Origin of the sequence: Fibrobacter sp. UWH9 (genome assembly GCF_900129715.1) — a bacterium.
Classification (GTDB): domain Bacteria; phylum Fibrobacterota; class Fibrobacteria; order Fibrobacterales; family Fibrobacteraceae; genus Fibrobacter.
This window is the reverse complement of the sequence record NZ_FQWP01000013.1, coordinates 1-57,671: the sequence shown is the minus strand read 5'-3', so window position 1 is coordinate 57,671 and position 57,671 is coordinate 1. Positions and strand designations below refer to the sequence as shown.

General features: G+C 45.7%; 50 protein-coding genes and 1 pseudogene. 25 read left to right on the top strand and 26 right to left on the bottom strand.

What is annotated here, in order from left to right:
- Window positions 1-3: 3 nt before the first annotated feature.
- The 6 genes from pdxS to BUB94_RS11140 all read left to right on the top strand — a co-directional run bounded on the left by pdxS (window position 4) and on the right by BUB94_RS11140 (window position 5,615).
- Window positions 4-894, top strand: coding sequence for a pyridoxal 5'-phosphate synthase lyase subunit PdxS (gene pdxS / locus BUB94_RS11165; protein WP_073237052.1), 891 nt, complete (start codon window positions 4-6; stop codon window positions 892-894).
- Between the two features lie 44 nt (window positions 895-938).
- On the top strand, window positions 939-1,547 hold the full coding sequence (gene pdxT / locus BUB94_RS11160; RefSeq protein ID WP_073237148.1) for a pyridoxal 5'-phosphate synthase glutaminase subunit PdxT: 609 nt from the start codon (window positions 939-941) through the stop codon (window positions 1,545-1,547).
- Window positions 1,548-1,584: 37 nt separating this feature from the next.
- Window positions 1,585-2,940: a sodium:solute symporter family protein gene (locus BUB94_RS11155; RefSeq protein WP_073237049.1), complete on the top strand. Its 1,356-nt coding sequence runs from the start codon at window positions 1,585-1,587 to the stop codon at window positions 2,938-2,940.
- Between the two features lie 93 nt (window positions 2,941-3,033).
- A complete protein-coding gene (locus tag BUB94_RS11150) occupies window positions 3,034-3,978 on the top strand; it encodes a LysR family transcriptional regulator (RefSeq protein WP_073237046.1) in 945 nt (314 codons plus the stop codon).
- A gap of 25 nt (window positions 3,979-4,003) precedes the next feature.
- Window positions 4,004-4,759, top strand: a complete 756-nt coding sequence (locus tag BUB94_RS11145; protein WP_073237043.1) for a tRNA threonylcarbamoyladenosine dehydratase — start codon at window positions 4,004-4,006, stop codon at window positions 4,757-4,759.
- Window positions 4,752-5,615 (top strand): tRNA lysidine(34) synthetase, encoded by an 864-nt coding sequence (locus BUB94_RS11140; protein WP_073237041.1) that lies wholly within the window; start codon window positions 4,752-4,754, stop codon window positions 5,613-5,615. Before BUB94_RS11145 ends, BUB94_RS11140 begins: the two co-directional genes overlap by 8 nt.
- Window positions 5,616-5,631: 16 nt before the next feature.
- Here the strand turns inward: BUB94_RS11140 and bioD are convergent, their stop codons facing one another.
- Window positions 5,632-6,333, bottom strand: a complete 702-nt coding sequence (bioD, locus tag BUB94_RS11135) for a dethiobiotin synthase (RefSeq protein WP_073237038.1) — start codon at window positions 6,331-6,333, stop codon at window positions 5,632-5,634.
- 36 nt (window positions 6,334-6,369) lie between these two features.
- Entirely contained in the window at window positions 6,370-7,671 is a 1,302-nt protein-coding gene (locus BUB94_RS11130) for an aminotransferase class I/II-fold pyridoxal phosphate-dependent enzyme (protein WP_073237035.1), read from the bottom strand.
- Window positions 7,672-7,778: 107 nt separating this feature from the next.
- Here BUB94_RS11130 and BUB94_RS11125 point away from each other — a divergent pair, with 107 nt between their 5' ends.
- From BUB94_RS11125 to BUB94_RS11115, 3 genes are read left to right on the top strand one after another with little or no spacing between them, the layout of a single operon-like run.
- Window positions 7,779-8,369 (top strand): TetR/AcrR family transcriptional regulator, encoded by a 591-nt coding sequence (locus BUB94_RS11125; protein ID WP_073160127.1) that lies wholly within the window; start codon window positions 7,779-7,781, stop codon window positions 8,367-8,369.
- Window positions 8,370-8,416: 47 nt separating this feature from the next.
- Window positions 8,417-9,670, top strand: a complete 1,254-nt coding sequence (fabF, locus tag BUB94_RS11120) for a beta-ketoacyl-ACP synthase II (RefSeq protein WP_073237029.1) — start codon at window positions 8,417-8,419, stop codon at window positions 9,668-9,670.
- Between the two features lie 40 nt (window positions 9,671-9,710).
- Complete coding sequence (locus BUB94_RS11115) at window positions 9,711-11,069, top strand: Na+/H+ antiporter NhaC family protein (protein ID WP_073237145.1); 1,359 nt, start codon at window positions 9,711-9,713, stop codon at window positions 11,067-11,069.
- Window positions 11,070-11,257: 188 nt separating this feature from the next.
- On the opposite strand, the gene BUB94_RS11110 is transcribed toward BUB94_RS11115, so the two are convergent.
- Complete coding sequence (locus tag BUB94_RS11110; protein WP_073237026.1) at window positions 11,258-12,856, bottom strand: right-handed parallel beta-helix repeat-containing protein; 1,599 nt, start codon at window positions 12,854-12,856, stop codon at window positions 11,258-11,260.
- Window positions 12,857-13,252: 396 nt separating this feature from the next.
- The gene (locus tag BUB94_RS11100; RefSeq protein ID WP_083538247.1) at window positions 13,253-13,822 is read right to left on the bottom strand and encodes an FISUMP domain-containing protein; all 570 of its coding nucleotides are present in this window, start codon (window positions 13,820-13,822) and stop codon (window positions 13,253-13,255) included.
- Between the two features lie 366 nt (window positions 13,823-14,188).
- Between BUB94_RS11100 and BUB94_RS11095 the strand changes: the two genes are divergently transcribed.
- Window positions 14,189-15,025, top strand: coding sequence for a ZIP family metal transporter (locus BUB94_RS11095; protein WP_073160137.1), 837 nt, complete (start codon window positions 14,189-14,191; stop codon window positions 15,023-15,025).
- Window positions 15,026-15,040: 15 nt separating this feature from the next.
- On the top strand, window positions 15,041-15,655 hold the full coding sequence (locus BUB94_RS11090) for a class I SAM-dependent methyltransferase (protein ID WP_073237018.1): 615 nt from the start codon (window positions 15,041-15,043) through the stop codon (window positions 15,653-15,655).
- Window positions 15,656-15,719: 64 nt separating this feature from the next.
- Here the strand turns inward: BUB94_RS11090 and BUB94_RS11085 are convergent, their stop codons facing one another.
- The 17 genes from BUB94_RS11085 to urtA form a co-directional block, all read right to left on the bottom strand.
- Window positions 15,720-16,649 (bottom strand): alpha-E domain-containing protein, encoded by a 930-nt coding sequence (locus tag BUB94_RS11085; RefSeq protein ID WP_073160140.1) that lies wholly within the window; start codon window positions 16,647-16,649, stop codon window positions 15,720-15,722.
- 123 nt (window positions 16,650-16,772) lie between these two features.
- Entirely contained in the window at window positions 16,773-18,263 is a 1,491-nt protein-coding gene (locus tag BUB94_RS11080; RefSeq protein WP_073160142.1) for a circularly permuted type 2 ATP-grasp protein, read from the bottom strand.
- A gap of 57 nt (window positions 18,264-18,320) precedes the next feature.
- The gene (locus tag BUB94_RS11075; protein WP_073160144.1) at window positions 18,321-19,196 is read right to left on the bottom strand and encodes a transglutaminase family protein; all 876 of its coding nucleotides are present in this window, start codon (window positions 19,194-19,196) and stop codon (window positions 18,321-18,323) included.
- A 1-nt stretch (window position 19,197) separates the two neighbouring features.
- Window positions 19,198-21,609, bottom strand: coding sequence for a circularly permuted type 2 ATP-grasp protein (locus BUB94_RS11070; protein WP_254793722.1), 2,412 nt, complete (start codon window positions 21,607-21,609; stop codon window positions 19,198-19,200).
- A gap of 310 nt (window positions 21,610-21,919) precedes the next feature.
- On the bottom strand, window positions 21,920-22,633 hold the full coding sequence (locus BUB94_RS11065; RefSeq protein ID WP_073237014.1) for an urease accessory protein UreD: 714 nt from the start codon (window positions 22,631-22,633) through the stop codon (window positions 21,920-21,922).
- A gap of 20 nt (window positions 22,634-22,653) precedes the next feature.
- Complete coding sequence (locus tag BUB94_RS11060) at window positions 22,654-22,965, bottom strand: hypothetical protein (RefSeq protein ID WP_073237012.1); 312 nt, start codon at window positions 22,963-22,965, stop codon at window positions 22,654-22,656.
- 1 nt (window position 22,966) lies between these two features.
- A complete protein-coding gene (locus tag BUB94_RS11055; RefSeq protein ID WP_073237010.1) occupies window positions 22,967-23,332 on the bottom strand; it encodes a hypothetical protein in 366 nt (121 codons plus the stop codon).
- 38 nt (window positions 23,333-23,370) lie between these two features.
- Complete coding sequence (gene ureG, locus BUB94_RS11050; RefSeq protein ID WP_073237008.1) at window positions 23,371-23,979, bottom strand: urease accessory protein UreG; 609 nt, start codon at window positions 23,977-23,979, stop codon at window positions 23,371-23,373.
- Window positions 23,980-23,989: 10 nt separating this feature from the next.
- Entirely contained in the window at window positions 23,990-24,682 is a 693-nt protein-coding gene (locus BUB94_RS11045; protein WP_083538245.1) for an urease accessory protein UreF, read from the bottom strand.
- An 8-nt stretch (window positions 24,683-24,690) separates the two neighbouring features.
- Window positions 24,691-25,206 (bottom strand): urease accessory protein UreE, encoded by a 516-nt coding sequence (locus BUB94_RS11040; protein ID WP_073237003.1) that lies wholly within the window; start codon window positions 25,204-25,206, stop codon window positions 24,691-24,693.
- Between the two features lie 25 nt (window positions 25,207-25,231).
- Window positions 25,232-26,944: an urease subunit alpha gene (gene ureC, locus BUB94_RS11035; protein WP_073160178.1), complete on the bottom strand. Its 1,713-nt coding sequence runs from the start codon at window positions 26,942-26,944 to the stop codon at window positions 25,232-25,234.
- A 1-nt stretch (window position 26,945) separates the two neighbouring features.
- A complete protein-coding gene (gene ureA, locus BUB94_RS11030; RefSeq protein ID WP_073160180.1) occupies window positions 26,946-27,626 on the bottom strand; it encodes an urease subunit gamma in 681 nt (226 codons plus the stop codon).
- Between the two features lie 2 nt (window positions 27,627-27,628).
- Window positions 27,629-28,342, bottom strand: coding sequence for an urea ABC transporter ATP-binding subunit UrtE (urtE, locus tag BUB94_RS11025; protein ID WP_073237000.1), 714 nt, complete (start codon window positions 28,340-28,342; stop codon window positions 27,629-27,631).
- 2 nt (window positions 28,343-28,344) lie between these two features.
- On the bottom strand, window positions 28,345-29,175 hold the full coding sequence (gene urtD, locus BUB94_RS11020) for an urea ABC transporter ATP-binding protein UrtD (RefSeq protein ID WP_083538243.1): 831 nt from the start codon (window positions 29,173-29,175) through the stop codon (window positions 28,345-28,347).
- 9 nt (window positions 29,176-29,184) lie between these two features.
- Window positions 29,185-30,258, bottom strand: a complete 1,074-nt coding sequence (gene urtC, locus BUB94_RS11015; protein ID WP_073236998.1) for an urea ABC transporter permease subunit UrtC — start codon at window positions 30,256-30,258, stop codon at window positions 29,185-29,187.
- Window positions 30,259-30,289: 31 nt separating this feature from the next.
- Window positions 30,290-31,192: an urea ABC transporter permease subunit UrtB gene (gene urtB, locus BUB94_RS11010; RefSeq protein WP_073160186.1), complete on the bottom strand. Its 903-nt coding sequence runs from the start codon at window positions 31,190-31,192 to the stop codon at window positions 30,290-30,292.
- A 137-nt stretch (window positions 31,193-31,329) separates the two neighbouring features.
- Window positions 31,330-32,496 carry an urea ABC transporter substrate-binding protein gene (urtA, locus tag BUB94_RS11005; RefSeq protein ID WP_346348701.1) on the bottom strand — a complete coding sequence of 389 codons (1,167 nt, stop codon included), beginning with the start codon at window positions 32,494-32,496 and terminating at the stop codon, window positions 31,330-31,332.
- 503 nt (window positions 32,497-32,999) lie between these two features.
- Here urtA and BUB94_RS11000 point away from each other — a divergent pair.
- The gene (locus BUB94_RS11000; protein WP_073160189.1) at window positions 33,000-34,640 is read left to right on the top strand and encodes an acetolactate synthase large subunit; all 1,641 of its coding nucleotides are present in this window, start codon (window positions 33,000-33,002) and stop codon (window positions 34,638-34,640) included.
- Between the two features lie 18 nt (window positions 34,641-34,658).
- Entirely contained in the window at window positions 34,659-34,829 is a 171-nt protein-coding gene (locus BUB94_RS16865; RefSeq protein ID WP_158236723.1) for a hypothetical protein, read from the top strand.
- A 62-nt stretch (window positions 34,830-34,891) separates the two neighbouring features.
- On the opposite strand, the gene BUB94_RS10995 is transcribed toward BUB94_RS16865, so the two are convergent.
- The 4 genes from BUB94_RS10995 to BUB94_RS16860 all read right to left on the bottom strand — a co-directional run bounded on the left by BUB94_RS10995 (window position 34,892) and on the right by BUB94_RS16860 (window position 39,689).
- Window positions 34,892-37,234 (bottom strand): DUF4859 domain-containing protein, encoded by a 2,343-nt coding sequence (locus tag BUB94_RS10995; protein WP_073236995.1) that lies wholly within the window; start codon window positions 37,232-37,234, stop codon window positions 34,892-34,894.
- Window positions 37,235-37,323: 89 nt separating this feature from the next.
- Window positions 37,324-38,532, bottom strand: coding sequence for a LamG domain-containing protein (locus BUB94_RS10990; protein WP_073236992.1), 1,209 nt, complete (start codon window positions 38,530-38,532; stop codon window positions 37,324-37,326).
- Complete coding sequence (locus BUB94_RS10985; protein ID WP_073236989.1) at window positions 38,529-39,374, bottom strand: TIGR02147 family protein; 846 nt, start codon at window positions 39,372-39,374, stop codon at window positions 38,529-38,531. The genes BUB94_RS10990 and BUB94_RS10985 overlap by 4 nt, the downstream gene beginning before the upstream one ends.
- 159 nt (window positions 39,375-39,533) lie before the next feature.
- Window positions 39,534-39,689: a hypothetical protein gene (locus BUB94_RS16860; RefSeq protein WP_170932343.1), complete on the bottom strand. Its 156-nt coding sequence runs from the start codon at window positions 39,687-39,689 to the stop codon at window positions 39,534-39,536.
- Window positions 39,690-39,886: 197 nt separating this feature from the next.
- On the opposite strand from BUB94_RS16860, the gene BUB94_RS10980 reads away from it, so the two are divergent.
- The 6 genes from BUB94_RS10980 (at window position 39,887) to BUB94_RS10955 (ending at window position 51,926) form a co-directional block, all read left to right on the top strand.
- The gene (locus BUB94_RS10980) at window positions 39,887-40,669 is read left to right on the top strand and encodes a Fic family protein (protein WP_073236986.1); all 783 of its coding nucleotides are present in this window, start codon (window positions 39,887-39,889) and stop codon (window positions 40,667-40,669) included.
- 227 nt (window positions 40,670-40,896) lie between these two features.
- Window positions 40,897-41,925 carry a PDDEXK nuclease domain-containing protein gene (locus tag BUB94_RS10975; RefSeq protein WP_073160199.1) on the top strand — a complete coding sequence of 343 codons (1,029 nt, stop codon included), beginning with the start codon at window positions 40,897-40,899 and terminating at the stop codon, window positions 41,923-41,925.
- A gap of 455 nt (window positions 41,926-42,380) precedes the next feature.
- Window positions 42,381-45,149: an SNF2-related protein gene (locus tag BUB94_RS10970; protein WP_217653128.1), complete on the top strand. Its 2,769-nt coding sequence runs from the start codon at window positions 42,381-42,383 to the stop codon at window positions 45,147-45,149.
- A gap of 10 nt (window positions 45,150-45,159) precedes the next feature.
- Window positions 45,160-48,288 (top strand): DNA methyltransferase, encoded by a 3,129-nt coding sequence (locus BUB94_RS10965; RefSeq protein ID WP_073237139.1) that lies wholly within the window; start codon window positions 45,160-45,162, stop codon window positions 48,286-48,288.
- Window position 48,289: 1 nt separating this feature from the next.
- On the top strand, window positions 48,290-51,547 hold the full coding sequence (locus BUB94_RS10960) for a DEAD/DEAH box helicase family protein (RefSeq protein WP_073236980.1): 3,258 nt from the start codon (window positions 48,290-48,292) through the stop codon (window positions 51,545-51,547).
- 181 nt (window positions 51,548-51,728) lie between these two features.
- Window positions 51,729-51,926 (top strand): hypothetical protein, encoded by a 198-nt coding sequence (locus BUB94_RS10955; RefSeq protein ID WP_217653127.1) that lies wholly within the window; start codon window positions 51,729-51,731, stop codon window positions 51,924-51,926.
- 21 nt (window positions 51,927-51,947) lie between these two features.
- Here BUB94_RS10955 and BUB94_RS10950 read toward each other — a convergent pair whose 3' ends face one another.
- On the bottom strand, window positions 51,948-52,664 hold the full coding sequence (locus BUB94_RS10950) for a T9SS type A sorting domain-containing protein (protein WP_073236977.1): 717 nt from the start codon (window positions 52,662-52,664) through the stop codon (window positions 51,948-51,950).
- An 11-nt stretch (window positions 52,665-52,675) separates the two neighbouring features.
- Between BUB94_RS10950 and BUB94_RS10945 the strand changes: the two are divergent.
- From BUB94_RS10945 to BUB94_RS10920, 6 genes and pseudogenes are all read left to right on the top strand, one after another.
- A pseudogene (locus tag BUB94_RS10945) lies at window positions 52,676-53,077 on the top strand (N-6 DNA methylase); the annotation flags it as partial.
- A 123-nt stretch (window positions 53,078-53,200) separates the two neighbouring features.
- Window positions 53,201-54,112: an Abi family protein gene (locus BUB94_RS10940; protein ID WP_073236974.1), complete on the top strand. Its 912-nt coding sequence runs from the start codon at window positions 53,201-53,203 to the stop codon at window positions 54,110-54,112.
- Between the two features lie 210 nt (window positions 54,113-54,322).
- Complete coding sequence (locus BUB94_RS10935; protein ID WP_073236971.1) at window positions 54,323-54,577, top strand: hypothetical protein; 255 nt, start codon at window positions 54,323-54,325, stop codon at window positions 54,575-54,577.
- Between the two features lie 115 nt (window positions 54,578-54,692).
- Window positions 54,693-55,895 carry a restriction endonuclease subunit S gene (locus BUB94_RS10930; protein WP_083538240.1) on the top strand — a complete coding sequence of 401 codons (1,203 nt, stop codon included), beginning with the start codon at window positions 54,693-54,695 and terminating at the stop codon, window positions 55,893-55,895.
- A gap of 18 nt (window positions 55,896-55,913) precedes the next feature.
- Window positions 55,914-56,750, top strand: coding sequence for an FRG domain-containing protein (locus BUB94_RS10925; RefSeq protein WP_073236968.1), 837 nt, complete (start codon window positions 55,914-55,916; stop codon window positions 56,748-56,750).
- A 9-nt stretch (window positions 56,751-56,759) separates the two neighbouring features.
- Window positions 56,760-57,587, top strand: coding sequence for an AAA family ATPase (locus BUB94_RS10920; protein WP_073236965.1), 828 nt, complete (start codon window positions 56,760-56,762; stop codon window positions 57,585-57,587).
- The last annotated feature ends 84 nt before the right edge of the window (window positions 57,588-57,671 follow it).

Here is a 57,671-nt window from a genome sequence, read left to right as displayed (position 1 = left end):
AAAATGTCTGAACAGAATTACATTGCAGAACGTTACGAATTGAACAAGAATCTTGCTCAGATGCTGAAGGGTGGTGTGATTATGGACGTAACCACTCCGGAACAGGCAAAGATTGCAGAAGCTGCAGGTGCTTGCGCCGTGATGGCCCTGGAACGTATTCCGGCTGATATCCGTGCTGCCGGTGGCGTGAGCCGTATGAGTGACCCGAAGATGATCAAGGGTATCCAGGAAGCTGTTTCTATTCCGGTGATGGCTAAGTGCCGTATCGGTCATTTTGCCGAAGCTCAGATTCTTGAGGCTATTGAAATTGACTACATCGACGAAAGCGAAGTTCTTTCTCCGGCCGATGATATTTACCACATCAACAAGCGCGATTTCAAGGTTCCCTTCGTTTGCGGAGCCAAGGACTTGGGTGAAGCTCTCCGCCGTATCGAAGAAGGTGCTTCCATGATCCGTACCAAGGGTGAACCGGGTACGGGTGACGTTGTCCAGGCTGTTCGCCACATGCGCTTGATGCAGCAGGAAATCGCTCGCCTCACTTCTATGCGTGAAGACGAACTGTACAACCGCGCCAAGGAACTTCAGGTATCTTACGCTCTGGTAAAGTACGTTCACGATAACGGTAAACTGCCTGTTGTGAACTTCGCCGCTGGTGGCGTGGCAACTCCCGCAGACGCTGCGCTCATGATGCAGCTGGGTGCCGAAGGCGTGTTCGTAGGTTCTGGTATTTTCAAGTCTGGCAATCCGGTGAAGCGCGCTCAGGCCATCGTGAAGGCAGTGGCCAACTATAAGGATGCAAAGCTCATTGCTGAACTTTCCGAAGACCTGGGCGAAGCCATGGTGGGCATCAACGAACAGGAAATCGCACTCCTCATGGCTGAAAGAGGTAAATAATGAGCGATACCAAAACTGTACAGAACCCGGCAGCGGCTCGTCCCCTGCGTGTCGGTGTGCTGGCGGTACAAGGTGCGTTTATTGAACACGAACAGATTCTCACAAAGCTTGGCGTAGAGACCTTTGAAATCCGGCAGAAGTCGGACCTGGAAGCTCCCGCAGGATCAAACCGACCTTCGAATCGTCCTTTCGACGGTCTGATTCTCCCCGGTGGCGAAAGCACCGTGCAGGGCAAGCTGTTGCGGGATTTGGATATGTTCGAACCGCTGTTGAGGTTGATTCAGGATGGGCTTCCTGTTTTTGGAACCTGCGCCGGTCTCATTCTCTTGGCGGAACGTTTGAGCAATGACGGCAATGTGTATTTCGGTACCTTGCCTGTGACTGTTCGGCGTAATGCCTACGGCCGTCAGCTGGGAAGTTTCTTCGCGGAGCGAGCCTTCCGTGGAATTACGGATGAAGCTACGGTTCCCATGACATTCATTCGTGCGCCCTTGATCGAAAAAGTTGGGGATGGTGTGGAAATCCTTGCCGAGGTAAAAGGCGAAATCGTTGCTGCCCGCTACAAGAATCAGCTTGGAATTTCTTTCCATCCGGAGCTGAACGAGGACACTCGTATTCACCAGTACTTCGTGGATATGTGCCTTGGAGAATAACCTATATTTCGTCGTGGAATTGTAAGGGAATCTCGCTGTGAAGCTTCTTCTAATATATTTCTTCGTCCTTGGATTTATCTGCATTTGCGATTTGTTCAAGGTGAAGAATTTTGATGATTATGTGGTGGCTGGTCGACGTCAGACCGCCCCTTTTGTGTTTACGAGCTTGATGGCCACGGTCCTCGGGGCTAGCGCCACAATCGGTATTGCTGCCCGTGCGGAATCCATCGGCTTTGCGGCGTTCTGGTGGCTTGGTGTAGGTGCCGTCGGCTTCTGGTTTCAGGCTGCTTTTTTAAGCAAACCAATTCACGATCTTGATGTGCGTACCCTTCCGGAACTTGCGGAAAAAACAGTAGATAGGACTGGCCGAAAATTGGTAGGCCTGATTATTGCTGTTTCCTGGGTTGGAATTATTGCGGCTCAGTTTGCTGCGGTAGCTGGATTTATTGGACTGGTGTTAAGTCATGATGCAGGTGCTTTGTCGGTGGTTGTAACGGCGGCCATCGTTATTGTGTACACCTTGCTGGGCGGGCAACTTTCTGTTGTGCGTACTGATGCCTTGCAGTTTGGGATTTTGACGCTGGGTTTTGCTGCTTCCGCGATTTATTTGCTTGGTGGATTTGCGGATGTTTCTGCTGCGACCGCTTCTGGAATTTCAAATTTCGATTTTTCGTTATTGAATGAAAAGTTTGGTGCTGCTGATCTTGCCATGATGCTTTTTACTGTGGGCGGGGCCTACTTCTTGGGACCTGACGTAATTTCAAGAAACTTGGTGGCGAAAGATGCGGGGGCGGCCCGAAAGGCTGTGGTGGCGGGAAGTTTCGCCATTCTGATTTTTAGCGTGATTATTGTATTGCTGGGAATGTGGGCGGCACAGTATGCTCCTGATGTGGCGGGCTCAAAGACCAATGCCTTGTTCCGTTTGGCTTCTGGCGTTTTGCCTTTGCCCTTGGCTGCGCTTTTGTCGGTGGGGCTTCTTTCGGCGTTGTTGTCTTCTGCAGATACTTGCCTTATAAATTCTGCGGCTATTTTCGGAAGCGACATTTTGAATACCCGCCGCATCGCCGTGGTGAGAATTCTTGTGGTGGTCATTGGTTTGGTTGCCATGGTTTTGGCTTTAGGTGGAAAGGATATTATCGGCCTTTTGACCATGGCTTATTCTGTCTACACGCCGGGAATTGTGGCTCCCTTGGCGGTGGCTGTCATATCCCATAAGAAGTTTGAAATCCGTAAGCCTCTGTGGTACACTGGAGTTTGCCTTGGCGGTTTGTTTGGGCTGATCCCTGCCATACTTTCTTCGGCTGTGAATTTTGTGACGCCTGCATATTTGCCTCATATTGGAATTTTTGTGTCGCTTTTGTTCGCCTTGGCTGGTTTGAAACGTCGAAAATAAGTGTGTTTTTAAAATATTCCTATTGAAACTATAGGGAAATTAAATCTATTTAACTATATTTATTGTAGTTTGAATTTGTTATCTGGAGAAATCATGACCCTTCAACAACTTCGCTACGCCATTGGGATCGCAAAAGTTGGCTCCTTCAACAAGGCCGCTGAAGCCCTGTTTATTTCCCAGCCTTCTTTGACTGCGGCTATCCACGACCTGGAAGATGAAATTGGCATCATGATTTTTAATCGCTCCAGTCGCGGTGTGACCCTCACTCCCGAGGGTGAAGAATTCATTGCCCACGCCAACGAGCTTTACCACCATTACGAAACCATCCAGGAACGTTACAGCAAGGAAGAACAGAAGAAGAAAAAGTTTGCTGTTTCTACCCAGCATTATTCCTTTGCCGTGAAGTCTTTTGTGGAAATGGTGAAAAAGTTCAACATTGATGATTACGAATTTGCCCTTCGCGAAACCAAGACCAAGGATGTCATCGATGACGTTACCGGCCTGCGCAGCGAAATCGGTATTTTGTACCTTAGCGATTTTAATCGCAAGTACATCAACTATCTGTTGAAGGAATACGACCTGGAATTCCATAAGCTTATTGATTGCCATGCCTTTGCCTACATGTGGAAAAATCATCCGCTGGCAAATAAGAAGTCGGTGAACCTGGATGATCTTTCCCTATACCCCTGCCTTTCTTTTGAGCAGAGCGAAAGCGGTAACTATTATTTCGCTGAAGAAATTTTAAGTACAAATGAATATCATAAGACCATCAAGGCCAATGACCGTGCCACCATGCTGAACTTGATGGTGGGCCTGAATGGTTACACTCTCTGCTCCGGCATTATCAGCGAAGAAATCAACGGATCCGATTATGTAGCTGTTCCCTTTAAGGATGCCAAGGGCGAAGATGACCGTACCATGGAAATCGGCTACATTACCAAGAAGAACTTTATGCTCAGCACCATTTGCCGAATCTATATTCGCGAATTGGAAGAGTATCTGCAGACATATACTTCTGGGAAGGCTGTTCAGGAATAACGGACGTATTTTTTAAATTTACGTCATGCCTCTGAATACCGATATTTTCAATCGCACTATTCGCCTTGTGGGCGATGAAACCATGAATGTCATTGCGCAAAAGCGTGTGATTATTTTTGGTGTTGGCGGCGTGGGAAGTTGGTGCGCCGAAAGCTTGGTGCGTTCAGGTATTCATCACTTGACCATGGTGGACTCCGATAACGTGAGCGTTACCAATGTGAATCGCCAACTTATGGCAACCACGAAGACGGTTGGCCAGGTAAAGGTTGAAGTTTTAAAACAGCGTCTGCTTGAAATTAATCCGGATGCTCAAATTGAGACTCGTGCGGAACTGTATAGCGAAGAAACAGCAGCCTCTTTTCATCTTGAAGATTATGATGTCATTATCGATGCCATCGACAGTCTCGAAAACAAGATGCACTTGATGCTTGCGGCTTCTAAAACAAAGGCCAAGGTCTACGCTTCCATGGGGGCTGCCCTCAAGATGGATCCTACAAAAATCCATGTGGCGGAATTCTGGGATGTGAAGGGGTGCCCGTTGGCCCGCGCCCTTCGCGACAAGTTCAAGAAAAAACAATTGCGCCCGTCTAAAAAAATCAAGTGCGTGTACAGCGAGGAACTGCTGAAAAATTTAGGTGGCATTCCCGAAAATGATGGCGCTCCTGCAGAGTTTCACAAGGTGGCCTATAACGGGACCATGGCCCACGCCGTGGCTATTTTCGGTTTTACCATTGCCGGCTTGGTGATGCAGGATATTTGCGGGAGGCAGCGGAATGGCTAAGCGTGAACTTACGTATGTGCAGAAAGTGGAACGGAGCATTTCGACCACTTATCGTGAACGTCTGTGGACGCCCTTCATTAATGCCATTAAAACCTACAAGCTGATTGAGGAAGGGGACCGCATTGCAGTCTGCATTTCTGGCGGCAAGGATTCCATGCTGCTGGCGAAACTGATGCAGATGCTGCAGCGTCATAGCGATTGCAATTTTGAAATTCAGTTTTTGGTGATGGATCCCGGATACAATGCCGAAAACCGCGCCCAGATTGTGAAGAATGCCGCTCTTCTGGAAATCCCCATCCAGATTTTTGATACCAATATTTTTGATGTGACCTACAAGACTGAAAAGTCGCCTTGCTATTTGTGCGCCAAGATGCGCCGTGGTCATTTGTATCGCATGGCTATGGATGCGGGCTGCAACAAGATTGCCTTGGGCCATCATTTTTCGGATGTTATCGAAACTACGGTTTTGGGCATGTTTTATGGCTCGCAATTGCAGGGTATGATGCCGAAACTTCGTAGTCAGAATTTTGAGGGCATGGAACTCATTCGCCCCATGTACTGTATTCACGAGCAGGATATTATTGCCTGGCGTAACTATAACGAACTTGAATTTATCCAGTGTGCCTGCCGCCTTACTTTAAACACGGTGGTGAACGACGATGGTTCCAGCAACAGCAAGCGCAAGGAAATCAAGGAGCTGCTGAAGAATCTGAAGAAGATCAACCCCAATATCGAAAAGAGTATCTTCAACAGCATCCATGCGGTTTGCATTGAAACATTCCCGGGCTATAAAGCCAACGGAGAGCAGCATTCCTTCCTGGAATGGTTTGATGAAAATAGAAATATATTAGACTAGTACAGCTGACTTTTAATTAAAAGGGGGCGGTGCCTAGGTCGGTATCGCCTTCTTTTATTTTTGCAAGAATGGGAAATCCAGTCAGTTCCTGCATCATGAAGATGTTGTCGTCTTCCATTTGCATGTTGCCGCTGATACCGTAACGGTTTACGATGATGCCTCGGATTTGAAGACCGCGGGCTCTTGCGTATTCCACTGTCAGAACGCAGGAATTGATACTGCCTAGGGCTGCCGTGGTGACAATCAGCAGAGGAAGATTCAGTTCCTTCATGATGTCGGCCAGGAACAGCTTTTGAGGCTCGCTGGATTTGCCGCTAGTTGCGTCTGCGTTGGGGGTATCGTAACGGATGGGACAGATGATGCCACCGCTTCCCTCGGCGAAAATGAAATCATGTCGGTGGGAGGCTTTGTCAAAGTCGGCACGGACTTGCGGGAGTTCTACGGGATTACCTTCCATGCGGGTGGCGAGATGCGGGGAAACGGGTTCCTTGTAGACGTAGCTGACCAATTCTTCCTGAGTGTCGGGGAGGTTGGCGATTCGTTTTACGTAGTCGGCGTCGCCGGCGATCCATTTGCCGTCGCGTAGTTCAGCTCCGCTGAGTGCTGCCTTATAGTAGCCTGCATCAATTCCTGAGTCACGCCATTTTTTTACGAGAAGGGCGGTTACAAAAGTTTTGCCGACGTCGGTTCCTGTTGCTGTTACGAAATAACCATTCATAGTTAGTAAGAAGTAGACGGTAGAAAGTTGGTAGTTTTAGTGGGGGCGGGTTAGGACTGCAGCGATTGCCGTTGCTGCGTCTTGTAATTCTTCTTTCGTGTGAGTGGCCATGAGGCTGGCGCGCAAACGAGCCTGGCCCTTGGCTACGGTGGGGTAGCGGATGGCGGGGATCAAGATTCCCTTTTCCAGAAGTTCTGCGGAGGCGCGGAGGGCTGCGGCTTCGTCACCAATGATAATGGGGATGATTGCGGATTGCGGGGCGATTGCAGATTGGTTGCTGTCGGGAATCGTTCCGGCCTTCTGAAGAGCGTCCCAGAAAATTTTCACATTTTCTTGAAGTTGCAAAACGCGTTCCGGATGGTTTTCGATGAACTTCAGATTGTTTGCGGCGGCTTGTGCCATGGCTGGGGACATGGCAGTGGTGAAAATAAAACTGCGAGCCTTGTTGCGTAAAAAGTCTATGAGTTTCTGCTTGCCCACAACGAAACCGCCTTCGCATCCAATGGCTTTGCTCAAGGTGCCTACGGTAACATCGGCGTGCTCGCAGGGAATGCCCATGTCGTTAAAATGTTCTGCAAGGCCGCGGCCTGTTTTGCCGATAACACCTGTGGCATGGGCTTCGTCGATCATCAGGAGGCAATTGTTTTCTTTTGCGATTTTTTGCAATTTCGGAAGATTTGCTAAATCGCCATCCATGCTGAAAACAGCGTCGGTCACGATGAGGAGGCGGGTTGCTACTTTTTCGTAGGGCTGTGCTGCGCGGGCTTCGCTAATGACTCGTTGTAGGTCTGCCATGTCATTGTGCTTATAGACAATACATTTGGCTTTTGAAAGTCGGATGCCATCGATGATGCTGGCGTGATTCAGTTCGTCACTAAAGACGATACATTCGCTGATTATTTTTGACGGGATGCCGTTTTCGTCTTGACGTTCATAAACCTGTTTGCTGCATAGTGCCGAGATTACTCCGACATTTGCCATGTAGCCGGTGCCAAACGTAATGGCAGCTTCTTCGCCCTTAAAGTTGGCCAGGACGCTTTCCAGTTCTTCGTGGGGAGTCTTGTTTCCTGTGGTAAGGCGTGCGCCGCCGCTACCTGTGCCCCATTTCAAAACGGCGTCGGCTGCGGCCTTCTTAAGAGAAGGCTCGTTGCATAAATCCAGATAGGAATTGGAGGCGAGAAGAAGAGTGCTCTTTACTGTATCGGACGCGTTTTGCGCGCCTGCAGCAATTTGAACGTGACTGGCTTCGGGACTTTCTAAAAGTCGCATGGTTCGGTAGGTGTGAGCCTCTTGCATACCCTGCAAAACATCATCTGTAAAATCGTTAAGAATTGACATGTTTTACCTTAAGCCAACGTTTTTGTTTAATGAATTTAGAAAACTCTCGGCGTGGTATTTTGAAGTTTTGTTGACAAAGAACGGACGAAGAGATTATAATTATACAGATGCAAAAAATGAAAGAAAATTCACGGGTTCTAAAGACGAAGAAAGTCCTGAAAGGAGCGGTTGTCGACTTGCTTAAGGAAGGTGATGCTTCCTTGATCAACGTCTGCTCTATTTGTGAGAGGGCGAAAGTTAACCGCACGACTTTTTATAATCACTATCAGGATAAAGATTCTCTGCTTGAAGAAATGGTGCTTGACACGGTTGACGCCTCCTGTGATTTTATGAAGGCCTTTTTAGAAAAGAACAATCCTGGCCTCGCCATGACGCGCATGCTTCAATACTATCGCGACAATGACGGATTTTTCTTAACCTTGATGAAGACGGATTATGGCGGAACTTTTGTAAAGCTGATGATTGAAACTATCTGGAAGCAGAACTGTCACTGGTATAAGGAAAAAGGGGCTGCCTTGAATGATTACGTTTATTATCGCATTGTGTTCAAGGTGTCGGGAATTATTTACATGATTATTCACTGGCTTGAAGAAGGTGCGAAAATATCTCTCCCCACGATGTCCAGTTATATAATTAGTTTCATTGCCGGAAAACCAACAAAGCAATACCCAAGTGTTGATTTAAAGAAAAAAAGTTAAAATCAACAAGGTGTTGAAAATGGTAAATCTGTAGTATCTTTCTTTAAATGGAAAAAAGAAGAGTTGTTATTACAGGTATGGGTGCCGTTTCACCTCTCGGTCACAATGTAGGCGAATTGTGGAATGCCATTAAGAATTGTAAATGTGGTGTTGAAAGGATAACTCTTTTTGATCCGACTTCTAACCCGGTGCAGATTGCGGCCGAGGTGAAAAATTTTAATCCTGCTGACCATGGAATTTCTCCGAAGAAGGCTTCTCGCATGGGACGCTTTACTCAGTTCCTTCTGGCGGCTTCCCATGAGGCTGTGAGTGATGCGAATCTTAGCCGTGAAATTCTTGAAGATGAAAAGACGGGTGTCATTGCGGGAAGTGCGATTGGCGGCATGGATGTAATTGACCAGTCCTTCAATCTGTATGTGGAATCCGGAAAAAGAAAAATTTCTCCGTTTGATGTGGCGAGACTTATTCCCAATGAATGTGTCGCCAACGTTTCTATGGAGCTGGGGATTACAGGTTGCGCCTGGGTGGTTTCGTCTGCCTGTGCTTCGGGGACGGACGCGGTGGGAACCGCTCTCAAGGCCATCCGCTATGGCGATCTGGATGTCTGTCTTGCCGGTGGTGCAGAAAGCTGCGTTACGGATTATGCTATTAAGGGCTTTGCCAGTATGCGGGCCCTGACGACCCATTTTAACGATTGTCCGCAAAAGGCTTCCCGCCCCTTTGATAAGGCTCGCTCTGGATTTGTAATGGGGGAAGGTGGTGCAGTTCTGGTTCTAGAAGAACTTGAACATGCCAAGGCCCGCGGGGCAAAAATTTATGCGGAGTTGGCCGGCTATGGTGCAAGCGCCGATGCCTATCATATTACTTCACCAAGGCCCAATGGTGATATGTGCGCCAGGGCTGTACGCCATGCCTTGCGTGATGCGGGTGTTCTCGCCGAGGATGTCGATTACTACAATGCTCACGGAACTTCTACCGTGATGAATGACTCGACGGAATCTCAAATGCTGCTGAATGTTTTTGGTAATCATGCTAAAATGAAAATGAAAATTTCCAGCACCAAGGGGATGACGGGCCATTGCATTGGTGCCGCTGGCGCTTTGGAAGCGGTGATTTCGACCATGGCCATTCATGATTCCTTCTATCCTGCGAATATCAATTGCGATAACCAGGATGAGGCCTGCGATATCAACCTGGTGGATGGTAAGGGTTTTGCTGGGAATATCGATTGTGCGGTTTCTGCTTCGCTTGGCTTTGGCGGACACAACGGCGCCTTGGTTCTGAAAAAATTCAAGGGCTAGCGATTTTCTAAATTGATAGTCCTTTTTGAGGGCTGTTGATTTGGTTGAATTAATTATTCTTGCTGTTTTCTGCGTAGCGTTGTTTGCGTCCCTTTTGACGGGCGCTCCTTTGCTGTACGCGCTGGCCTTTGGGCTGGTACTTTTTGCGGGCTACGGTGTGCGTTGTTGCGGCCTTCGCGAAACTTTGAAAATGTGCTGGAATGGCGTGAAGACGGCCCGCGGCATTCTGCTGTTGTTTGTTCTGCTGGGACTCTTGACTTCTATGTGGCGTGCTGCGGGAACGATCCCTACGGTGGTCAGTTTTGCGGTGGAATTGATTCGTCCTGAAATTTTTGTGCTGCTGACTTTCGTGTTGAATTCCGCCATGTCCCTCTTGACGGGGACGGCTCTCGGAACTGCGGCCACCATGGGCGTGATTTGTGCGACTATCGGACGTTCCATGGGGATGGATGGCGTTTCGGATTCGGCGTGGATCGGCGGCGCTGTTTTGGCAGGCGTCTATTTCGGTAATAGAATTTCTCCCATTTCATCCATGGCGCTTTTGACTGCGGGAATTACGAAGACGGATATTTACCAGAACATCCGTGATATGGTAAGGACCACTTGGTTGCCGTTCTTGATGAGCTGTGTGGTTTATTTTGCGGCTGGGATGAATGTTGATGTTATAGCCGGTGTTGCGGGTGCTTCGGGTGTTGTAGGGGCTTCCGGGGTCCCGAATGTTGTTGAACTTTTTGCCAAGGATTTTTCGCTGTCATTGTGGAGCCTTATGCCGGCTGCGGTGATTGTCGTGCTTTCTGTAGCCCGTGTACGTACTAGTCTTGTGCTGCTGTGGAGTTCTGCTTCGGCTTTTGTTTTAGCGCTTGTAATTGAAAATCAGACTTTTATTGATTTACTTAAATCAATCATTTTTGGTTATAAAACAACTGTTCCCGAAATTGCCAAGATGGTAAATGGGGGAGGTCTTCTCTCCACGGTAAATGTTTTCTTGATTGTTGTAATCGCAGGTTGTTGTGGCGGCATATTTAAAGGTACGTCGTTGCTTCAACCTGTCAAATCAAGAATCGAAAAAATGTCCCAAAATACCAATCCCTTTGTGGCTACTTTGGCTTGTGCGTCTCTGGTGTCCTGCGTAGTCTGCAATCAGACCCTCACCATCATTTTGACAAACCAGATGACAGAAAATCTAGGTGCCAAAAATCAGGCGCTGAACCTTTATGATACGGCTGTTACGGTGATTGCGTTGGTGCCTTGGTCTGTAGCCACGGTCATCGTGTTGAATGCGGTACAGGCACCCAATAGCGCTGTTCTTTGCGCTTGCTTTTTATATCTGGTGCCGGTTTGTAGAGTGATGGTTGGGCTGTGTGGGAAAAAAGGCGGTGTAAACGGAGATTTTTTCTAATTTCCACTGCCTTTTTGTTGTTTTGTTTGTGTTTTTAGCCCTTGATGGGAACGGGAAATGTGTTTTAGGAGGCTTTGGACCTTTGAAAAAACTGTTTTTATCCGCTTGATTTAGTGTAACGTAATGAAAAGGCGGTGGAAAAGGCTTGTTTTTGCCTGTTTCCACCGCCTTTTTGACGCTACTCGATTTTATTTCGCGATTAGGTATTGTGAATTTCTCTTTAGAGTTTCTGCGATGGATCTTCCGTGCAGTTGCTCTGCTTGAAATTTACCCTGGTAGCGGCCTTGCAGGTCGAAGACCGTGACGTTCCCCCATATACGCGGAGACTTGGCGATGCTCTTTGCAATGGGCTTTATGCTGCTAGTGGAACTGAGACCGTATTCATAAGCACCCAAATCTGGAGCTTTACCTGTAAATTCCAATCCCGCATCTTCGCCCTTGTCAATAGCGCGGCTGCCTTTTTTCAACCTCAAGAAGCCCACGTAGGGAATGCTTCCGTCAGCATTTCTAGGTCCTAAAATTCCAGGAATCTTGGAAAGGTCTTCGCCTGTTACAGTCATGCTGGGGTCGTCGAGACTTTCGAAATCAGATTCGTCTAAATCCAGTTTTAAGTTCCAGGTATTATTTTCGCCTGCGGCACAATCTTCGTCATGCCCCTTGTCGCTGTCATCGATTTTTACCCAGCATACACCAACTTGGGAATTCAAATTTGGGAAAGCAATGTTGTTTTTCAGTACATGAGCGTTATCGCCCGTCAATACGGCAACATCGGCGAGACGGTGACCTTCTGCATCGAATGTGGTAGATGCCATGTTGAAAGCACGTTGTTCATTTTTGAATGACGTGTTGTTGATCCACTGAGTTCCTGCGCCTGTGTAGTTTGCGTAAAAACCGAAGGTTTCGTTTTTCCAGGCAACGCTATTTCGAATGATATGGTGTCCGCCGCCAAATGTGCTTTCGCCCATCTTGAATCCGGAACCGTTTCCGTTTTTCGGCATCTTTGTACCATAGTCACTGTAACCGCTTCCCATGGCGTAGCTGTTTTCTACAACAACAGGAAATTCCTGATTGATAAAGTCGTAGGCGTCGTCGCTGTTCCACCAGGAACGGCAACCGAAAAATTTTGTGGTGTCGCCGTCATACTGATAATGTACGCCAAAGCCGTCGGCATTTTCACCATCGCCCTGACGACCTGTTGGGTCGTAATTGTCATGGGCATCACAATTCAAGAATAGATGGCCACCGCCGTTGAGCCCTCTTCCGCCTTCGTTCACGAAGAATCCCGGACCCGCATTGTGATGGCTTTCCATCTGTTCCAAAATCACATGTTTGCATCGGGTAACGTAAACGCCCGAATTGGAATTATGCTTCATGGGAACGTTGCGAACTTCGATTCCCTTCAGGTGCAAGTAGCTGGCGTAAATCAAAATGCCTGCAGTGTATTCCAGATCCGTAGATGACGTGGTTTTGTCAAGAGCCTGGCCAATGGGAAGGTTGGTGCCGTCGAAAATAGGACGTTCTCCAGGGTAAGCGAAATAGTGAATGCGCTTGTCGTCGCTTTCACCGCTGGTGGTTAACAAAACTCCTGCAGACATTCTGGCGCGTTCGCAATAGGATGTGTCTCGCATTTCGTAGACGCCGCCGCGAATCCATACGGTATCGCCGGGAGTTACCACGGAGTTAGCCTGTTTCAGTGTGGCGAAAGGCTTTTCCTTCGTTCCCTTGCTTTTGTCATTACCGTCAACGGCTACATAATAGGTTGCACCAAATGCCTGGACTGCGGTCAAGGCTGACGCTAGTACGAATGCGAATCTTTTGTCCGTAAATACCTCCATTCTTTATTTGTATTATAAAAAAATAGGAGGGTGTTGTCGGAGGATTAAAGTCAAACTAGTTGGATTCGTCCTTGAGACAGCGGACGGATTCTCCAGACGTCTTTAAATGACCCCTATTCATGATTGGGACGTAGTAAGCAAACTCATCAACGTGGTAACCATAAAAGGCTTGGTAGTTGAAATGTGTTGTGCCAAAATCCATCGTAGTAATGAAGATTGCGTTGTGTGGGTCGTTTCTAAACAGACCGTTGTTTTTTGAACTATTGGAATTTGATAATGTTTTGAAGCGAATTCCTGCAGGCAGTTTTGTATCCGGGTGAATTTTATTTTCCCAAAGAGAGTCTGATTTCATCTGGACGTCATAGGGAACTTGTGGATTCCGCCGCCGCACCAACTGGAGTCAACTCTAAAATTCAGATTCTGGGCCATCCAGGTTTGTTCTCCGATGGTGACCATCTTATAAACTTGCCTATCGCGGGGATCGGTGAAATAGTCGTAAAGTTTGCCGTTTTCGCAAAGCTGAACTTCCTTGTCGTAGACGATGCCTGCGCACACGTCCTTGATTTCTCCCTCGTCGCAGATCTGAGTGTTGGCGTCATAGGATCTGCCGTTGCAAATAGCAGGATAAAGAACCTGAGAAGAATCACCGCAGGTAAGGGTGACTGAACCATCTCCGTTGTCTTTGGAAGTGCAGTCAATGATGGTGTCGTTGACAGTGACTGTGTCCTTGACTGTGACCGTGTCGCTCGAAGAAATGGTGTCGCGGATGTTTACTGTATCGCGGACATAGACCGTGTCGATTCTGGTGAATTCTTTTTGTTCAGAATCGGTGGCAGAATTGACGCTGGTGGAATCGTCGCAGGACGCAAAAAGTAGAGCAGCGGTAACTGCAGCTATATAGAATTCCAAACACCTCATGTAGGCAAAGATTGAAAAAAGAAAAGCTGTTAAAGGGGTGTCCTGATGCTGGCTGTGACTTCTGGAATTTGCTTTAGTTGGTACTATGGAATTGTATTTTGCTAATTTAGATATTATGAAAAAAAATTGGGGATATTTCGTCTGTGTTGGATGTTTTGTTCGGCTGAAAAGACCAAGGAAATTCAACAAAGACGCATGGACAATGACCGCGCCTCGAAAAGTGGTTATTTGGGTGTGGCCCTTGTTTCTCCTTTTGTTGTCAAAGAAAAGGAACTGATGGGGTGCTGAAATCTGGATGAACTACGCAAATTTTGTGGGCTTCAAATTTGAGGTCCGTTTTGGAACTTATATCTTGTAGGACTCTCTATGGACATTTCTCATTACCTGCCTGTGATTTATGGAATCGGGGTTCCCTTCTTGGGGACGGTTCTTGGTGCGGCCTGCGTGTTCTTTATGAAGGGAAATTTGCGCCCCAAGGTGCAGCGTGGCATGATGGCATTTGCTGCGGGCGTGATGGTGGCGGCTTCTGTGTGGAGCTTGTTGCTACCTTCCATTGAGTCGTCGGGTGATTATGGCAAACTTGCTTTTGTTCCGCCGGTGGCTGGATTTTGGGCGGGCATTCTTCTGCTTTTCTTGATTGACAAGATTACTCCCCATTTGCATTTGGGTAGCGATTCGCCGGAAGGCCCGCGGGTGAAAATGAAACGCACGACAATGCTTGCGTTGGCGGTGACGATCCATAACATTCCCGAAGGAATGGCTATTGGTGTGGTGTTTGCGGGTTGGCTTGCTGGTATCAGCGGGGCAGTTGGTGCTGGCGATGTGGCAAGTGCGGGTGCTGCGGGAGGAATTTCCTTGGCGTCGGCGGTGGCGGTTTCTGTGGGTATGGCCTTGCAGAACTTTCCGGAAGGCGCGATCATTTCGCTGCCTTTGCGTGCGGAGGGCGAGACTCGCCTGAAGTCATTTGGACTTGGCTTTATTTCTGCGGTGGCGGAAGCAGGTGCTGCGGTGATTACCATTCTTCTGGCTGGTTTTGTTTTGCCGGCGATGCCCTATTTGCTGAGCTTGGCTGCTGGCGCCATGATCTATGTGGTGGTGGAAGAACTTTTACCCGAGGCTAACGAAGGCGTTCACTTTGACGGTGTGACCTTGCTTTTTGCCTTAGGATTCTCCCTGATGATGGTTCTGGACACGGCGCTTTAAATTAAGTTTGAACCTATGTCCAAGTTTTCTGAATATATCGGTAGTCAGTTTGGGAATCCCCGCGGTGTCGTGGGGGCGATTTGTTGCGTCATCATGAATGTCATTAACAGGGCCATGTACAAGAATACGGTGGCTCTTGTGGATGTGAAATCCGACGACAAAATTCTGGACATCGGTTTCGGTAACGGTTGCTTGCTGCAGCGACTCTATGGAAAGTTCAAGTGCGACTTGTACGGCATTGATATTTCCGAAGACATGGTGAATGCCGCCATGGAGCGAAACAAGGTGGCTGCCGATGATGGAAAACTTCACTTGCAAATCGGTGATTGCTGCGACTTGCCTTTTGACGAAGGAATATTTGCGGCGGTTACATCTATCAATACCATCTATTTTTGGAATGATACGGCAAAGGGCCTTTCTGAAATTCGCCACGTGCTGAAACCGGGGGGCATTTTTTACAATGTGGTTTACACCAAGGAATGGCTGGACAAACTTTCCTACACAAAAAAAGGGTTCAAGAAATTTGAACCTGAAGATTTGATTTCGCTGGGGAGCAATGCTAACTTTGAAAAGGTGACCGTAAAGGAAATCGTCAAAGGCAAAAGTTTCGTGGTGATGTTCAAAAAATAAAAAACGGCAGGGACATGCGTTACCAAATCCCTGCCGCGGGCCTTCGCCCATTTTGCTGTGTGGATCAGCAGAAAAAATCCTTCCAGATCTGAGTGCCTAATTCGCTAAGTCTGATTTGAGTCCGTTCGATTTCTTCGTGAAGACCCTTCCGGATAATTTCCTCGATGGTGGTGAAGGCCACATCGGAGCGGAGCTTTCCTAAAAGGCGAATGGATTCTGCGTTGCTCTTTACGGGGAAGGCGATGTTCTTCAGACAGATTTCAGCCTGTTCCAGACAATAGCGCAGGGAACGTGGGAAGTCTTCTGTCAAAAGCAGGAATTCCGTTACGTTGTATGGCGTTACGTTGGAATTACGACGGTGGAACATTTCGTATGCACCGACGCTTTTTAGAACGGCATTCCACTGCACCGTATCCATGGCCATGCCCACCATGCTCACATCCGGAAGGAGGATGTAGTATTTTACATCCAGAATTCGGGAAGTCTGGTCGGCTCGTTCCAACATGGTTCCCAGGCGGGCGAAATTCCAGGCGACATCGTGGCTCATGGTGCCCTGAATGATACCTACCGTCAGCTGGCTGAATTCCTTCACGCTGCTGTAAAAGGCATGGGGGGAAGCCAATGCCTGCTGGGACATTTCAGGATCGTTCAGTTTCAGGTAGAACTGATTGATGGCAATCCATAGTTCCGAAGAAATTCTTTCGCGGACGCAGCGGGCATTTTCGCGGGCGGCAGCCACGCAGGAAATAATGCTGCTGGGATTTTCCTTGTCGAAGGTAAGGAACGTCAGGGCGTTTTCAATGGAAACGTGGGCGTACTTCTTGAAAAAATCGTCAGCGTTTCCTGCGGTCTGGATTACAGGTTCCCAGGGGCGTTCTTCGCCGGGCAAGTCCAGCTGAAGCTGGAGATTGACATCGATACTTCGGGCCACATTTTCGGCACGTTCAATATAGCGGGCAAGCCAATAAATGGAATTTGCAACTCTACTTAACATATTTTTAGTGATTAGTGGTTAGTGATTAGTGGTTGGTGGTTAGTGGTTAGTGGTTAGTGGTTTGGATTTGCAGGCAACGTTCTTCTCCTGCTTTCCTGTTTACTGACCACTGCTTACTAACCACTATTGCTGTTGTTGTTGTTCCATCCATTGTCTGGCTTGTCCCAACTCTGGGGCCTTTTCGTTTTCGGCGATGACCCAGGTGTCCTTGCAGCCGCCACCTTGTGAGCTGTTCACCACGATGGAACCTTTGCGGAGTGCCACGCGGGTAAGGCCACCGGGGAGAATGTAGGTGTCCTTGCCTTGCACGATGTAGGGGCGCAAATCCACATGGCGACCTTCAAAACCGCCGTCCACAATGCAGGGGACGCGACTGAGTGAAATCATGGGCTGTGCGATATAGTTACGGGGATTGGCCTTGATCTTTTCCTTGAAAGCTTCGCACTCTTCCTTAGTGGACTTAGGGCCTACAAGCATGCCGTAACCACCGGATTCGCTGGCGGCCTTCACCACCATGTTTTCGATATGGTCGATGACGTGCTGCATATGCTTGGGGTTTTCGCAGACGAAAGTAGGTACGTTGGGGATAATGGCTTCTTCTTCCAGGTAGTACTTGATAATCTGCGGTACATAAGTATATATAGCCTTGTCATCGGCAACACCGCAACCCGGCGCATTGGCCAGTGCCACGTTACCCGCCTTGTAGGCTTCCATCAAACCGGGAACACCCAGGCAGGAATCGGGGCGGAAAACTTGCGGGTCCAGGAATTCATCATCAACACGACGATAAATTACATGAACTTGTTTTAGGCCGCGAGTGGTTCGTGCATACACCTTTTTGTCTTGCACTACCAAGTCATCGCCGGTCACCAAGTCCACACCCATTTGCTGTGCCAGGAAGGAATGTTCGTAGTAGGCGGAATTGTAGATGCCGGGGGTCAGCACCACAACCTTCGGGGTTTCAACGCCTTCGGCCAGGTATTCCAGGGCATGGCGGAGACGCGTGCAGTATTCGTCTACCGGTCGGATGGAACAGTGAGTGAAAACCTGGGGGAAGGTGCGCTTCAGAATCTGGCGGTTCTGCAACACGTAGGACACGCCGCTGGGGCAGCGCATGTTATCTTCCAGAACATAGAAGGTGCCGTCGGTATCGCGAACCAGGTCGGTACCGGTAATGTGGGCCCAGATTCCCTTGGGCGGCACGAAGCCTTCCATCTGGGGGCGGTAAGCGGTGCATGTGTTGATGAGACTTTCGGGGACAACCTTGTCGCGCAAAATCTTGCGGTCGTTGTAGATGTCTGTCAAAAAGCAGTTCAACGCTTCGGTACGCTGCTTAAGACCTGCTTCCAGATGTTTCCAGTCGGCGGCACTGACGATACGGGGGATGACATCGAAGGGGATGATCTTGTCCTTACCATCCTTGTTGCCATACACGGCGAAAGTGATGCCGTTGTCGTAGAAGGCTGATTCTGCAACTTTCTGACGACGCTGCAGTTCTCCTTCGGGGAGTTCGTTGATGCGGCTGATCAACGGTTCTGCCGCCGGACGGGGAGTTCCATCGGGAAGGCAGAGCTCATCGTAAAAGCCCTCGGTATTGTAGTTTCCAAATTTCATGTTCTGTTTTCCTTGTGTGTTTTTTAGGTACGAGGCTTCTGGTTCCAGGTACGAGGTTTATTTCTCGTCTACGTTTACGGCTACTTTCAAGGTGTGATCGCCGCCGCCCGTAATGACGCCCTTTAGGGGGCTTACGTCACCGAAGTCTCTTCCCCAGGCGAGGATGATGTGTTCCTCGCCGCCCAGCACATTGTTGGTGGGGTCCAGTTCCACCCAACCGTGGCCGGGAATGTAGGTGCTTGCCCAGGCATGTGTGGCGTCGGCGCCTACAAGTTTTGGCTGACCCTCGGGCGGGTGGGTTCGCAGGTAACCGCTTACATAGCGGCACGGCAAATGCAGTGACCTTAGGCAACCAATCATCAAGTGGGCGAAATCCTGACAGACGCCTTTGCGCCCGCGAAGAATTTCTTGGGGTTGTGCGCCGATTCTTGTGGCACCGGGAGTGTACTTGCAATCCGTGTAGATGCGGGTCATCAGTTCCTTGGCGGCGTCAAAAATTGGGCGGCCCGGTTCAAAACTTTCCAGCGCGTAGTTCTTGACAGATTCGTCGAAGTTGGCGAAGGGCGAAGTGTAGGCGTACATGGCCGCGTCCAGAATTTCATCGTTGTTTGGACGTTCCAGAATTTTTGCCACTTCTTCCCAGGGCATAGTTTCTCCGGCTTTGGGCGGTTCCTCTTCACGGACTTCTACAACGCCTGTGGTGTTGAATCTGAAATGAGTGTGTTCTTCTTCAACGCTAAAGGCGAGAACGCGGTTTCCGAAAATGTCCAACCTTTCCTGGCGTGCCGTAGGATTGGGTTCCACTTCGATATTGTGGCTAATCCAATTCTGCCGGCTGACCATGCGGGGGAGCATATGGGCCAGGTGATTGCTGTAGAGAACGGGCAGATGGTAATCGTAAACTGTTTCGTGATCGATCTGATATACAGGCATCTTAAACCTCCGACACTTCTGTGGTTGTGGCGTGAATAACTCCTGCGCGAGGAGCGTGGTTCAAGTAGAGCCTGCTTATGATTTCTGCGATATGTTCTACATTCTTTATTTGTTCGTCAACTAGTCTTGTTAAGTTCTCCCTTTGATATCCGATAGTTCCTGCCAACGATTCGATGTTCGCCAGACGAAGATCCGTAAGGACTCGCATCAATTCAAGATCCAGAGGCGAGAAGGCGGCTTCTCCCTGGAGGTTTCCTGGCAGGTGTTCCGTTTCTTCACGCAGGCGTGCAATCTGATAGGCGACGCTTCGCGGATTTGATTCGTCAGACAACAGCAAGTCCAATACCGGCACCACTTGCAAACGGCCGCCGTAGCGACGGTGGTAAGTCATGAGACCGTCACCAATTTCAAGTACGGCCTGCAACAGGCGCAGGTTTGCAATTTCTTCGGCGGGGGCCGTAGACAGCAGACTTTTAATCAGCTGTAAGGTGCGAATGGCGCATTCTATCTGTCGACCGATTTCTAGGAATCGCCATTCGTGGCCGCGCGTCATGGAGTCCGCTGCGAGCCCGGCCACGGCAGCACTGTCTGATAAGACTGCCTTTAGGTAAGGCAACAGTGATGCTGCACCTGCCCCCGCCGGCATTTCTGCAACACCGAATCCGTTCAGGTAAAGCCATAGATCTTCAGAAATTCTGTCTCGCAACTGAACAGCCAGATCGCGAATTTCTGTCAGTACACATTGCATCCCGTTACGGTTATCCTTTCTCAGGATGAAGTAGCGCAATGCGTTTTCCGGATCCTGTGCCATTCTCGCCAGGGATTCATCGGAAAGGCCTGCTTTCAGAATCCAGGGAAGTTCCGGCATTTCTGTCCAGGATTCATCAGACAGTCGCACTGCAATTCCTCTTGCAATACGAGCCATCATGTTGGAAGCGGACAGGTCCCGGCCGAGGCGATACAAATTCTCAGCAGCGCGGCTGGGCAAATCACCGCCTGCTCGAGAAGGTGTAATGGCCTGGTCGGCCGGGGCCAGGAGAGAGAAGTGGGCAACAGGTCTTTCGGAAAGCACCCAGATGTCCTTTTCTCCAACATCGCGTTCAAGGATGTGGGCCTTTGAAATGCTTGCTGCGGCGCTGTTTGCCAAGTTCTTGTCGATGAACTGGAAGATCCCCAGTCCGCCGGGCATTACGGAAGTTTCCTTTGCTGTGTTTACGGCAAAGAACCTCATCAGCGAAACGGCCGGTTCAATGCTTGCGGAACTGCTGACATCGCCTGGACGGTGTGCTAGAACTGTTGCCAAGTCTACGGACTTTTCGGCGACCCATTGTTCCGGCGAATTTTCGATAGCCTGCAACAGCGCAAGCTGCGCCGTTGTGGTCATGGAAGCGTATGCCTTGGGCTCCGGCTCCTTGAAATTTCCAGCGTCCCTAAAGGCTTTCTTGAAAATCCACTTTTCGGGTTCTGCAAGAACACGATCTATATCGTTAGCGTTTCCAAGCCAGACAGTTTCCACATCCTTCAGGAGCAATTCTTCTCCGAGAAGTTCCTTGCAAATCTCCGGGAGGAAGGGCTTGAACATAGGCGTTTCTAAAACACCTGTTCCAAGGAAGTTTCCGATGGCCACGTTCCCTGCGCGTACGGTGCTGATCAGGCCTACTGCCCCTTCGCCACTATCAATGCGAAGTTCCAGCGGATCGCACATGCCATCTTCGACACGACGGAAAATGGTACCGATTTTTTTCAGCCCCATCAAGGTCTTCATGTAGACTTGCAAATTTCGTACGGCCAAGTCGTCGTTTTCGACCAGGGGGATTCCCAAGTAGCGGGCCAGCATGGCATCTTCGGCACGACGGGGATTGTCCGGCCCCGAGGCCAGAAGCACAACCTTTCCACTGTCGCCTCGAGGCCCTTGGGCGTTAATATCCTCGTGCATGGCGTCTAAACCATCCAGCAACTTCTTGAAGAAACCTGCCAGACGTTCCGTACGCATGCTGCGGAATAATTCCGGGAATGCGCGGCTGACGCCAATGCGGTTTTCCAGGGCGCGGCCTAAACCTTCGGGCACTTGCAAATGGTCTGCGATGGCGACGAAGGAGCCGTCTTCGAGGCGGGCCACATCTGTTGAGGATAGATTCACGAAGATGCCGCCGGCGGGTTTTACCTTCCAGGCCACTTGCATAAAGTCCGGATTGGCGAACAACAATGCGGCTGGCAACTTACCCTTTTTCCACAAAGTCTGATCGCCGTAAATGTCATGGGCCAAGGCGTTAAAAAGCCTGGCTCTCTGAGCAACGCCTGCTTCCAGGATGCTCCATTCCTCAGACGAAATCACCAAGGGGATGGGGTCGGTACCCTTGTGGCTGCCGCTGGAACTGGACGAAAGATCGTTCTCGTCCAGAACGTTATGCAAGCGCCTACAACGGTGCTCGAACTCCTCCTTCGACAATGCCGAAAGGGATTTGATAAATGAGTTTTCTGATTCCACACAGTTCATGCACTAACAAGTGCAAAAGCCGTGCCAAAGTCTGTGATGTTACGATGAAATTGAAAAAACGCCTAGCCTAAACGCCCCAAGCTTGCTGAACAAATTGCTTTTAAGACATTTTCCAACAAATTTTTCGTTTTTGACGAACTGGTAATTTTATCGTAAGAATTATGTAGATACAATTCTTGGTTGTTTTACAATTTTTGTTTGTAAAGGCTAGCGAGAAAGATCTGTTTTAACCTTGTATGTTCTGGAAAAAATCCCAGATAGTTTCGCCACGCATGGCTAACGCGCGGACGATTAACCCTTTTTCTGCAAAAGATGTTCCAACAACACAATCAATTTTTTTGCCCATTTCTCGAACTTTTTCTTTGAGTTGGATAAGCATTTCTTTTTCGGGACTGTACGCAAAAAACATCCCGTTATGGGTGTAATTGCCCCAAAAGCCGATTTTCGTGTAATCGAATTTTTTAGGATCAATCAGGGTGTGGTCGGCAAAGGCTAAGTGTTCGCCCACGTAAAAGCGACTCTTGCTCTGGAATTTTTCCATGGCGAAATATTCGCCCATGCCTGTACGGCCACAAGTGAAAATGTCGGTGTAATAAAATGTTGCGGAAGGATGAATCTGGACTCGAACATTGCTTTGATAATTGCTGCCTGCAAAAGGGATTGCCGGATAGGGCATGTAATTGACGCGGGCGTCGGCCCCGACGTTGATGTCGATATCCTTGGATGCAATTTTTCCGTCGGTATTGAAAACTTTCTCGTAACTCTGAGAAAGAAATGTGGCGTCGCTACCCTCGCCGAATTCAAGCTGCAACGAAAAATGGTCTCCGCCGAGAAGTCCGGCGGAGGCTGCCATCATCATGATGTCGGAATGTTTTCCGTTGTGGAACGGATGCATGACCTTGTAAGGGGACGTGTAGAATGCGTCCTCGATCTCGGTCATGCCATTTCGCAGACAAGTCTTTATGCGGAGTGTGCTCTGCATAGGTCTCTTGCGGACCAGAGGAGACGTGCTAACCAAATAACGAGTGCAAGTGCCACTACAGAAACACCCAGGAAGGCGTCGTTCAGCATATCAGCTGCTGCAGGGGTAAAGTATTCTGCACCAAGTTCTACGTATTCAGCGATAGCGTCTACCAGCCACATGAGGGAAGCGCCCCAGAACATGTAGCAGAGGGTGGAATACTTCATGGTGTCCTTGCCATGAGTCTTTATCTGGTTGAACCAGAGAAGGCTTGCAATGATAGCTGCGAAAACGGTAATGAGTAAAGTCATTTTAAGCCCCCTTGGAATGGTTGACTGTTGCGTGGCTGCTTAATGGTTTCCGAACCTTTAGGAATATCAAGGAGGCCGCCCACGCCAATGTGACCATGCAAGCCATCCCAACGCCCACAGTGGACATTTCATGAATCATGACTTGCGAGGATTCGGGATCCTGGGCTGCTGTCAAGAAGGGATAGAAAGGTTGGATTTCTCCATGCCATAGGTGCTCAAAAGCAAGCAGAGCGGAACCGCCCCACAGCAATTTTGATAAACGGCGGGGAGCCTGCAACGGGGCTTTATCGGGGAATTTTTTTTCAACCACCAAAGTGACGGCTGTGGTGATTAACGCCTCTGCGGCAGGAACAACAAAACATGCCATAAGTGACTCCTTTAAAAAATGGTAAATGTTTCGACGGGCTAAATACCTTCAAAAAGTACGGCTTTCTTGATCCACGCAATGACTTCATCTACGCCGTCCATACTCATGAGGTTTGTGAATAAGTACTTGCGACCTTCTCGCATCCGTTCGGAATCGCGGGCCATGACTTCAAGGCTTGCGCCTACAAGAGGAGCCAGGTCCGTTTTGTTGATGACCAGCAGGTCGGAACGCATAACGCCGGGGCCACCCTTACGGGGAATCTTTTCGCCTTGGGCAACGTCGATAACATAAATGCTTGCGTCGGCCAGGTCGGGGCTGAAGGTGGCCGACAGGTTGTCTCCGCCGCTTTCGATAAAAATAATCTGGACATCTGGAAACTTGCGGGCCATTTCGTCTACGGCTTCCAGGTTCATGGAACAGTCTTCACGAATGGCGGTATGGGGGCATCCTCCAGTTTCTACACCGACGATTCTTTCGGGAGGCAGGGCTGAATTCTTGATCAAAAATTCGGCATCTTCCTTGGTGTAAATATCGTTGGTTACTACGCAGATGCTGTATTCCTTACTCATCTTGCGAGTAAGTCTTTCTATCAATGCTGTTTTTCCGGATCCAACAGGACCGCCTACGCCAATTTTAACATAACTCATATTTTGCTCGTTAGCTCATGTAAAGTCGTGAATAAAGTTCTTCGTGTTTCATTCCTGCAATATCTATGCCAGTTCCGCCTACGCCCAAGTCATCCATGTCCAGCGTGCAGGCTCGCTGAACGGCTTGGATGATTTTCTTTTGGGAATTGCTTAAAATCTTTTGGCCGACCATCTGACTTAGAGGAATCATCTTGACGCCGTTTGTGACAATGGCGTTTAGCAAGCTGTAGGTGTAAATGCTTGCGGCTTCTTCCTTGTTTAAACCGATGTCGTTTGCGAAGAGACCGATTGCAATGGCGTGGTTTCCGATGCAAGAGCCATTTTTTAAAACTTCATCTCGATAAAAGTCCAGAGATGGAAAGCAGTTGTTTTTTGCACCTTCAAATTCACCATAGATTTTTAAAAATCTGCTACAAAGTTTTTTGGAGCCGGTGCGGACTTCTTCCGGTGCTTTTAAGGCCATAGAGAAACTGTCTAAATTTTGAATGTAGTCAAAATCGGCGGCATGATCATAACTGAGCATCATAACGCCTAGATCATTGTAGGGAAGCACGCTTAAAAAACTAGAAGCATATTCCTGGAGGGCGTCTCCATTTGTGATGGTCTTGTTAGCAATTAAAGTCTCAAGACCATTGGAGAGTGTGAATGCTCCAATGGGAAAGAGGCTGTCGCAAACTTGAATCATCCGAAGGGTGGCGAGCATTTTACGTACTAGTGTTGATGTTCATGGTGATGGCCATGTTCGTGATGTTCATGGTCATGGTCGTGACTATGGGAGTGACCGTTACTTGCACCGTGTGCCTTGCAGACGATGTAGTCAGAAAAAACATCTTCTACAATCTGAGGGAGAAATCCCAAACGGACTAGGTATTCGAAGGTGGGCTCGTCATAAGGAATGGTGACATCCTTTTCTGTAATTTGCAGGGAAAGATGCCTGTTACCCAATTCAAATCCAAGGCGTCCCATTTCTTCCATAGTCTTGACGGGAATGCGAACCAGTTTTGTCTTGTTGATCTTTACAGCGTAAATTTTATCGGGACTGACGGCGAGAACATCGCCATCAGAAAGGGATTCCTCAATCTGAATTCCTAATTCGGTTCCGTCATCGGCAACTTTAAAAATACGATGCTTGTCCAGTTCAAACCATTCGAATGGAATGTCTACCACGGTCTTGGAAGGAACTTCGTTTCCGTGATGGATGTTTCCGAGAATTTTATCGGCAATCATTTTTTGACTCCTTGCAGATTGCTTTTTAGAAAAGGAAGTACCTTCTGGCAAGAGAAAGTTCTGTGGCGGCTTCGCAGGTGATTCGTTCACCATCCACCTTTACAGTGTAGGTTTCAGGATCTACTTCCAGCTTTGCGATGCGGTCGTTGTGAACCATGTCCTTCTTGCCGATGTTTCGACAGTTGCTTACGGGGAGGACCATTCTTTCGAGGCCCAGTTCTTCCTTGATGCCATTTGCAAAAGCGTATTCCGAAACGAAGGTGATGCAGGTTTTTGCTAAAGCCTTGCCGTGGGCACCGAACATATCGGTATACACAACTGGCTCTGGGGTGGGAATGCTGGCATTGGCATCGCCCATTTTGGATGCGCAAATAAAACCATTCTTCAGGATCATTTCGGGCTTGGCTCCGAACATGTCGGGACGCCAAAGGACAAGGTCTGCGATTTTGCCAACCTCTACGGAACCAACGTACTTTGAAATGCCATGGGTAATGGCCGGGTTGATGGTATACTTGGCAATGTAACGCTTGATGCGATTGTTGTCGTTGCGTTCGCAGTCGGTGTCGAGAGTACCGCGTTGTTTTTTCATTTTGTCTGCGGTTTGCCAAGTACGGGTGATTACTTCACCCACGCGGCCCATGGCTTGGGAATCAGAACTCATCATGGAGAAAATTCCCATGTCGTGAAGGATGTCTTCGGCGGCGATGGTTTCCGGACGAATTCTTGAATCCGCAAAAGCCACATCTTCTTTATTGTTCTTGTCCAGATGGTGGCAAACCATCAACATGTCCAGATGCTCGTCAATGGTATTTCTCGTGAAGGGCATTGTTGGATTTGTTGAGGACGGCAAGACGTTTTCGAAGGCGGCTGCGCGAATGATGTCGGGAGCGTGTCCACCGCCAGCACCTTCCGTATGGTAGGTGTGGATGGTGCGTCCCTTAAAGGCTGAGATGGTATCTTCTACGAAGCCGCCTTCGTTTAATGTATCCGTGTGGATGGAAACCTGGACGTCGAATTCATCCGCGACGCCTAGGCAAGTGTCAATAGCCTTGGGAGTGGAACCCCAGTCTTCGTGAAGCTTCAGGCCTGCAGCTCCTGCACGCACCTGTTCTCTCAAGGTTTCTGCACAGGATCCGTTTCCCTTGCCGAGGAAGGCTAAGTTGACGGGTAAATCTTCTGCTGCTTCCAGCATCTTGTGAATGTTGAATGCGCCGGGCGTACAAGTGGTAGCGTTGGTTCCGTCAGCAGGGCCTGTGCCGCCACCAATCATGGTGGTGACGCCGCTATAAAGAGCTGTACGAACTTGTGTGGGAGAGATAAAGTGAATGTGGGTGTCGATACCGCCGGCAGTCAAGATCAGGCCTTCGCCAGCAATGGCTTCGGTGGAACTGCCGATGATCATGCCTGGGGTAACGCCATCCATCATGTGTGGGTTGCCTGCTTTACCGATGCCAGCAATTTTTCCGTCCTTAATGCCTATGTCGGCCTTGAAAATTCCAGTGGCGTCAATGACAAGCGCGCTTGTAATGACAGTGTCTAGGCATTCGTCATCCTTAAAGGGCGCTGCCTGGCCCATGCCATCTCGCAATGATTTTCCACCACCGAATTTGGCTTCGTCACCGTAAACACAATAATCCTTTTCTACTTCTACAATAAGGGAGGTATCTGCAAGACGGATGCGGTCGCCTACGGTGGGACCGTACATTTGAGCGTAATCTTTTCTGGAAATCTTGTACATGTTAAGCTCCCGTAAAACCAGAGGTTGATGCTCTGCCAAATGCAGCCGTTTTTACGAATTCATCATCCATAGGGCCTTCTACTAGACCGTTCAATCCATGACCTTCGCGGCTACCACCGATTTCAACCAGGTTTACGGTCTTTGTTTCGCCGGGTTCAAAACGTACTGCGGTTCCCGCGGGTACATCAAGACGCATGCCGTAGGCAGCCATACGATTGAAATCCAGTTTTTTGTTGACTTCAAAGAAATGGAAATGAGAACCTACTTGAACTGGGCGGTCTGCCGTATTGGTAACATCTAGAGTAAGTGTTCTCTTGCCCGCATTCAGTTCGATGAAACCTTCCTCCACGAGAACTTCGCCAGGAATCAATTTCCCGGTAGCAGGAATTGGATCGTGTACGGTAACTAGCTTTGTTCCGTCAGGGAATGTGGCTTCCAGCTGAACTTCATGAATCATTTCTGCGACGCCGTCCATCACCTGTTCGGCAGTCAGCATCTTTCGACCCTCGGACATCAATTCTGCAACGGTCTTGCCATCTCGAGCCAATTCCAATAACTTGCTGGAAATGTAGGCAATGGCTTCCGGATAATTCAGTTTCAGTCCGCGTTGCAGTCTTTCGCTTGCCACAATGCCTGCATAGTGCAGCATCAACTTTTCAGTTTCTCTAGGAGTTAAATGCATAATTAATCCGTCATCAATTTTTGGACTTCAGCCTTGTCGCAAAGGGATGTTTCCCTGTGGAAAATGATGTTTCCCTTTTCCATGATGTTGATGTAGTGGCTGTTTTCCATAACGAAATCCAGATACTGTTCCACCAGCAATACGGTAATGCCCTTCCATTCGTTAATCTTACGGATGGCGCGACCAATGTCGTTAATGATGGATGGCTGGATACCTTCGGTAGGTTCGTCAAGAATCAAAATCTTTGGGTCCTGTACTAGGGCGCGTGCGATGGCAAGTTGCTGCTGCTGACCGCCGGAAAGGTCGCCACCGCGGCGTTTGGCAAATTTGGGCAGGATAGGAAACAGGTCGTAGAGATATTCGGGAATCTTGTTCTTGCCCACTTTTTCGCCGCGACCAAGAATGGGCTGCACACCCAATTCCAGATTTTCCTGGACGGTCATCTGCGGGAAAATATCTCGACCTTGCGGGACGTAGCCAATGCCGCAGCGAACGCGCTCGTAGGCGGGAAGTTTTGCGATTTCCTTTCCGTCAAAAACAAGAGATGTTTCGGGGCCTGTCTTTACTAGTCCCATAATGCTCTTTAGTGTGGTGCTTTTACCAACGCCGTTTCGACCGATGAGGCTTACTATTTTTCCTTTGGGGATATCCAGACTCAAACCTTCAATGACTCGGCTTTCCCCATAATAGGAATCCATGTTTTTCAAATAAAGCATAATTATTCTCCACCACGACCCAGGTAAACTTTCTGCACGGTAGGATCGGCAAGAACTTCCGTTACGCTGCCCTCCATCAGAATTTTTCCTTCATGAAGGACTGTCACCTTGTCGGCAACCTGCTTCACGAAATCCATGTCGTGTTCAATAACGATGACGGTACAATCCTTCTTGATTTCTTTCAGGATTTCTCCGGTTTTAAATGTTTCTGGCTTGCCCATGCCGGCGGCGGGTTCATCTAGCATAATGACTTCCGGCTTTTGCACCAGCTGCATTGCGATTTCGAGCCATTGCTTTTCGCCGTGAGCCAAGGCCCCTGCGCGCCATTGACGTTTGTCGGCCAGGCCCACTTTTTGCAGGGTGGCTTCGATGTTTTCCAGCTCTTCCTTTTTTGGTTTACGCAGAATGGTGTCCATAATTCTCTTCCCTTTTTTCAGGGAGAGAATCATGTTTTCTTCCACAGTCAGGTTTACAAACACCGAGGGAACCTGGAATTTTCTGCCGATTCCAAGCCAGACGATCTTGTATTCCTTCATTCCCGTCAAGGTTACAGGATCCTTGTACATAGGATGGTAAACCACATTGCCTTGGGTGGGTTTTGTTTTGGCGCAAATAATGTCAAGTAATGTTGTTTTCCCTGCTCCATTGGGGCCAATGAAGAAATGAATTGTATTTCTCTTGACTTTTGTGTTTACATCGGTTAGAGCATAAAACCCATCAAAGCAAACAGAAACATGGTTGATATCCAATACAGATTCTGAAAGCTGTGTGATTTTGATAGGTGCGGGGTTCTTGGCAAGAAGTTCTTCTTTTGATACGATTTCGGTTTGCATAAAAACTCCTTAGACCTTTTTGAACAGAGAAGGAACCTTGTCGCGAACTAAGCCTACGATGCCGCCCTTGAAGAACAGGATGGTAACGCAGAAAAGAACGCCGATGATGTACTGCCAAATTTCTACAGTGCTTCCGGAACTCAAATTGTATTCGCAGATGTTAATGAAGAAGGCTCCGATGACAGCGCCGATAATGGTGCCGCGGCCACCGATGGCCACCCAGATCACCATGCCGATGGAGTAGGTGATTGTCATTTGGGAAGGAGTGATGCAACCGTTGAAATTGACAAAGATTGCGCCTGCAATGCCTGCGAAAATAGCGGAGAGAACGTAGATGAAAGTCTTGTAGCGACTTACAGGATATCCAGAGAAGTAAGTCCTGTTTTCGCCATCGCGAATGGCAATCAGAACCTTACCGAACTTACGTTCTACAAGGAATTTGGAAAGTGCGTAAACAGCGATCAAGGCGATGAGGGACGCATAGAATAGAAGGAACATGTTTCCCTGATTGGCGCTGCCCTTGATGCTTCCAAAGATAGACTTGATCTCTGTAATGCCTACGTTTCCGTTGGTATAGGGAGACATGGCGATGAACAGGGAGCATGCTGCCCAAGTAAGTGCCTGAGAAATAATGGAGAAGTACACGCCCTTTACACGGTTCTTGAAAATAAAGTACCCTACAATCCAGGCGACTACGGCGGGGGCGATAATCACCAGTAGCAGACTTCCCGGAGAAAGTGTAAAAGGAACCCAAATCAGCGGCATCTCGGTAAGGCCACCGATGTGCATGAAATCGGTCAAATGACCGCCTGTTGCCTGCATTTTCAGGTACATGGCCATGGCGTATCCGCCTAGGGCAAAATACAATCCGTGTCCAAGGCTCAAGATTCCTGTATAGCCCCAGATCAAGTCGATACCGATGGCGACAATAGCAAAGCTAATGCACTTGCCCAGGAACAAAATGGTGGAACCGCCGCTAACGACGCCCATCATCAAAAGAACGGGCATCATGGCGAGAATAAAAACGATAATTCCAAAAGTGATGTTGGATCCGTGTCTTTCGAAAAGTCTTAATACTTTCATATTTGTACCGATAATCCTTATTCGTTGAACCTTAATCCAAATTTCTGCTCTTGATAACGAACAGTCCTTGAGGTCTCTTTTGCAGGAATACAATCACAATCAGCAATACCACTGCCTTGGCGATGGTGGAGGAGGTGTAGTTTTCGGTAAAGATGGAGCTGATGCCGATGATGCCGGAGCCGATGACTGTTCCAATCAGGTTTCCGACGCCTCCAAGTACGACTGCCATGAAGGAGTTGACGATATAGCTTTGCCCGACAGTAGAGTCAATGGAACCGAGAAGTGCTACGGAGCATCCTGCGATACCTGCAAATCCAGAGCCCATTGCGAAAGTCAAGTTGTCCACCTTGCGGGAGTTGATGCCCATGCACTGTGCCATGGGACGGTTCTGCATGACGGCTCGCATCTGGCGACCGAAATTGGACTTGTACATCACAAGCCAAACGGCACCCATGCAAAGAGCTACCAGCAAGATGATGAAAATTCTGTTATAGGAGAAAGTGCATTCTCCGAGAGTGATGCCGCCACTTAAAAAGGAAGGAGCCGTAACGTTTACACCCTGGGATCCAAAAATGGAGCGTGCACCTTGCTGTAAAATCAAGCTGATGCCCCATGTTGCTAAAAGGCTGTCGATTTCACGACCGTACAGTCTTGAAATCACGAATTTTTCAAGAAGGCTTCCTAGCCCGAATGCGACGCCAAATGCGGCGATGATGGCTACGAAGTAATAGAGTCCGCCAATAGATTCTGGCAGGAACTTGGCGAAAAGCTGCTGGACCACAAAAGTCATGTAAGCGCCGATCATGACGAATTCACCATGGGCCATATTGATTACGCGCATGACGCCAAAGGTAATGGCTAGGCCGAGCGATGTCAGCAAGATAATGGAGCTGAGGCTCAAGCCGTTAAAAAGGATGTTGATGGTCTGTTCCAAGGTGTCCTCGGTCCGTTTGCGTTTGTTTTTTGATTGTTAAAAGAAGTGTTGAAATAAAAGGTGGCGGGCCCAGAGACCCGCTTCCCTTTATAGAATGCAAGCGAAAGGCCTGCGGTCTTTATGAGGATGGGTATATTTTAGTTCAGCGGCTGGAGGCCTGCCTTAACTGCCCAATCATAGGTGGTCAGGTAAGGATCCGGTGCAACAGGAGCTGCGGTGGCGTAAACTTCCTTGATGAGACCATCTTCGGAAACTTCACCCACGCGGACAGGCTTTGCAAGGTGCTGGCTCTTGCCGTCGATAGCCACAACGCCTTCCGGAGCCTTGTAAGAAATGGAACCGGACTTGATTGCTGCAAGAACTGCATCCACTTCAAAGCTCTTTGCTGCCTTCACAGCTTCTGCCCACAGATAAACTGCGTCATAAGCAGCTTCTGCCGGGTCGGAGGTTACGCGGTTTGCACCGAACTTTTCCTTGTAAGCAGCAACGAATGCAGTGTTTTCAGGAGTGGAGGTGGTCTGGTAGTAGTTCCAGGAAACCAGATGACCCTTCAAGATGGCGGGGCCGATGGTTGCCACTTCTTCTTCAGCAATGGAGAAGGACATGGTCATGTATTCCTTGCTGGAGTAGTTCTTTTCGGACATCTGCTTGAAGAAGGAAACGTTGCCGGTGCCGTTCAAGGTGTTCACGATAACATCGGGCTTTGCGGCTTCAATCTTTGCGATGATTGCTGCGAAGTCCGTCTGATCCATGTCTGCGTATTCTTCGCCGACCACGGAAATGCCTGCAGCCTTAGCCTGTGCGTTGATGATCATGTTGGCGGTGCGGGGGAACACATAGTCGGAACCCAGCAGGAACAACTTCTTGTAGCCCTTGGAAATCAAGTATTCAATAGCCGGAACGATCTGCTGGTTAGGAGCGGCACCGGTGTAGACAATATTCGGGGACATTTCCATGCCTTCGTACTGTACTGGATACCAGAGCAGGGACTTGTATTCTTCAAAGATGGGCTTTACAGCCTTGCGAGAAGAAGATGTCCAGCATCCAAATACGGTTGCCACCTTTTCAATGTCAATCAGCTTTTCTGCCTTGGTTGCAAAAGTGGAAGGTTCAGATGCACCATCTTCTTCTACAAAAACAATCTGCTTTCCGAGAACGCCACCGGCCTTGTTAATTTGTTCGATAGCCAGGACTTCTGCGTCGCGGACGGACTTTTCGCTGATGGCCATAGGGCCGGTCAGAGAGTGAAGCAAGCCCACCTTTACGGTTGCGGATTCTGCAGCCTTTTCTTCGTTGCAACCCATGAGGCCAAATGCGCCCAGGACTACAGCGCTAGCTGCAATAGTGGATAGGAACTTGCGTGCGATATTCATAGGGGTCTCCTTGTTGGTTTCGCCCTATCAAGTGCAAAAGCCGTGCCAAAGTTTTAATTACAGGACAGGTTTGCCATTCTAACCCAGTGAGTTAAAGGTTTTTAAAACATTGCGAAGGAAAGAATCTAGAGTGTAGTTTTAGATAATTTTCGTATAACAATTTTGTAGATACATTTTTTGAATATGTTACAGAAATTGTTTGTAAAAGTTACTGGATAAATACGGTTTCTTCGTTTAAGAAGCCCTAGGATTTACATTTTTATTTCATTTCTTGTAAAAGGCGGCCGATTCGAATAAATTTGACGTTTTTTATCCGCTATGGCACGCTTTTTGCAAATGTCCCAACAGAAAACTATGGAGGTGGTTTGGAATCGCAACAGAAGTACATCTTCTGCGTCCCTAACCACTAATCACTAACCACTAACCACTCCCTTATGAATACCGCAGAAGTTTTGATCAAGTCCTTGGAAAGTGAGGGCGTCAAGTATATTTTTGGAATTCCCGGTGAAGAAACCTTGGAATTGATGGAGGCCATCAAGAATTCTTCCATTCGTTTTATTACGGTTCGTCACGAACAGGGTGCGGCCTTTATGGCGGATGTTTATGGTCGCCTTACGGGGAAGGCTGGCGTTTGTCTTTCGACTCTGGGACCGGGGGCTACCAACTTGGTGACCGGTGTGGCCGATGCCAATTCCGATGGTGCTCCGCTCATTGCCATTACGGGTCAGGTGGGTACGGAACGTATGCATTTGACTAGCCACCAGTATTTGGATTTGGTGAACATGTTTACGCCTATTACCAAGCGCAGTAAACAGGTGGTTCGTCCGGATACGGTGAATGAAATTGTCCGCATTGCTTTTAAGTATGCCGAGATGGAAAAGCCGGGTGCCTGCCACATTGACTTGCCTTGCAATATTGCCGCTATGGAAGTGGCGGGAGAAGTGGCTCAGACTCCGCTGAAACACCATCGTGAAAATATCGAGTACGCCAGCGACACTGCAATCAAGGCGGCCGCTGCTGCCATTGCAAGCGCCAAGCGTCCCGTAATTTTGGCGGGGCATTCTGCAGTGCGAAATAACGCATCTGATGCATTGACGGCTTTTGCTTCGGCTGCGAAGATTCCGGTGGTGAGCACCATGATGGCTAAGGGTGTCATTCCCTGTGACAACACCTATTCCATGTGGTGTATCGGTATTCCTCAGAAGGATTACCAGAACTATATTCTGGAACAGTCTGACTTGGTAATCGCCATCGGTTACGATGTTGTGGAATATGCTCCCGCCAAGTGGAACACTAAGGGCGATAAGCGAATTATCCATATTGATGAAACTCCCAACCACATCAATAAATTCTATCAGCCCGAAGTAGAAGTTATTGGAAATATTTCTGCTTCTCTGGAAGCGCTTCGCTGTCTTTGCCCCAGCACAAAGGATCCGGAATGGGCCTTGTACATTCGTGAGAAAATGGCTGCGGATCATGCCCGTTATGACTTGGATAAAAGCTTCCCGCCCAAACCTCAGAAAGTGCTGCATGACATTCGCCTGGTCATGGGTGAAGAGGATATTCTTCTTTCGGATGTGGGTGCTCATAAGATGTGGATTGCTCGACAGTACCATTGCTACCATCCCAACACTTGCATTATTTCCAACGGTTTTGCCACCATGGGAATTGCGGTGCCGGGTGCAATCGCTGCAAAGCTGTTGAATCCCGAAAAGAAGGTGCTGGCAGTTACAGGCGATGGCGGCTTCATGATGAACAGTCAGGAATTGGAAACGGCTTACCGCGAACATATTCCGTTTGTGACCCTTGTGTTTACTGATGGCAATTATGGTTTGATCAAGTGGAAGCAGGAAGAACGTTATGGCGACAGCTACGCCATCAGCTTTACCAATCCGGATTTCGTGAAGTATGCAGAATCCATGCACCTGAAGGGCTATCGCATTGAACGGACGGAGGATCTTATCCCCACCCTTCGTGAAGCCTTTGAACAGGACGTGCCCAGCATTATCGAATGCCCGGTGGATTATGCCGCCAACATGGAACTGACGGAACATCTAAAAAATTTAAAAGTGTAAGCTACAACGAGGAATATCATGGGTTACATCAATTCTCTCTTTACCGCACAAACGGAAACTTCCGGCGTGGCAGTTTCTGAATCCTCTAACCTGCTTTCTATTCACAGCATTTCGGGTCACCCTGCTGTGTACCGCCATCTGAAAAATGGCTGTAAGGCAGAAAGTAAGCGGCAGAAGCAGGCTGAATAAAACTTCATAACCACACTCCAATGACAAAAAGACCCGCGTTTTTTTTCTCGCGGGCCTTTTCTTTACTGAATCATGTTGATGGATTGAATTTCGCGGTAGGAGCCTGTGGACACTTTCACGATGTAGGTTCCTTGCGGTAAACCCGATTTAACGAGGTCAACTTTTTCTCGGTATTGTCCGGCAGGTTTAACTCCAGAAATATTTTGATATAGAAGTTTGCCATAGGCAGAGTAAAGGCTAATCTTCACGTTGTCTTGTCTGTTGATGGTGTAATGAATCTCAAGAACTCCGTGATGATTCTTTAATGATGTGTACTTTGCGGGACCTTGATTCTTGAAGGCGATGGAGGTCGTTCCTTCTGAAGGCTCTCCGGGTTCGGAATCGTTTGCGATTTTTATGGTAAATCTATAGATGACGATCTTGTTTCCGGTTTTAAAACCTTGGGCAAGCTTGTAGGTTTCCCCTGCAGAAACTCTATTGGGGTAATGCCCAATGGCGATTTTCCCGTCAGTTAAATTCCATTCGGCAAAGACGTATGCGTTTTCGCCCCATTCAGTGACAAGTCCGTTTTTGTCAAACCAGTGTCCCGGAGCCTTTGCGGTCGAAGTGGTGTTGAATGTGTTTCCATCGATGGCGAAGAATGTGGTGCTTGCAAGTTCATTTGCAGAAATTCCCAATGCGGTTGCCAGCTTCTGAGAATCAAATTCAACGCTTGTAGTTCCGTAATCTTCGCTAATCTGGACCGTTGCTGAAATTTCGAATTCAACAGTGTCTGCTGCGATGATGTTGGAGGAACTGCTAGAGGAACTGCCTGACACTGCTTCGCTTGAACTGCTAAAGGTGTTTTCACCGATTTCAGGCCACTCGTAGTCCAGTACGAAATTGTTGTAGTATTTCGTGTTGGCGTCACCTGCGCCACTCAAGCCTTCTTCAAGTTTGATCTTGTAATTGTAATGGTTGGTGCGGATGTTTTCATTGCCCGTGTATTGGTAATCCGTGTTGACAACAACTGCGAAAACCATTTGCGTGCCGTTGGTAGAAGAGGGGGTCTTATCCAAGCGGAGTGTCACTGCACCTTCGCCAGTAATGGGTTCGCTATAGACGGGGGTTCCATCGGTGGCGCGGTAGCAAAGCAGATAATTCATGTTGGTGTTGTTGGATTTGTCGCCAACATTGTAGAAGGATACGGTCACTTGCTTTGCGCCGGAGGAAACCTTCAGAGGAATGACGTTGGAGCCGGACCAGCCCGGAGTTGTTGCCTCGTCGGGAACGAGATATTCTCCGCTTGCTGTCATGGTCTGGTAGGGAGTCATTTTCCAGGTGTTTCTGTACTGACCGTTATCCCAGTAATACTGCTCTTCGTAACTGGTTCCGCCAAAGTTGTTGTTCAGCAGGTTCTTGATTTCGTTGGACCATTTCTTCATATCCAGCAAGGCCATCCTTGCGCGGAATTCAGTAATGAGCCTGCGAGTGGCATCGGGACCAAGGCCTTTTTCCAATGCGTAGGTTTCAAGTAGGTAGGTGGTTTTGCCGTAAGCATTTCCGTAAATCCAGCGGACAGAACCTGTGCCAAGCCAAGTTCCCATAAAGGTTGGGAAAATGTTACTGTACTGGGAACCGCCCAGAAGGTAACGCTGATTCTTGCCGGTAACGCCCTGTGCGCCGGGACCTCCGAAGGTGCCGTCTACAAGCCAGCCGGAGTAGCATTCAATGGGCATGAAGGGCGCAATGACGGTTGCCGCATTCAAAAATCCCATACCGCTGTAAACGCCTTCGCGATGGGAGAACATGTCCTGCTGAATCCAGGTATTGCCTGCTTCCTGGAACCAGTGGGCCTGTTTTGCGCCAGGGTAGCCGTTGGTCATGGAGTGAATGCCTTCATGAATCATGGCGTCCATCTGGGAAACGCGATCGCGATAGGGGCAGCTTGTGTTGAAACTGTAAAGAGGGTAGAAGGAGGCGGCTACTGCCGTATAGCCCGCCACGTATGTTTGCCAGCCGCCGGTGGTGTCTTCCTTTGCGCCGCCAGCGCATGTGCCGGAACCGTAATAGTAAATAGCGCTGTATTTGCCTTCCTGTGCTTGAGCGTCGGGTGCCCATCCCAAGGTGTCGTAAAGATAGGTGAAATCCGTATCGTATTTCTTCAGGATGCTATCGATGGTCACGTCGGTGATTCTGGAATCACGATCCTTGCCCCAGTAGATTGCCCACCATTTACCAGCTTTTTTCCCGGTAACACCAGAGCAATTGTTGTTGAACTCAGTAGGCGGTGCAATTTCGCCAAGGTTGGATTTTGTGTCGTAATCCAAATCCGAACGATATGTCGGCCATGTGTATGCGTCGCCATTTGCGGCGAAAGAGGCGGTGCTTGCCACAAGCATTGCACCCAGTACTATTTTTTTCATAATCCAAATCCCATACTTAGGGAACCGCAAAAGCGGCTCACTCCCATATTAAAGATATTATGCCTGCATTATTTATGCAATAATTTGGATTATTCCAGTGTGTTAAAGTGTGTTTGAAATGTGTTAAGAATCCATTCCTTGCTGCGAGCCACACTTTCTATACGCACTTCATCGATGAGACCATTCCAGGTTTCTGTACTGATTTCGTTACCACCAACACGGAATGGAACAGCCTGATTTAGGGTATTGGGAACGAATGTATTGGTTTTGCCAACTTGTTCCCCGTTAACGAACATGGAAACCTGATGATCCTTGGAAACCAGCGTCAGGAATGTCCATTTACCCACAGGTACAATGGAAGAATCTCCAAAGGAGATTTCTTCAGGGCTTACAGGGGCGCTTTTCATGACGGAGAATTTGCCTTCAGTATTTTCAAAGTGCCATTGGAATTTTGACGTGCTGTCGCTCCAGTAACTGCGCTGCGCTACAAGAATCTGGTGGTTGCCATTGGGTCCATCCCACTTTGTCCAGAGGGAAATGGTGAAGTCACCATCGGTAGGGTCCAGGGAGTCAATTTCAATAAACTGTCCCGGCTCCAGCTGGATGGCCTTTCCAGAAATTCCATCCACATAATTGACGCTTGTTGCCAAGGTGGAATCGTTATCGAAAACGGTTTCGGCCCCTTCCATAGGGAGGTACTTTTCTGTCAATGGAGGGAGGGCGATTGTGTCAGATGTTCCTGCGGTAGACACGGGGAATACTGCCACGGGGGCTTTATTCTCCACATATTGCAAGAGGATTTCTCCTACAGGCGCGTTGTTGATGGAGAACGTTCCATCTTCGGAAATTTCAGCCTTGATGGAGGTTCCCTTGATTCGGACGTATCCATCATTTGCGCCGTCAATGCGACCTGTCAGCATTTTTCTTTCGGAAATCTGCAGATTGTTATTTTCAAGACCTGCGGCATTTATCAAGGCGCAAAGAGCGTTATATTCTGCATAGAGAATAACGGTGTCTGCGTCGGTATTTCGGTCAAAAATCAGCTCGTAATTTCCAGTACTGTCAGAAGTTGTTTCTACGGAGTCTTCAACGGAAATGGAATTGTCGATATAGGCCACCACTCTGGCAGAAGCAACTCCCTTGCCGTTTGCGTCCAGGATTTTTCCCGTATAGGCCATGGAATGGTCAATGTCAGTTATACCGCCGGCCACATCGTTCTTTTTATCGGAGCAGGCACAAACGAGAATGGAGGCGGATAGGGAAATCGCAATTCCGAATGTTGAGTAGAATTTTCTCATTTTTCCCCCGAAATCTTTGTGCTCATGGGGAATGTCATGAACATCATCTCGTAAACCCGTTCAACGTTCTCGTCATTGGCAATCTTGGCCATGATTTTCTTTCGGGCGTCTCTCATGACTTCAACCACATAGTTGAAGGAACTTTCGCTCATGGCAAGCGTTGTAAATGCGGCGTATTGCTCATCTCGGGGAATGCATTCCACCGCACGCAAGGCATGCTGGATATAATCCCGACGGATTTGCTTCAGCGCAATGGGCGATACATCGGATGCGTCTACCATCAGGGAGGTTTCCTCGTAATGGTCGCCAATTTTCTGGATGAGTCCAAGCTCGGTCAGGTTCTTTACGGCGTCGCGGGCTTCGCTGGCTGTTATAGGCGGCACCACCATTTTGGCTAATGCTTTGTAATCGCCCTCCCATTCGGAACTTACGGCAAGTTCGCGAATAATGGGGTTGTACCATTTGGAAAAATAGGACTGTTCCCGATTTGTCAGGTGCTTAAATTCTGCCTGTCGCCTGATTTGAACGATTTGATCCCAGGCGGCGTCCCTCTTGTTGATTTGTTCCGCCTGATTAAATTCCACAAGGGTCAGAAAGTAAGCTTCACGAAGGGCGGTGAGGCCAATGGCAGCTGCAATCTTTTCTGCAGATTTTTGGGTCAGCTTGAATCTGCCGCGAATGACATTCAAGCAATAGGAAGATGTCTTGAAACCCGCTTTTGCTGCAAAGAAACGATGAGAAAATGCCGCACTTAAAATCTTCTGTTCTTCGAAGTAATCCTGAAGAAATTTGCGGTAATCATCGTATTCAAGAAGATGCTCAACTACTTTACTTGCTGCCATAATCCAATCCCATAACAAATGGTAAAATACCTTATTTGCGTTGATTTTGAAAAAATTTTTGTTATGAGAGTGGAATTCTGTAGAGAAAACCTCATCGTCTGGAATTTTGCTCCAAAACTTTTCGATTTCTTCGCTGGAGCCTAAAGGTGCACCAATATCTTAATTCTCAATATAGACGTAAGATTGCGGCGCAAATTTTATGTTGTAGTCCTGCAATGTTTTCGCCTTCTTGAATCGCTTAACGCTTCCGACCTGAATTGCAAAGTCAAAAATCTTATTTGCGAATTCGGGCTTAATCAACAACAAAACGTCCATCAGTCTTTGTACCCTTTACCAAACCATCAAAGGCGAAAATAGTGATGGAACACATTTAAACCTTCAATTGAGTATTCAAAAACTTAATGAACTTGTTGAGGAAAATAAAAAAATTGGCGAAATTTGATAAAATTTATTGAATCTCGCAATTGTAAGACTTGTTTTAGTGCAATTGTTTGTTAATCTTTTTGCAAAAAATGGCCGTAGAGGGGCTGGTTCACGAAGGCGATCCCAACGCAGGCTGCTACCGCGACGTTTCCATTTCCATTGCGGGGTCGAATCATGAGCCTCCCGATGCCGACGATGTTCCGGCGCTGATGCGCGAACTTGTAAAGTTCATCAATAGGGAATGCGAACAGCAATATGATCTGCTGAAGGTTTCCGTAGCCCATCATCAGTTTGTCTGGATTCATCCGTTCCGCAACGGCAACGGAAGAACGGCAAGGCTCTTGACCTACGCCATGATTGTGCGGCTTTTTGATGTTCGCCAGTCTAGGCTGTTTAACCCTACGGCGGTGTTCTGCTCCAATCACAACAAGTACTACGAAATGTTGAAGGTGGCAGACTCCAAGAACAACGAGGCGCAGGTACAGTGGTGCCAGTTTGTGCTGCAGGGGCTGCTAGACGAATTGCAAAAAACCGAAAAACTGACAGACGTAAACTACGTTAGGCAAAATATTCTGGAGCCTGTTCTTCGGGATGCGTCGCGCAAGGGAATCATCGACAAGGATACGCTTTTAGCGCTGCAAGTTGCTCTCGAAAAACCAATCTTCCAGGCTTCAGACTTGGCTTGCGTGTGGGCAAATACTTTTGCGAGGTCCAGAAACATCCGCGCCATGCTGGATGCTGGCCTTATAGCCCCCGTATCCGAAGGCGCCCGAAAGTACTACCTGAAATTCGCAGGAAGCCCGCTGATGGTGAGCCTGATCTATACGCTGTATCAGCAAGGGTTCCTGCCAGAATCCATGATGAAGAATTAGATAAAAGAGGGGAAATGTAACCATGCGGAAGCCTGAAGAAAGTTTGCTCTGTAGTTTGTAAAATTTTCGCAAGCACCTTGCCAACTTTCTAAAAATCACCTACATTACTGCCCGACGCGCTTCTCTATCGAATGGAGAAGTGCGTCTTTTTGTTATATGGCTTTGCGGATTCTGCTTGCCGTATTCAAAGACGCCTCTGGTAACAAGAAATGAACGAAGGAGGCTGTATGGCTAAAAAAGAAATAGAATCACTCAACAAAAATTTTGTAACTGATATTCGCGGAATTATCGAACAGTCCCGCCGGAATGCGGTGCGCAGTGTTGATTTTTGCCGTGTACAGATGTACTGGAATATCGGGCGGCGTATTCAGGTAGAAGAGCAGAAAGGTAAAAAACGGGCTGATTACGGCTCGTTTCTCTTGAAAAATCTTTCCAAGGAACTGGAACCGGAGTACGGAAGCGGTTTTTCTTATCGACAATTGGCGTTCTGCCGTAAATTTTACACGCTTTACCCAATTGTGAACGCAGTGCGTTCACAATTGAATTGGACTCAATATAGGGACTTGATTGCTATTGATGATCCCGACAAGCGTGAATATTACGAATTGGAAACAGTGAATAACGCATGGACTAGTCGCGAACTTGAACGTCAAATTCATTCCCAGCTTTATGAGCGCCTTCTTATGAGCTCCGACAAGGAAAAGGTTCTGGCGGTAGCCCGCAAGCAAAGGATTCCCGAGACTCCCCAGGAGGTCATTAAGGACCCGATGGTCTTGGAATTCTTGGGCTTGGAACGTAATCCCGAATATTACGAACGCGATCTTGAAACCGCGATTATCAATCATTTGCAGCGCTTTTTGCTGGAGCTTGGCAACGGCTTTGCCTTTATCGCAAGGCAAAGAAGGATCCTTCTTGAAGACGACGAGTTCTTTGTAGATCTGGTTCTTTATAATCGTTTGTTGCGCTGCTTTGTGGTTGTTGAAATCAAGACCGAAAAAGTGACGCACCAGGATTTGGGACAGTTGCAGATGTACGTGAATTATTTTGACCGTGTGGAAAAATTGCCCGACGAACGCAAGACTATCGGCATTCTTCTTTGTGCCGAAAAGAACGATACCGTCGTAAAGATGACGCTCCCCGAAGACAACGAGACAATCCTTGCCAGCGAATTCAAACTTTACATGCCGAGTAAGGAGCGGTTGATTGCGGAGGTAAAGCAGGTTCGTGAAGAATTCGAACGGAAACAGGAACTGTGAACAGAGAAATAATTTGCAAAAAAATGGCCTAGTACGCTTAAAAATCTCGCTTCGTTTTTTCAAAAAATACCTATATTCCTCTATACATAGCTCCTTCTGCGACCAAGGGCCCTTGAGCCTGCGGTGCGTGGGTTGAGCGCCCGTTTTATTGAGTTATTTGCTCTAGTCTCTGTTCCGAAATCGCCAAATTTCACTGTTTACGAGAATAGGGTAAACTGCTCACGTCCCGATTGGGGCGTGGGTCGTTTGCGTATATTGGTAAACAAGGCTTTGGCGAGCCTCGGAATGCGATATGCGATGTAGCGATTCCACGCCTTTTTTATTGGGCTAAAGTCAAAGCATTGTTGACATAGGGCAGAAGGAGCCCTATTATCAACTGCCGCATTACTAAATACCAAGCGAAGTACTTTGCTAATCTTTTAACGCTGAAATCTATTGGCGGTGGTTTAGATTGCTTGTCCCAGTCTCTTTTGACAGCCTCTGTTGATATAAATCCTCACCAGATTGAAGCGGCATTATTTGCTTTTAAATCGCCCCTTTCTAAAGGTGTTATTCTTGCCGACGAAGTTGGACTCGGTAAAACGATTGAGGCGGGCCTAATTGTTTCCCAGTATTGGGCTATGGGCAAGAAGAAAATCATCATTGTTTGTCCGGCATCCTTGCGTAAACAATGGGCTGCAGAGCTTTATGAAAAGTTTGGACTAGAAAATGAAATTATCGATGGGAAAAATTATAACGATTACTTGAATCGTGGCATTTCCCCATTTGGGCTCAAGAAGATTGTCATCACTTCTTATTCTTTTGCGGCTCGTCATGCAGATGCGATTCGAGAACGGATGTTTGATCTTGCCGTCATTGATGAAGCTCACAAGTTACGCAATGTCTATAAGAAGAATAACAAAGTGGCACAAGCTGTTGCTGCTGCTTTAAGTGATTCAAAAAAACTTTTGCTGACTGCAACGCCGTTCCAGAATTCGTTAATGGAATTATATGGTTTAACAAGCATTATAGATGAAAATATCTTTGGTGATCCAAAGGCTTTTCGTGCACAATATCAAAGTGGTGCGGACTTACGAATTCTACACGATCGATTAAAGCCTTACTATGTGCGTACATTGCGTAATGATGTTAAGGAATACATCAATTACACAAAACGTTTGCCTATGACGCAAAAGTTTACCGCCACAGAGCTGGAAACTAAACTGTATGAAGACGTTTCTGAATTTTTGCGTAGGGAAGATATATATGCTGTTCCAAGACAGCAACGCATGCTTACGACAATGATGATTCGTAAGATTCTTGCGTCATCTACTTTCGCTTTGATAGGAACGTTGAAGGCGATTCGTTCTCGTCTTGAAAAAATGCTTCAAGAAGCATCACCCAATGAATTGGATTTACTGGATTATGTTGATGAAGATTTGTTGGAGTCGACAAGCGAAGATTGGGAGGATTCCGATGCGGAAGAACCTGATGAAATTTTTGACGATTCTAATCCTAATCCCAAATTGTTAGCCGAAGAAATCGAGACTGTTTCTGGTTTTATTCGGATTGCCGAGCAAATCTCTGTTGATTCTAAAACGGACGCCTTGCTGAAAGCCCTTCGTCAGTCTTTTATGCAAATGCCTGAATTAGGTGCTGCACAGAAGGCTTTGATTTTTACAGAATCCACTCGAACTCAAAGGTACCTGAAAGAATTTCTTGAAAATCACGGTTTTGCTGGTAAGGTTGTTTTGTTCAATGGTTCTAACGGGAGTCCAGAAACAACGAACATTTATGAGCAATGGCTAAAGGATAATGAATTTACAGGTAGAATAAGTGGTGTTCGGTCTGCGGACAAACGCGCAGCTCTTGTTGATTATTTCCGCAACAAGGCTGAAATTATGATTGCAACGGAAGCTGCTGCAGAAGGCCTTAACTTGCAGTTCTGCTCTTTAGTGGTGAATTATGATTTGCCGTGGAATCCTCAAAGAATTGAACAACGAATTGGTCGTTGTCATCGTTATGGTCAAAAAAGCGATGTTGTCGTTGTAAACTTTGTTAATGAAAAGAACTTTGCGGATATACGAGTATTCGATCTGCTAGAAAATAAGTTCCACCTGTTTGATGATGTCTTTGGCGCGTCCGATGATGTTCTTGGTCAAGCAGAAACCATTGACTTTGAACGTCGCATTTGGCAGATTTACCAGGAATGTCGTACTGAAGAAGAAATTCAGAAGGCGTTTGACCAATTACAGGAAGACTTTAAAGAAGAAATAAACGAAAAACTTCAGGACACGAAGAGTAAGGTTCTTGATAACTTTGATATCAATGTTCAGGAACGTTTGAAAATTGCAAAGAACGATACAGGAGCGTTCTTAAATCGATACGAATATATCTTCTGGGAATTGACAAAATTTGTTCTTGCAAATGAAGCTGTCTTTGACGATGATAAACATTCCTTTGTATTGCAAAAGAGGCCGTTCTCTGAAGCAGTACTTGGTAAATATGATTTATTCTCCAAGCAGACGGATGGCATTCCTTATCGTTTAAATCACCCTCTTGCTCAGTATGTCTTGAATAAGGCGGCAGGCATGGAACTGAGCCCCGGTTCTATCACCCTGGATGAAAGTTCTGCAGGAATCAAGATCCTTTTGCCGGACTATTTAAAGAAAAAATCCGGCTACATCACGCTTTCCAAAATGAATATTGCTTCTGTTGACGAAGAAGAATTCTGCTTATTTACTGCATTTACCGATGATGGAAAATTTCTTAGCCAGGAAGAATGCGAAAAATTGTTCTTGTGCGGTGGCGAAGAAAATGAAGCTTTTGATTTGCCCCACAACATTAAGGAAAAACTTACAGCAAATGCAGAACAGCATTCCAAGAGCAAGCTCCGTGAAATTGATGAACGCAATCTAAACTATTTCACCGAAGAAGAACGAAAGATTGATTCCTGGGCAGATGATGCGACCCGAGCTATTGAAAATGAACTGGATACAGTGAAGAATAGCATTCGTGAACAACAACGCCAATCAAGATTGGCTACCAATCTTGACGAGAAACGGGATATTACCAAGAAAATTCAGGAATTGGAAGCGCTAAAACGAAAAAAACGTCATGAACTCGAAAATCGCGAAGACGAAATCGAAGAAAAACGAACTCGTATGATTGATGAGCTAGACGCAAAGCGCAATAAAAACGTGACATCTAAAGAAATTTTTGCCATTGCCTGGCAGACTAAATAAGGACCAAAATATGAATGAATTGACTAATGAACGCCTAAATCGTTTTATAGACTTGCTTAAAGGTATTTTTGAGCTTGACAAGTCTGATTTGGACTTTGGCATTTATCGAATCATGAATATCCGTAAGGAAGAAATTGAAAAGTTTCTTAATGATGGATTACCGAAGAAGGTAACGGAAGTTTTGAAACCCTTTGCTACTGCCGGCAAAGATGAACTACTGAAAAGGAAAGATGCTATTGAAAAACAGGCTTTTGATTTAGGAATAGAAATTGCTAACAGTCCCAAGCTGGCTGAAGAGTATGCTGAAGTGAACAAGGCTTTAGCTGGTGGTACAGACTTGGCTGCCCTTGAAACAGATGTTTATTCCGCCTTGTATTCTTTCTTTAGTCGCTATTACGACGAGGGTGATTTTATCAGCAAACGTCGTTATAAAGAAGGCGTTTATGCGATTCCTTACGAAGGTGAAGAAGTGAAGCTTTATTGGGCCAATCAGGACCAGTATTATATTAAGACCAGTGAAAACTTTAAGGATTACGTTTTTACTGCGCAAGATTGGACGGTTCATTTTAACCTTGTTGATGCGACTACAGAGCAGAATAATAATAAGGAAACTGATGATAAAAAGCGTGAATTTATGCTTTTTATTGAAAATGAAGAAGAGTATCCTGGGGTAAAAACTTTTGAATGTGATGTCGAAAAAAAGGAATTGATTATTCGCTTTGTATTTGACATTCCTGCTGATAAAAAGATTAAGTATTTAGATGAAAACTACACCAAGATTTGCGATTTCATTGTCAAAGATCATAAGGAATTGATGACAGTTTTGCTGACTGATATTTCTAATGACAGAAAGAATTCTTTGACTTTGATTCAAAAGCATTTGAAAGGATATGTTGCGAAAAATACTTTCGATTATTTCATTCACAAGGATTTGGGAGGATTCTTAACTCGCGAACTTGACTTCTTTATCAAGAACGAAGTCATGCACTTGGACGACTTGGATACCACAAATGAGGCTCGAGTCAGCACCTATTTAGCGAAGGTTCGCGCTATTAAGCAAGTGGGCAAAATCCTGATTGAATTCTTGGCGCAAATTGAAAATTTCCAGAAGAAATTGTGGTTAAAGAAAAAGTTTGTTGTTGAAACAAACTGGTGCATTACCTTGGATAAGATTGATGAATCGTTCTATGATGAAATTCGTAACAATAAAGATCAAGTGAAAGAATGGATAGAGATGTACGCCATTGACGAAATTGTCAATGATGTGGAACACCAGGAATCATTCACAAATCCTCCAACTATTGAATTCTTAAAGCAGAATCAAAATTTGATTGTTGATACCAAGAATTTTTCTGACGGATTTAAGGAAAAACTGGTTGCGTCTATTGATGATTTGGATGAAAATACAAATGGTGTGATGTTCAATGGTGATAATTTTCAAGTTCTAAATTTCCTGCAGAAACGATATAATCGTCAGGTGAACTATTGCTATATAGATCCTCCGTATAATACGGACTCTGCCCCAATTTTGTACAAAAATGGATATAAGGACTCATCATGGAATACGCTGATTAACGATCGAATAGGACTATCCAAAGCGTTGTTGAAGGACAGAAGTGTGTATACTGTCGCTATTGATGATACTGAGTATAATAATGTTTCCTTTGTTTTAAAAGATAATTTTAGAAATCATAGAATTTCAACAGTTACGGTTGTACATAATCCTAAAGGAAGTCCAACAAAAGACTTTAATAGAGTTCATGAATATGCAGTTTTTGTAACCGAGGAATCTGCAAAAAAATCTATTGCAAGAATACTTGAAGAAAACGAAAAACCTAGAAAAATGCGTCGTTGGGGAGAAAATTCAAAACGGTCAGAACGTAAACTTTCCTTTTATCCTGTTTATGTAAGGAATGGAAAAATAGTGGGTGTTGGTTCTGTTCCTGAAGATGATTTTCATCCTGCTTGTAAAAATGAAAAAATGTCGGATGGAACCATTGCTATATGGCCTATTGACCAAGATGGTGTTGAGCGTCGTTGGAATTTTGGCTTAGATTCCATTGAAGAAAATTTTTCAAGAATATCCGTGCTAAACGATAGTGATTGCATGCTAGATTTGTTTGTTATGTTTGAGGAAACTGTTCCGAAGACAGTATGGAAAGGTGGAGAATATGATGCTGGATCGTATGGAAATACTTTGTTGATTAAAATGCTTGGAAAAAAAATGTTTGATTTTCCGAAGTCTATCAATACAGTTGTAAAGTGCATTGAATTGTCCACTGATGGAAATAACGAAGCTCTTGTGTTGGATTTTTTTGCAGGTTCTGGAACTACAGGACATGCGGTTATTGAATTTAACAGAAATAGAAAAGATTCAAAAAGAAAGTACGTCCTTGTGGAAATGGGAACCTATTTTGATTCTGTTACGAGAAAAAGAGTCCAAAAGGCTGCGTATGCATCGCTTTGGGACGACGGCAAGCCCCTCAATCGTAATACCGGAATTTCTCAAATTATCAAGTATATGCGGCTTGAATCTTACGAAGATGCGTTATCTAATATTGAACTTCAAAAACCGCAAACAGAAGTTTCAAGCCTCTTCGGTGATGAATACTTGATTAACTATATGCTAAATATAGAATCCAAGGGAAGTCTTTTGAATGTTAAGGCGTTCAAGGATCCTTTTGATTATTCCATGAAAATCACGGAAAAGAATGAAAGCAAATTGCGTAAGGTTGATGTCGTTGAAACATTCAATTACTTGATTGGATTGACAGTTATCCGTCAGGATGCAACAAAGTATTTCTCTGCAACGGCTGCGTCCAATCCAGAATATGAAGGAGCAGTTGATTTAAAAAATGACACCAACGGCAAATTTGCGTTCCGTCAAATTGAAGGTTCTTTACCGGATGGTCGCAGGGCCCTTGTCATCTGGCGAAATATAAATGATAATTCTCTAGAAAGCAATGCTGCACTTGATGCTTATTTCAGCAAGTATCGCTTAAATCCTCAGGATCGCGAATACGATGTTATTTACGTAAATGGTGACAACAACCTAGAAAATCTGCGCACGGATAATGAATCCTGGAAAGTCCAGATGATTGAAACCGAATTCAATGCACGTATGTTTGAGGAAAACTGATATGGCGAAAGCTTCTAAAAAGGCTTCTGTTGCATTAACCTTTGATGAACAACTGGTTTTGTTCAAGTTCTTCCTTGATCAACTTGGAATATCGAATGTAACTCAACTTTCTCATTTGAATACCAAGGAATATGAAGGTGTTTCCGATGACGGTCATACAAGATTTGCTCTTGAAATTCAAAGTAAGTCTGGCTTGAAAATTACAAAGGACAAACTGTTCCTTTACGATGAAAATATCCAACGCCACACAAGGCATATTGGCGAAAAGCGAGGTGGAATAACTTGGAAATACTTCCAGTATATTTCACTGCTGTTTTCTGAAATGTATCTTGATAGATATTTCGCCGATAAGGATTCTTTGTGCAAAGATCTAAATAATTTCCTTGCGCAACTTAAGGCTGATTATACGCTAAAAGGGGCGAATTTAGACTTCGCGGAATTCAATGCAGAACGCTTGAATAAACTTGCTTTTATGTGTGCTACAGGTAGTGGTAAAACATTACTGATGCATATCCATGTTTTACAGTTTATTCATTATTTTAAAGCTGCTAAACGTAGCAATTCAAAACTAGCCTTGAACAAGATTATCGTTCTTACACCGAACGAAGGCCTTAGTAAACAGCATTTAGATGAATTGACTCTATCAAACATTTCTGCGGCTATTTTTCAGAAGGATGGTGGCCTTGCAGCGCAAAGCGAAGATGTTTTGATTATAGATATCAACAAACTTGAAGAAGTTGGCAAGGTGAAAACTGTTTCCGTTGACAGCTTTGAACAGAACAACCTTGTTCTTGTTGATGAAGGTCATCGTGGTCTTTCTGGTGATAAATGGTATGACTATAGAACCCGTTTGTCTGCAGAAGGTTTTTCTTTTGAATATTCTGCAACATTTAAGCAGGCGTTAAATGCATCTTCAAAAACAAAGGCTGATCGCTTGCTTATGGAAGAATATGGAAAGTCCATCATTATGGATTACAGCTATAAATTCTTCTATAATGATGGCTATGGTAAAGATTATCGAATTTATAATCTAAGAACTGACGAACAGGGAAATATTTTAAATCCAGAACAAGAAAGCCTTTATTTGACTGGTTGTTTGCTGTCCTATTATCAGCAATTAAAGGTTTTTGAATTGCACCATAAAGATTTAAGTAAGTTCGAAATTAAAAAACCGTTACTTGTATTTGTTGGCAATAGAGTTACTGCAAAGACATCTACAGAAGAATTAACGGATATTCAGAAAGTTCTGGAATTTATCGACACCTTTGTTCGGAATTCTATGCAAACAGCAAAATGGATTCATGCTATTCTAAATTCCGGCAGTGGATTAATGGACAAATATGGCAATGAACTTTTTACCCAAAAGTTCAATAGCCTTAAAGATGTCTGGGGGCATTCAATTTCGGTAGAAGATGTTGAATATCAGATGTTTCCGGATATTTTGAAATTGATGTTCAATGCAGACGCTATTTCAGACGAACCAAGACTTCATCTTGAAAATTTAAAACAGGATCTTGGTGAAATTGGCCTGAAAATAGGAACATCTGATCGGTTCTTTGGGGTTATAAATGTAGGTGATGTAGCCAAGCTTTGTAAGGAATGCGAAGCGAAAGGCATGGTCATCGATTCTAACGAAATGACTTTGGAATCTCTATTCCAAAAAATCAATGATAGGGATTCAAATGTTAATGTGCTTATTGGATCCCGTAAGTTCACCGAAGGTTGGAACAGCTGGCGTGTTTCTACCATGGGCTTGATAAACTTCGCTAAAGATGAAGGCTCTCAAGCAATTCAATTGTTTGGGCGTGGAGTTCGTTTAAAAGGCTATGAAGGATGTTTGAAACGGTCTTCTAAAGCGGAAGGTGTTGCGGCGCCTTCTTATATGGCCTGTATGGAAACTTTAACCATTTTTGGTGTGAAAGCAAATTACATGGAAGACTTCAAGAAGTTCTTGGAGACCGAGGGAGTCGTTGCAAATGATTTGATTTTAGAATACCATATGCCCGTTCTAAGCAGGTATAATAAAATTCAGGGAAAGAAGCTCCGTGTCATTCGCTTGCCAAAGGATAAAAATTTCAAGAAACAGGCGCGCCGCTTAATTTTAGATGTTCCTGCTGCGGATTTCAAAAGCTACTTGCTCAAAAACAAAATCGTCATTGACTGTAGAAGTAAAATTCAAAGCATAGATTCTTTTGGCGGACCGTTAGGAAATATTGATGCGGCAGGAACAGAGCATGTACTGCCAGCTTCCGTTTTAGAATTACTTGACTATGAACGAATTTTCTATGAACTTGAAATGTTCAAGAATGAAAAAAGCTATTTCAATATCTGTTTGGAGCAGCCTAAGTTCAAGAACATTCTTGCAGTACGTGATTGGTATAGCTTGATTATTCCTTCCCAGCAGATGGTTCTTGATTCTTTCAAGAAACTTGATACCATGACGGACTTTGCAATCATGGCTCTAAAATCCTATATGGATAAATTCTTCAAGTTTGAACGAGAACGATGGGAATCTCAATATTTGGAGTATGGCGAAATTGAAGCAGACGACAATAATTTTGTGTCGGATTATTCCATTAGCTATACTGTTGACAATCCTGCCAACGAGGGGTATAAAGAGTTAGAAAAATTTATTGATGAAATGACAAAGATTCTTCCTCAATATGATGGAATGAATGTTCGTCAAAAATCATTGTTCGGCGATAATCTGGTTTTCTTTGATTTTAAAAATCATTTATACGCACCTTTGATTTATCTAAAATCGTCAAAACTGGGAATAAAAATTTCACCAGTTTGCTTAAATGACGGCGAAAAAGATTTTGTAAACATGCTTGCGGATTATGCCGAAGCTAAACAAAAATTTTTCGAAGATAAATCACTATTCCTTTTGCGTAACAAGAGTAAGGTTGGCATGGGCTTTTTTGAAGCCGGAAACTTCTATCCAGATTTTATTCTTTGGATTGACACCCCTGAAAAACAATACATAACATTCATTGATCCTAAGGGACTCTTGAATGTGCCTAAGGAAGATCCGAAAATTGAATTCCGTAACACGATTAAGAATTTAGAGTCTCGTTTGGCTCCGTCTGCAGGTGAAAAACATATTGTTCTAAATTCCTTTATTATGTCTAGCACTGAAGCAGCAAAGCTAAAAGAATGGTGGGCTATGGATCAAAAGGATTATGAGATGAAGAATGTCTACACTCTGGATAATAGAATGAGTGTAGAAAAAATGATAGAGAAGATATTGGAGGGATAAAGCTTTAAGGAGTATGTGAAAATCTTTTTGCATATCTTCTAAATATGCAATATGGTTTAACTGCACAAGTCTTTGAAAAACTGAAAATCAAGAAACCATGTGGTGGCTACGCTTCCTTTTATTGACAAGGAACTGGTGGAAGGAATTTTTTGCAAAGAAAAAATTACGCGTTCCGCCTTGAATGAGTAACGCAGTTTCTGCCAATAATGGTGAAAAGAATGAAACCGTTTGGTTGACTCAAGCTCAAATGGCAGACTTGTTCGTGACTGATAGAACATCCATATTGCGTCACATTCGAAATATTTACCAAACCGAGGAACTTGACGAACCTTCAACCTGTGCAAAAAATGCACAAGTTCGCATCGAAGGAACTCAATAAACTTGTTTTCGCTACACTTGTCTATCTCACCTGCACTTGCATGCTTCTATTGACCCGGGAACCATTATTGGAAAGGCCGCGGATATTCACTAGGTAGGAGCCTCTGCTATAGTCATTCAGGTTCACAATGGCGGAGCCGTTTACAGAAACGATGGACTTGGAAGTCATTAGGTGCTTTCCGCTTAAATCCGTCACGCTGATTGCAACGTTGCGGGGCAATCCGTAAAGATGGACGATGTTGTTCTGGACGACAACATTGAATGCTTTTTGTTTCAATGCGGCAACGGATGTGACATCGCCATCGTCATCGGGTTCTTCTCCTACCACGGTAATGATTCCACTCTTGACATAGGCTTCTCCTACGCCACCAATAGAAGTGACTAAGAATGCGTACTCACCAGGCTCGTCATTTACTGTGCCGCTAATCGAAACTTTCTTGTTTATGTTGTCTGTGTCAACAAGTAATCCTTCGGGAAGTCCAGTCACTTCAACGGTTTTCGCATTTTCCCAGGTGTAGCAAAAGTCGACAATGGCGGCACCTTTTTCTACAGTTTGCTTGGAACTTCCTGCGCCACACTTAGCAATGGTGGCTACGCCGGGTTCCGGATCCTGTGCGGATACTGCAGCCAATTTCTGGGTAACGCCGATCTTGCGGGAATAGGTATCGCCGGCATTGTCCTTCAGGGTAAAGGTAATGTAGCCAACGCCAGCAAAAGTGTCGGACAGTTTCACTGTCATCTTGGAGCCGCTTACTGTTCTTTGACAAGACCGGCGCAAAGTCTGACAACGACAAGATTACCCTTGTAGATGCAAGTAAGCTTGGCCAGGAATACAAGGATGCCAACGGCCTTAAGAAAGTCCGCCTGGAAGATGACGAAATCGAAAAGATTGTTAATACCTTCCGCAACGCCGAGGCCGTCGAAGACTTTAGCGTGGTAGTCAGTTACAGCGAAGTCAAGGAAAAGGGCTACAGCCTAAGCGCAGGCCAGTATTTCGACATCAAGATTGACTACGTGGATATTTCCGAAGAGGAATTCAACGCCCAGATGGCAGCCGACACCGCCGAACTCCAGAAAATGTTCGAAGAAAGCCACAAGCTGGAAGAGGAAATCAACAAGCAACTGGTCAGCCTGAAATTCGGGGGGGAGTAAAATGGAAACGAGGGAGGCCTTGACATTTGGTTTGTGTAATTGTATATTATGTGCAAGAAAACCTTGCACGCCTCTTCACAATGCGCACCCAGCGAGGTTCTTTTTTTATTTAGGGGGAATTTGATGTCTCTTAGAATCTATAGTAAACCTCCCCAGACTTTGGATCAGCAGGCCCAATTACTGATTAGCCGAGGGCTTAAAGATGTTTCTAAGGATGAACTCGTAGAAGTCCTTTCAAGGATTAGCTATTACCGTTTACGAGGATATACTTATCCGTATCAGGATAACACCTCGTCTAATTCGGAATTTCTTCCCACGGCAAGTTGGTCCAGCATTAAGAATGATTACCTGTTTGACTCCGCTCTTCGAAATCTCATCGTAGAAGCGCTCGGCTTTATTGAAATCGCTGTGCGCTGTCAGATGGAATTCCAACTCTCCATTGCTCATGGTCCACGTTGGTACGAAGATGTATCGCTGTGTCATAATCAGAAAATTTTTAATGATAACCTGGTAGAACTCCGAAAACATTGGAGCCGTTCTCGTGAGGTTTTCAAAACGCATTACGAAAGCGAGTATGACACCTCTATTGCACCTCCGGCGTGGATGATCTTCGAAACGACAACATTCGGAACGCTTTCCAAGACATTCTCTAACCTGAAATCTAATCTCAATGCCAAAACAGAAGTTGCGAAGTACTTCGGTTTCAATAAGGCCTCAACGAAAGTTCTAGTAAGCTGGTTCCAGCATTTAAACCTGGTTAGGAACATTTGCGCCCATTACTCTAGGCTTTTTACAAGGAGCTTTATTGTGCGCCCCATGATTCCCACAAACAAGCCTGCCAAATGGGTGGATTCGATTCCAAGTCAGGATAGAATCTATTTCTCCATTTGCATTATTACAACATTGCTGGATGTGTGTGCCCCGAATTATGATTTTAGAGGAAAGCTAAAGCAAGTGATGAAGATGGTCCGCCCGGAACAACGGCCGTCGCTTGGATTCCCTGAAAATTGGGAAGAACAAGATTTATTTGCGTAAAAGAAAATCGGAGCCCTGCTTAGAGTCAATTTTTATAAGGCCAAGAAAGTTGATAGTTTAAGTGATAGAATAAACGATAGTATAAATGATAGTTTAAAAGGCGATAAAACGGCGATAAAATGGCGATAAATTTTGAAAACGGCGATAAAGCGACGAAATGGTGCGAGGCAGAGTCATTCTGAGCGAAGCGAAGAATCTAGGATTAGTAAAATGGAAATAGCAACACTGATTATTAGCGTTTTTACACTTCTCACAACGATTGCGGGCATCGTTGTTTCTGTGATTCTTTATAAGAAACAGAAAAAGGATGCTGCATTGGCAGAGAAAAAAAGAAAAGAAGAAGAACGGCAAAACGCGAAAGATGAGTTAGATGCAATTGGTGTAATCCCTTTTGGAGCTCCTGGTTTTAGTAGAATGGATCTCGCAAAAGTTGCTTATTTGAAAGTAAAGGCTAGAAGAAGATAACCTTGGTTTGGTGTCATTCTGAACGAAACGAAGTGTAGTCGATATAGAATTGTTAAAACTTTAGTTTGCTACAATTCTTATCCTCTTTGAGGAAGAATCTAGAAGTGGTAAGAGTATGGAAATGACGAAATATAAATTAGGCGATTTATGCAGAATTGCTTCTGCAAAGCGAATCTTTGAAAATGAATACGTTGACTTTGGTGTTCCATTTGTTCGTGGGCAGGAAATATCGGATGGAAGTCTTTTAGATCAAAATTCTGTTTTTGATTGCTATATATCGAAAGAAAGATATGAGGAAATTAAACAAAAATACGGAAAACCCAGTAAGGGCGATATTCTTATAACTGCTGTTGGTACAATAGGTAATCTGTGTTATCTAGATAAGGATATTGACTTTTATTTTAAGGATGGAAATGTAATTTGGTTTTCTGATATAAAGGATTTTTGCTGCGGTCTGTATTTATACCATTTCATGAAAGGATCGTTTTTTAAAGATCAATTGAAATACTATATGATTGGCGCTGTGCAGAACGCACTGACCATGGATATGTTGAAAAAGGTTAATGTGCCTTTACCTTCTCTTTCAGAACAAAAGAAAATCGCAGCAGTCCTTTCCGCACTTGACGACAAAATCGCCCTGAACAAAAAGATGAACCAGAAACTCGAAGCCATGGCAAAACGCCTATACGACTACTGGTTCGTACAATTCGACTTCCCCGACGAAAACGGCCGCCCCTACAAAACCTCCGGCGGCCCCATGACCCACAACCCCACCCTCAACCGCGAAATCCCTGTTGGGTGGGAAGTTTTGACGATTGGAGAAATTCTTGATAAATACAAAACTACAAAGAAATTTAACACATCTGACTATAAAAGTGATGGAAAGTATCCAATCGTTGACCAGGACACAAGTACATTCATTGCTGGCTATACAGATGATGAAGATGTGTTAAAACGTTATCCCGCGGTACTTTTTGGAGACCACTCCACTTGTGTGAAATTTCTGAATTTTGAATTTGGACGAGGTGCTGATGGCACGCAAATTCTGTATTCTAAAGATGAAAGAGTTCGTCAATTTTATTTATATATGGCAATAAAGTCAATGTCTATTCCGAATCCAGGATATGCCCGGCACTTTAAATTTTTAAAAGAAATGCCTATCATTTTGCCTTGTCAAGAACTTGCTGATGAATATCAAAAGCGGATGGAGCCAATATATACCGCTATAACTAAGGTTGATTTGGAAAATCGCGCTATGACAAAACTACGAAATAAACTATTGCCGCTCCTAATGAACGGCCAAGTAACAATTGCATAGGGCTGTAGGGGGTGGAAAATGAAGAAAATAGTTCATTCTGTTATAGAGTATATAGAAGTCATAAAAGAAATTCGTCAAAGGCATGAATCATCAGATTTTTTATTTAGGGGACAGGGTAACTCTGAATGGAAAATAGAGTCAACGTTGGAGCGATCTGGTTTATTCGAGATTTCTTTTGCAAAATATTATCACGATATAGATTACTTAAAGCCAGAAATAAATTCCTTAGGCCATTCTTTCCAAAGAAAAATAGTTTCTACTGGTTATGACTTTGATTTTACTAAATGGCGTGATATAAGTTTTAATCATTTTCCGGATTTAGAATTCCTTGCATATTTACGTCATCATGGATTTCCTACGCCACTGATAGATGTGACGCAGTCTGAATATGTGGCTCTTTTCTTTGCTTGTGAAAGCTTTGGCTTAAAAAACTGTCAAAATAAAATTTGCAATGCAAAGGTATTCGTACTTCTTGATATGTTTGGCTCCAGTTCTGTATCAGGACATCCAGAATTGCATAAGATAGGACATTATCTTGAAACGGATAAACGTCATATCGCGCAGCAATCCGAATATTTAATTACAGCTCAATATGGAATGGCTGATAAAAGAGAATGGTTCTTTGTTCCATTTGAATCTTTTATGCAACAAGAGCAATCCATAGAAGAAGCCGTGATAGAGAATTCTGGAGAACAAGAACAATCGTATTATGAAATCGAAATTGACGGGAACTCCAAGAAGGATATCATGGCAGAACTTGCCAGAATGAATATCAACCATTATACGTTATATCTCAGCGAAGATGCACTAGTTCAGAAATTAAAGCATGAATTTTTGAGAAATGTTTTGAAATAGGGTGTTGAAATGAAAATAGAATCTATCCATATAAGGAATGTAAGAGGGTTACAAGACGCCAATATTCAATTGGGAATGGTTCCTAATAAGCCTAGTTTGTTGGTTGCTCCTAATGGAAGTGGCAAGTCTTCTTTCGCAATAGCATTTCAGTCTTTGCAAAAAAATAAAATCTCTGTTCCTGAAAATGATGTATATAATAATGATTTGTCTCGAAGAACATCCCTCGAAATAAAAACTGATGATGGAAAATCATATATTGCTAATGAAGAAAAAAATGAAATACAAAAAGAGTTTTCGGTTTTTGTAATAAATAGTAAGAACAAACCTAAGGCTAGCATTCGAAATATAAATGGAACAAGGGTCCCTAGTGTTAAAATGACGGTTGATCCGATTATTTTAGTCAATAAAATACCGAAGGATGTTAAACTTGATTATTCCTTACAAAAAGAAAAATGTATTGATAACGTTGTTTCTGGAACGATTCCTTCTGTTAAGGATTTATTGAATAACAATAGATTTATTAGTTCTTTTGAGACGGCGGATTTGCAAAATGTGAAGCGATCTGTTAAAGTCATCGAGGAATTTGTTGCAAGACTGAAAAAGTATGATGGAACGAAAAAAGCTGTATGGGAAATGGTTGAAAAGAATGATTTGTCTGTACTTAAAGACCTTCCTATTCTGTCATGCCGTATAGAGCATGTAAAAAGCATTTTTCCTGAAGATAATGATGTCCAATTATATTTGAAAACAATCCAATTGGTTTTTGCGTATTTGGCAAATCCCCAAAAATTTAAAGAAAAAATCGAGTTCGCGCGGTATAAGATTGGGCGAATTTAAGTCGCCAAGTAAATTTGTTTAACTTGCCTAGAAATATACTCTAATGGGGTGAGAAATCCAAGTCGTTTTCTCGGCCGATTGTTC

Bases quoted from the DNA above. Each gene is read 5' to 3' on its own strand.
- BUB94_RS10940 (WP_073236974.1), top strand. From the start codon at position 53,201: ATGTCTCTTAGAATCTATAGTAAACCTCCCCAGACTTTGGATCAGCAG.
- BUB94_RS11060 (WP_073237012.1), bottom strand. From the start codon at position 22,965: ATGACTTTACTCATTACCGTTTTCGCAGCTATCATTGCAAGCCTTCTC.
- BUB94_RS10990 (WP_073236992.1), bottom strand. From the start codon at position 38,532: ATGAGAAAATTCTACTCAACATTCGGAATTGCGATTTCCCTATCCGCC.
- BUB94_RS10965 (WP_073237139.1), top strand. From the start codon at position 45,160: ATGAATGAATTGACTAATGAACGCCTAAATCGTTTTATAGACTTGCTT.
- BUB94_RS11065 (WP_073237014.1), bottom strand. From the start codon at position 22,633: ATGACCGAGATCGAGGACGCATTCTACACGTCCCCTTACAAGGTCATG.
- BUB94_RS11100 (WP_083538247.1), bottom strand. From the start codon at position 13,822: ATGAGGTGTTTGGAATTCTATATAGCTGCAGTTACCGCTGCTCTACTT.
- BUB94_RS11145 (WP_073237043.1), top strand. From the start codon at position 4,004: ATGCCTCTGAATACCGATATTTTCAATCGCACTATTCGCCTTGTGGGC.
- ureG (WP_073237008.1), bottom strand. From the start codon at position 23,979: ATGAGTTATGTTAAAATTGGCGTAGGCGGTCCTGTTGGATCCGGAAAA.
- BUB94_RS11130 (WP_073237035.1), bottom strand. From the start codon at position 7,671: ATGTCAATTCTTAACGATTTTACAGATGATGTTTTGCAGGGTATGCAA.
- BUB94_RS16865 (WP_158236723.1), top strand. From the start codon at position 34,659: ATGGGTTACATCAATTCTCTCTTTACCGCACAAACGGAAACTTCCGGC.
- BUB94_RS10925 (WP_073236968.1), top strand. From the start codon at position 55,914: ATGAAGAAAATAGTTCATTCTGTTATAGAGTATATAGAAGTCATAAAA.
- BUB94_RS10985 (WP_073236989.1), bottom strand. From the start codon at position 39,374: ATGGCAGCAAGTAAAGTAGTTGAGCATCTTCTTGAATACGATGATTAC.
- BUB94_RS10950 (WP_073236977.1), bottom strand. From the start codon at position 52,664: ATGACAGTGAAACTGTCCGACACTTTTGCTGGCGTTGGCTACATTACC.
- BUB94_RS10975 (WP_073160199.1), top strand. From the start codon at position 40,897: ATGGCTAAAAAAGAAATAGAATCACTCAACAAAAATTTTGTAACTGAT.
- BUB94_RS10930 (WP_083538240.1), top strand. From the start codon at position 54,693: ATGGAAATGACGAAATATAAATTAGGCGATTTATGCAGAATTGCTTCT.
- BUB94_RS10995 (WP_073236995.1), bottom strand. From the start codon at position 37,234: ATGAAAAAAATAGTACTGGGTGCAATGCTTGTGGCAAGCACCGCCTCT.
- bioD (WP_073237038.1), bottom strand. From the start codon at position 6,333: ATGAATGGTTATTTCGTAACAGCAACAGGAACCGACGTCGGCAAAACT.
- urtE (WP_073237000.1), bottom strand. From the start codon at position 28,342: ATGCTTTATTTGAAAAACATGGATTCCTATTATGGGGAAAGCCGAGTC.
- BUB94_RS10920 (WP_073236965.1), top strand. From the start codon at position 56,760: ATGAAAATAGAATCTATCCATATAAGGAATGTAAGAGGGTTACAAGAC.
- BUB94_RS11140 (WP_073237041.1), top strand. From the start codon at position 4,752: ATGGCTAAGCGTGAACTTACGTATGTGCAGAAAGTGGAACGGAGCATT.
- BUB94_RS11150 (WP_073237046.1), top strand. From the start codon at position 3,034: ATGACCCTTCAACAACTTCGCTACGCCATTGGGATCGCAAAAGTTGGC.
- pdxS (WP_073237052.1), top strand. From the start codon at position 4: ATGTCTGAACAGAATTACATTGCAGAACGTTACGAATTGAACAAGAAT.
- fabF (WP_073237029.1), top strand. From the start codon at position 8,417: ATGGAAAAAAGAAGAGTTGTTATTACAGGTATGGGTGCCGTTTCACCT.
- BUB94_RS11075 (WP_073160144.1), bottom strand. From the start codon at position 19,196: ATGCCTGTATATCAGATCGATCACGAAACAGTTTACGATTACCATCTG.
- urtA (WP_346348701.1), bottom strand. From the start codon at position 32,496: ATGGGTTGCAACGAAGAAAAGGCTGCAGAATCCGCAACCGTAAAGGTG.
- BUB94_RS11095 (WP_073160137.1), top strand. From the start codon at position 14,189: ATGGACATTTCTCATTACCTGCCTGTGATTTATGGAATCGGGGTTCCC.
- BUB94_RS11090 (WP_073237018.1), top strand. From the start codon at position 15,041: ATGTCCAAGTTTTCTGAATATATCGGTAGTCAGTTTGGGAATCCCCGC.
- urtD (WP_083538243.1), bottom strand. From the start codon at position 29,175: ATGCAAACCGAAATCGTATCAAAAGAAGAACTTCTTGCCAAGAACCCC.
- BUB94_RS11040 (WP_073237003.1), bottom strand. From the start codon at position 25,206: ATGATTGCCGATAAAATTCTCGGAAACATCCATCACGGAAACGAAGTT.
- BUB94_RS16860 (WP_170932343.1), bottom strand. From the start codon at position 39,689: ATGGACGTTTTGTTGTTGATTAAGCCCGAATTCGCAAATAAGATTTTT.
- BUB94_RS11055 (WP_073237010.1), bottom strand. From the start codon at position 23,332: ATGGCATGTTTTGTTGTTCCTGCCGCAGAGGCGTTAATCACCACAGCC.
- BUB94_RS11125 (WP_073160127.1), top strand. From the start codon at position 7,779: ATGCAAAAAATGAAAGAAAATTCACGGGTTCTAAAGACGAAGAAAGTC.
- BUB94_RS10935 (WP_073236971.1), top strand. From the start codon at position 54,323: ATGGAAATAGCAACACTGATTATTAGCGTTTTTACACTTCTCACAACG.
- BUB94_RS10955 (WP_217653127.1), top strand. From the start codon at position 51,729: ATGAGTAACGCAGTTTCTGCCAATAATGGTGAAAAGAATGAAACCGTT.
- urtC (WP_073236998.1), bottom strand. From the start codon at position 30,258: ATGAAAGTATTAAGACTTTTCGAAAGACACGGATCCAACATCACTTTT.
- ureA (WP_073160180.1), bottom strand. From the start codon at position 27,626: ATGCATTTAACTCCTAGAGAAACTGAAAAGTTGATGCTGCACTATGCA.
- BUB94_RS10980 (WP_073236986.1), top strand. From the start codon at position 39,887: ATGGCCGTAGAGGGGCTGGTTCACGAAGGCGATCCCAACGCAGGCTGC.
- BUB94_RS11045 (WP_083538245.1), bottom strand. From the start codon at position 24,682: ATGCTCGCCACCCTTCGGATGATTCAAGTTTGCGACAGCCTCTTTCCC.
- BUB94_RS11080 (WP_073160142.1), bottom strand. From the start codon at position 18,263: ATGAAATTTGGAAACTACAATACCGAGGGCTTTTACGATGAGCTCTGC.
- BUB94_RS11000 (WP_073160189.1), top strand. From the start codon at position 33,000: ATGAATACCGCAGAAGTTTTGATCAAGTCCTTGGAAAGTGAGGGCGTC.
- BUB94_RS10960 (WP_073236980.1), top strand. From the start codon at position 48,290: ATGGCGAAAGCTTCTAAAAAGGCTTCTGTTGCATTAACCTTTGATGAA.
- BUB94_RS11085 (WP_073160140.1), bottom strand. From the start codon at position 16,649: ATGTTAAGTAGAGTTGCAAATTCCATTTATTGGCTTGCCCGCTATATT.
- ureC (WP_073160178.1), bottom strand. From the start codon at position 26,944: ATGTACAAGATTTCCAGAAAAGATTACGCTCAAATGTACGGTCCCACC.